This is a genomic window from Bacillus sp. NPDC094106 (assembly GCF_044764345.1).
Classification (GTDB): Bacteria; Bacillota; Bacilli; order Bacillales; family Bacillaceae_G; genus Bacillus_A.
The window spans coordinates 116,445-174,115 of record NZ_JBIWHY010000009.1 but is presented as its reverse complement, the minus strand read 5'-3'; the positions used below and the strand labels follow the sequence as shown (position 1 = coordinate 174,115).

The 57,671-nt window shown below is 35.4% G+C and carries 45 protein-coding genes, 1 pseudogene and 3 riboswitches (1 of these 49 only partly in view); of the genes and pseudogenes, 30 read left to right on the top strand and 16 right to left on the bottom strand.

Annotated features, from left to right (window positions below; all coding sequences use genetic code 11):
• The 7 genes from gatB to ACIQ7L_RS15310 form a co-directional block, all read left to right on the top strand.
• Positions 1–1,158 carry the 3' portion of an Asp-tRNA(Asn)/Glu-tRNA(Gln) amidotransferase subunit GatB gene (gene gatB, locus ACIQ7L_RS15340; RefSeq protein WP_400570388.1) on the top strand. It extends 270 nt beyond the left edge of the window, so only the last 1,158 of its 1,428 coding nucleotides appear in the window; the start codon falls outside the window, past its left edge; the stop codon is at positions 1,156–1,158.
• Between the two features lie 620 nt (positions 1,159–1,778).
• Positions 1,779–2,684 carry a diacylglycerol kinase gene (locus ACIQ7L_RS15335; protein WP_400570386.1) on the top strand — a complete coding sequence of 302 codons (906 nt, stop codon included), beginning with the start codon at positions 1,779–1,781 and terminating at the stop codon, positions 2,682–2,684.
• A 334-nt stretch (positions 2,685–3,018) separates the two neighbouring features.
• Positions 3,019–4,383 (top strand): 4-aminobutyrate--2-oxoglutarate transaminase, encoded by a 1,365-nt coding sequence (gabT, locus tag ACIQ7L_RS15330; protein WP_400570384.1) that lies wholly within the window; start codon positions 3,019–3,021, stop codon positions 4,381–4,383.
• 151 nt (positions 4,384–4,534) lie between these two features.
• Positions 4,535–5,902 carry a sigma-54 interaction domain-containing protein gene (locus ACIQ7L_RS15325; RefSeq protein ID WP_400570382.1) on the top strand — a complete coding sequence of 456 codons (1,368 nt, stop codon included), beginning with the start codon at positions 4,535–4,537 and terminating at the stop codon, positions 5,900–5,902.
• The gene (locus tag ACIQ7L_RS15320) at positions 5,895–7,346 is read left to right on the top strand and encodes an NAD-dependent succinate-semialdehyde dehydrogenase (RefSeq protein ID WP_400570380.1); all 1,452 of its coding nucleotides are present in this window, start codon (positions 5,895–5,897) and stop codon (positions 7,344–7,346) included. Before ACIQ7L_RS15325 ends, ACIQ7L_RS15320 begins: the two co-directional genes overlap by 8 nt.
• A gap of 271 nt (positions 7,347–7,617) precedes the next feature.
• Positions 7,618–7,941, top strand: coding sequence for a DMT family transporter (locus ACIQ7L_RS15315; RefSeq protein ID WP_097894927.1), 324 nt, complete (start codon positions 7,618–7,620; stop codon positions 7,939–7,941).
• Between the two features lie 318 nt (positions 7,942–8,259).
• On the top strand, positions 8,260–9,111 hold the full coding sequence (locus ACIQ7L_RS15310) for a hypothetical protein (protein ID WP_400570378.1): 852 nt from the start codon (positions 8,260–8,262) through the stop codon (positions 9,109–9,111).
• 284 nt (positions 9,112–9,395) lie between these two features.
• Here ACIQ7L_RS15310 and ACIQ7L_RS15305 read toward each other — a convergent pair whose 3' ends face one another.
• Positions 9,396–10,625: an aminopeptidase gene (locus ACIQ7L_RS15305; protein ID WP_400570376.1), complete on the bottom strand. Its 1,230-nt coding sequence runs from the start codon at positions 10,623–10,625 to the stop codon at positions 9,396–9,398.
• Positions 10,626–10,876: 251 nt separating this feature from the next.
• Between ACIQ7L_RS15305 and ACIQ7L_RS15300 the strand changes: the two genes are divergently transcribed.
• Positions 10,877–12,460, top strand: coding sequence for a vanadium-dependent haloperoxidase (locus ACIQ7L_RS15300; protein WP_400570375.1), 1,584 nt, complete (start codon positions 10,877–10,879; stop codon positions 12,458–12,460).
• A 134-nt stretch (positions 12,461–12,594) separates the two neighbouring features.
• Here ACIQ7L_RS15300 and ACIQ7L_RS15295 read toward each other — a convergent pair whose 3' ends face one another.
• The 3 genes from ACIQ7L_RS15295 to ACIQ7L_RS15285 form a co-directional block, all read right to left on the bottom strand.
• Complete coding sequence (locus tag ACIQ7L_RS15295; protein WP_400570374.1) at positions 12,595–13,680, bottom strand: polysaccharide deacetylase family protein; 1,086 nt, start codon at positions 13,678–13,680, stop codon at positions 12,595–12,597.
• Between the two features lie 176 nt (positions 13,681–13,856).
• A complete protein-coding gene (locus ACIQ7L_RS15290) occupies positions 13,857–14,030 on the bottom strand; it encodes a hypothetical protein (RefSeq protein WP_400570373.1) in 174 nt (57 codons plus the stop codon).
• Between the two features lie 149 nt (positions 14,031–14,179).
• Positions 14,180–15,376, bottom strand: a complete 1,197-nt coding sequence (locus ACIQ7L_RS15285; protein ID WP_400570371.1) for a NupC/NupG family nucleoside CNT transporter — start codon at positions 15,374–15,376, stop codon at positions 14,180–14,182.
• Positions 15,377–15,773: 397 nt separating this feature from the next.
• Positions 15,774–15,875: riboswitch (purine riboswitch) on the bottom strand.
• A gap of 120 nt (positions 15,876–15,995) precedes the next feature.
• Here ACIQ7L_RS15285 and rlmD point away from each other — a divergent pair.
• The 4 genes from rlmD to ACIQ7L_RS15265 all read left to right on the top strand — a co-directional run bounded on the left by rlmD (position 15,996) and on the right by ACIQ7L_RS15265 (position 20,171).
• Positions 15,996–17,375, top strand: a complete 1,380-nt coding sequence (gene rlmD / locus ACIQ7L_RS15280; protein WP_400570370.1) for a 23S rRNA (uracil(1939)-C(5))-methyltransferase RlmD — start codon at positions 15,996–15,998, stop codon at positions 17,373–17,375.
• Positions 17,376–17,395: 20 nt separating this feature from the next.
• Positions 17,396–18,373, top strand: coding sequence for a tRNA dihydrouridine synthase (locus ACIQ7L_RS15275; RefSeq protein ID WP_400570430.1), 978 nt, complete (start codon positions 17,396–17,398; stop codon positions 18,371–18,373).
• A 435-nt stretch (positions 18,374–18,808) separates the two neighbouring features.
• On the top strand, positions 18,809–19,339 hold the full coding sequence (locus tag ACIQ7L_RS15270; RefSeq protein ID WP_400570368.1) for a YehS family protein: 531 nt from the start codon (positions 18,809–18,811) through the stop codon (positions 19,337–19,339).
• A gap of 121 nt (positions 19,340–19,460) precedes the next feature.
• Positions 19,461–20,171, top strand: a complete 711-nt coding sequence (locus ACIQ7L_RS15265; RefSeq protein ID WP_400570366.1) for a M48 family metallopeptidase — start codon at positions 19,461–19,463, stop codon at positions 20,169–20,171.
• Positions 20,172–20,669: 498 nt separating this feature from the next.
• Here ACIQ7L_RS15265 and ACIQ7L_RS15260 read toward each other — a convergent pair whose 3' ends face one another.
• Entirely contained in the window at positions 20,670–20,933 is a 264-nt protein-coding gene (locus tag ACIQ7L_RS15260; protein ID WP_400570364.1) for a hypothetical protein, read from the bottom strand.
• A 566-nt stretch (positions 20,934–21,499) separates the two neighbouring features.
• Between ACIQ7L_RS15260 and ACIQ7L_RS15255 the strand changes: the two genes are divergently transcribed.
• Both ACIQ7L_RS15255 and ACIQ7L_RS15250 read left to right on the top strand, forming a co-directional pair.
• On the top strand, positions 21,500–23,989 hold the full coding sequence (locus ACIQ7L_RS15255; protein WP_400570362.1) for an alpha/beta fold hydrolase: 2,490 nt from the start codon (positions 21,500–21,502) through the stop codon (positions 23,987–23,989).
• 16 nt (positions 23,990–24,005) lie between these two features.
• Positions 24,006–24,572 carry a hypothetical protein gene (locus ACIQ7L_RS15250; protein ID WP_400570360.1) on the top strand — a complete coding sequence of 189 codons (567 nt, stop codon included), beginning with the start codon at positions 24,006–24,008 and terminating at the stop codon, positions 24,570–24,572.
• A 97-nt stretch (positions 24,573–24,669) separates the two neighbouring features.
• On the opposite strand, the pseudogene ACIQ7L_RS15245 reads toward ACIQ7L_RS15250, so the two are convergent.
• Positions 24,670–24,884: pseudogene (locus ACIQ7L_RS15245) on the bottom strand (transposase); the annotation flags it as partial.
• Positions 24,885–25,045: 161 nt separating this feature from the next.
• Between ACIQ7L_RS15245 and ACIQ7L_RS15240 the strand changes: the two are divergent.
• The 3 genes from ACIQ7L_RS15240 to ACIQ7L_RS15230 all read left to right on the top strand — a co-directional run bounded on the left by ACIQ7L_RS15240 (position 25,046) and on the right by ACIQ7L_RS15230 (position 29,975).
• Positions 25,046–25,765: a hypothetical protein gene (locus tag ACIQ7L_RS15240; RefSeq protein ID WP_400570358.1), complete on the top strand. Its 720-nt coding sequence runs from the start codon at positions 25,046–25,048 to the stop codon at positions 25,763–25,765.
• Between the two features lie 456 nt (positions 25,766–26,221).
• Positions 26,222–27,877: a hypothetical protein gene (locus ACIQ7L_RS15235; RefSeq protein ID WP_400570356.1), complete on the top strand. Its 1,656-nt coding sequence runs from the start codon at positions 26,222–26,224 to the stop codon at positions 27,875–27,877.
• A 553-nt stretch (positions 27,878–28,430) separates the two neighbouring features.
• Positions 28,431–29,975 carry a DHA2 family efflux MFS transporter permease subunit gene (locus ACIQ7L_RS15230; protein WP_400570354.1) on the top strand — a complete coding sequence of 515 codons (1,545 nt, stop codon included), beginning with the start codon at positions 28,431–28,433 and terminating at the stop codon, positions 29,973–29,975.
• Positions 29,976–30,063: 88 nt separating this feature from the next.
• On the opposite strand, the gene ACIQ7L_RS15225 is transcribed toward ACIQ7L_RS15230, so the two are convergent.
• Both ACIQ7L_RS15225 and ACIQ7L_RS15220 read right to left on the bottom strand, forming a co-directional pair.
• Positions 30,064–30,768, bottom strand: coding sequence for a GNAT family N-acetyltransferase (locus tag ACIQ7L_RS15225; RefSeq protein WP_400570352.1), 705 nt, complete (start codon positions 30,766–30,768; stop codon positions 30,064–30,066).
• Positions 30,769–30,781: 13 nt separating this feature from the next.
• Positions 30,782–31,891 (bottom strand): mandelate racemase/muconate lactonizing enzyme family protein, encoded by a 1,110-nt coding sequence (locus ACIQ7L_RS15220; protein ID WP_400570350.1) that lies wholly within the window; start codon positions 31,889–31,891, stop codon positions 30,782–30,784.
• Between the two features lie 256 nt (positions 31,892–32,147).
• Here ACIQ7L_RS15220 and ACIQ7L_RS15215 point away from each other — a divergent pair, with 256 nt between their 5' ends.
• A complete protein-coding gene (locus tag ACIQ7L_RS15215) occupies positions 32,148–33,254 on the top strand; it encodes a M20 peptidase aminoacylase family protein (protein ID WP_400570348.1) in 1,107 nt (368 codons plus the stop codon).
• Positions 33,255–33,340: 86 nt separating this feature from the next.
• Positions 33,341–33,946 (top strand): methyltransferase, encoded by a 606-nt coding sequence (locus ACIQ7L_RS15210; protein WP_400570346.1) that lies wholly within the window; start codon positions 33,341–33,343, stop codon positions 33,944–33,946.
• A gap of 151 nt (positions 33,947–34,097) precedes the next feature.
• Here the strand turns inward: ACIQ7L_RS15210 and ahpF are convergent, their stop codons facing one another.
• Both ahpF and ahpC read right to left on the bottom strand, forming a co-directional pair.
• On the bottom strand, positions 34,098–35,624 hold the full coding sequence (gene ahpF / locus ACIQ7L_RS15205) for an alkyl hydroperoxide reductase subunit F (RefSeq protein WP_400570344.1): 1,527 nt from the start codon (positions 35,622–35,624) through the stop codon (positions 34,098–34,100).
• A 14-nt stretch (positions 35,625–35,638) separates the two neighbouring features.
• Complete coding sequence (gene ahpC / locus ACIQ7L_RS15200; RefSeq protein WP_400570342.1) at positions 35,639–36,202, bottom strand: alkyl hydroperoxide reductase subunit C; 564 nt, start codon at positions 36,200–36,202, stop codon at positions 35,639–35,641.
• 848 nt (positions 36,203–37,050) lie between these two features.
• On the opposite strand from ahpC, the gene ACIQ7L_RS15195 reads away from it, so the two are divergent.
• The 3 genes from ACIQ7L_RS15195 (at position 37,051) to ACIQ7L_RS15185 (ending at position 40,135) form a co-directional block, all read left to right on the top strand.
• Positions 37,051–37,986 (top strand): TcaA NTF2-like domain-containing protein, encoded by a 936-nt coding sequence (locus ACIQ7L_RS15195; RefSeq protein ID WP_400570340.1) that lies wholly within the window; start codon positions 37,051–37,053, stop codon positions 37,984–37,986.
• Positions 37,987–38,161: 175 nt separating this feature from the next.
• On the top strand, positions 38,162–38,638 hold the full coding sequence (locus ACIQ7L_RS15190; RefSeq protein ID WP_400570339.1) for a hypothetical protein: 477 nt from the start codon (positions 38,162–38,164) through the stop codon (positions 38,636–38,638).
• 402 nt (positions 38,639–39,040) lie between these two features.
• Positions 39,041–40,135: an S-layer homology domain-containing protein gene (locus ACIQ7L_RS15185; RefSeq protein WP_400570337.1), complete on the top strand. Its 1,095-nt coding sequence runs from the start codon at positions 39,041–39,043 to the stop codon at positions 40,133–40,135.
• 276 nt (positions 40,136–40,411) lie between these two features.
• Here ACIQ7L_RS15185 and ACIQ7L_RS15180 read toward each other — a convergent pair whose 3' ends face one another.
• The gene (locus ACIQ7L_RS15180) at positions 40,412–40,780 is read right to left on the bottom strand and encodes a hypothetical protein (protein ID WP_400570335.1); all 369 of its coding nucleotides are present in this window, start codon (positions 40,778–40,780) and stop codon (positions 40,412–40,414) included.
• Positions 40,781–40,973: 193 nt separating this feature from the next.
• Between ACIQ7L_RS15180 and ACIQ7L_RS15175 the strand changes: the two genes are divergently transcribed.
• From ACIQ7L_RS15175 to ACIQ7L_RS15155, 5 genes are all read left to right on the top strand, one after another.
• A complete protein-coding gene (locus ACIQ7L_RS15175; RefSeq protein WP_335359416.1) occupies positions 40,974–41,213 on the top strand; it encodes a helix-turn-helix domain-containing protein in 240 nt (79 codons plus the stop codon).
• A 415-nt stretch (positions 41,214–41,628) separates the two neighbouring features.
• Positions 41,629–42,855: an ATP-binding protein gene (locus ACIQ7L_RS15170; RefSeq protein WP_400570333.1), complete on the top strand. Its 1,227-nt coding sequence runs from the start codon at positions 41,629–41,631 to the stop codon at positions 42,853–42,855.
• A gap of 451 nt (positions 42,856–43,306) precedes the next feature.
• Complete coding sequence (locus ACIQ7L_RS15165) at positions 43,307–43,690, top strand: hypothetical protein (protein ID WP_400570332.1); 384 nt, start codon at positions 43,307–43,309, stop codon at positions 43,688–43,690.
• A 216-nt stretch (positions 43,691–43,906) separates the two neighbouring features.
• Positions 43,907–45,025: a PRK06851 family protein gene (locus tag ACIQ7L_RS15160; RefSeq protein WP_400570330.1), complete on the top strand. Its 1,119-nt coding sequence runs from the start codon at positions 43,907–43,909 to the stop codon at positions 45,023–45,025.
• Positions 45,026–45,315: 290 nt separating this feature from the next.
• On the top strand, positions 45,316–46,098 hold the full coding sequence (locus tag ACIQ7L_RS15155) for a nucleotidyltransferase domain-containing protein (protein ID WP_400570328.1): 783 nt from the start codon (positions 45,316–45,318) through the stop codon (positions 46,096–46,098).
• Between the two features lie 58 nt (positions 46,099–46,156).
• Here ACIQ7L_RS15155 and ACIQ7L_RS15150 read toward each other — a convergent pair whose 3' ends face one another.
• Complete coding sequence (locus ACIQ7L_RS15150; protein WP_400570326.1) at positions 46,157–47,683, bottom strand: FAD-dependent oxidoreductase; 1,527 nt, start codon at positions 47,681–47,683, stop codon at positions 46,157–46,159.
• 580 nt (positions 47,684–48,263) lie between these two features.
• Between ACIQ7L_RS15150 and desB the strand changes: the two genes are divergently transcribed.
• Positions 48,264–49,346: a Delta(10) desaturase DesB gene (gene desB, locus ACIQ7L_RS15145; RefSeq protein WP_400570324.1), complete on the top strand. Its 1,083-nt coding sequence runs from the start codon at positions 48,264–48,266 to the stop codon at positions 49,344–49,346.
• Between the two features lie 153 nt (positions 49,347–49,499).
• Here desB and ACIQ7L_RS15140 read toward each other — a convergent pair whose 3' ends face one another.
• The 3 genes from ACIQ7L_RS15140 to ACIQ7L_RS15130 all read right to left on the bottom strand — a co-directional run bounded on the left by ACIQ7L_RS15140 (position 49,500) and on the right by ACIQ7L_RS15130 (position 51,933).
• On the bottom strand, positions 49,500–50,201 hold the full coding sequence (locus ACIQ7L_RS15140; RefSeq protein ID WP_400570323.1) for an amino acid ABC transporter permease: 702 nt from the start codon (positions 50,199–50,201) through the stop codon (positions 49,500–49,502).
• 107 nt (positions 50,202–50,308) lie between these two features.
• On the bottom strand, positions 50,309–51,103 hold the full coding sequence (locus tag ACIQ7L_RS15135) for an ABC transporter substrate-binding protein (protein WP_400570321.1): 795 nt from the start codon (positions 51,101–51,103) through the stop codon (positions 50,309–50,311).
• A 107-nt stretch (positions 51,104–51,210) separates the two neighbouring features.
• Positions 51,211–51,933, bottom strand: a complete 723-nt coding sequence (locus tag ACIQ7L_RS15130; RefSeq protein ID WP_400570320.1) for an amino acid ABC transporter ATP-binding protein — start codon at positions 51,931–51,933, stop codon at positions 51,211–51,213.
• A gap of 269 nt (positions 51,934–52,202) precedes the next feature.
• Here ACIQ7L_RS15130 and ACIQ7L_RS15125 point away from each other — a divergent pair, with 269 nt between their 5' ends.
• On the top strand, positions 52,203–53,495 hold the full coding sequence (locus ACIQ7L_RS15125) for a methyl-accepting chemotaxis protein (protein WP_400570318.1): 1,293 nt from the start codon (positions 52,203–52,205) through the stop codon (positions 53,493–53,495).
• A 31-nt stretch (positions 53,496–53,526) separates the two neighbouring features.
• Here ACIQ7L_RS15125 and ACIQ7L_RS15120 read toward each other — a convergent pair whose 3' ends face one another.
• Complete coding sequence (locus ACIQ7L_RS15120; RefSeq protein WP_400570316.1) at positions 53,527–54,861, bottom strand: FAD-binding oxidoreductase; 1,335 nt, start codon at positions 54,859–54,861, stop codon at positions 53,527–53,529.
• Positions 54,862–55,324: 463 nt separating this feature from the next.
• Positions 55,325–55,413: riboswitch (cyclic di-GMP riboswitch) on the top strand.
• Positions 55,414–55,809: 396 nt separating this feature from the next.
• Positions 55,810–55,898, top strand: a riboswitch (cyclic di-GMP riboswitch).
• A gap of 55 nt (positions 55,899–55,953) precedes the next feature.
• On the opposite strand from ACIQ7L_RS15120, the gene ACIQ7L_RS15115 reads away from it, so the two are divergent.
• Positions 55,954–57,671: isopeptide-forming domain-containing fimbrial protein (locus tag ACIQ7L_RS15115; RefSeq protein ID WP_400570314.1), on the top strand; the 1,718-nt coding region annotated here is incomplete at its 3' end.

Genomic DNA, 57,671 nt, shown 5'->3' with positions numbered 1-57,671 from the left:
CAAATCTCTCAATTTGATAAGCCAATTGGAGAAAATGGTTGGATTGAAATTGAAGTAGACGGTAAAAAGAAACGTATTGGTATTACACGTCTTCATTTAGAAGAAGATGCTGGTAAATCAACGCATACAAGTGAAGGTTCATTAGTAGACTATAACCGTCAAGGTATGCCTTTAATCGAGATCGTGTCTGAGCCAGATATGCGTACGCCAGAAGAAGCATACGCATACTTAGAGAAGTTAAAATCAATCATTCAATACACTGGCGTATCTGATTGTAAGATGGAAGAAGGTTCTCTTCGTTGTGATGCGAATATTTCACTTCGTCCAGTTGGACAAGAGAAGTTCGGTACAAAAGCAGAACTGAAAAACTTAAACTCTTTCACTTACGTACAAAAAGGTCTTGAGCATGAGCAAGTACGCCAAGAAAAAGAATTATTATCTGGTGGTATCATTCAACAAGAAACACGTCGTTACGATGAAGCAACGAAGAAAACAATCTTAATGCGTGTGAAAGAAGGATCTGATGATTACCGTTACTTCCCAGAGCCGGATTTAGTTGAACTTTACATCGATGACGAGTGGAAAGAAGAAGTTCGTGCTTCTATTCCGGAACTTCCAGATGCTCGTAAAGTACGCTATGTTGCAGAGCTTGGCTTACCAGCTTATGATGCACACGTATTAACGTTAACAAAAGAGATGTCTGATTTCTTTGAAGCAACAGTTGCAGACGGTGCGGATGCGAAATTAACATCAAACTGGTTAATGGGTGAAGTACTTGCATACCTAAACAAACAACAAAAAGAATTAAAAGACGTAGCATTAACGCCGGCTGGTCTATCTAAAATGGTTCAATTAATTGAAAAAGGTACAATTTCGTCTAAAATTGCGAAAAAAGTATTTAACGAATTAATTGAAAAAGGTGGAGACCCAGAAGAAATCGTAAAAGCAAAAGGCCTTGTTCAAATTTCTGACGAAGGAGCACTTCGTAAAATCGTAACAGAAATTCTTGATAATAACGAACAATCTATTGAAGATTTCAAAAACGGTAAAGACCGTGCAATTGGCTTCTTAGTTGGTCAAATTATGAAGGCAACAAAAGGACAAGCTAACCCACCACTTGTTAACAAAATCTTACTTGAAGAAATTAACAAGCGATAATAAAACAAAGCGAGAGCAGGAAGGCGTTGGAGCGTTCGACAGAGAAGCACTTTTTGCTTCGTTAGAGGAGGCCGAAACGACTGACTGTTCTAGCCGCTGGAACTAGACAAAACAGTTATCAAATAGTAAAGATTAAACAGAGAAAGCACCCATATTTGGGTGTTTTTTCTGAGTTAATCAAACGTTTGTTTAAATTAAGAAATTTATTTAAACAAACGTTTGATTAACTAACAAATGTGAGACAATGTTTGTATAGCAACTATGGTATGATAGTTGCAAAAAGGTGGGAATAATGATAAATCTAGACATAGAGAGTTTTTCATCTTGTGAAATATGAGATACTTGTTAATCCCCTGTTTTGTATGTAAGAAACAGAAAGTACTAGGAAGAATGAAATGATATATATTGCTTGGTTACATAAAGCAAAACTTTCATTAGCGGATTGTTTCTTATACTTCTGCTGATGTAGAGCGGTAAGAACGCGGGTTCTTACTTGTCCTTTTAAATCAGGATAAAAGAAGGATATGGAGATGAGAGGAGGTAGGCATAGGAATGCTGAATAAAGGTTCGGTATATTCTTTTTCTATGAATGATGAATGAGAAATTTCCTGTGCTAACGAATGATGAAGCGAGCGAGAATAATTTATAATCCTACTTCTGGTCGAGAACTATTTAAGAAAAGCTTGCCAGAAGTACTACAAAAATTAGAACAAGCTGGATATGAAACATCTTGTCATGCAACAACTGGATCTGGAGACGCGACTGTCGCGGCGAGGCAAGCTGCGGAACGCAAGTTTGACGTTGTCATCGCAGCAGGTGGTGACGGTACGCTAAATGAAGTGGTAAATGGTTTAGTAGGAAACGAACATCGTCCGAAGTTTGGGATTATTCCAGTTGGAACGACAAATGATTTTGCACGTGCAATCGGTGTGCCTCGTTCTATTGAAGATGCTGCAGATATTATTTGTGAAGGTAAGACAGTTCCGCTAGACCTTGGTAGAGCGAACGATACATATTTTATTAACATTGCTGGTGGCGGACGTATTACAGAATTAACATATGAAGTACCAAGTAAGTTAAAAACAGTACTCGGACAACTTGCTTATTATTTAAAAGGCATTGAAATGTTACCATCCCTACATCCAACATATGTTGAGATTGAGTATGATGGAAAGTTATTACAAGAAGAAATTACGATGTTTTTAATTACGAATACGCGTTCAGTTGGTGGGTTTGAAAAAGTAGCTCCATATGCGTCTATTAATGATGGTTTATTTGACTTATTAGTGCTGAAAAAAGGTTCTATTGCTGATTTAATTAAAGCAGCAACACAGGCCCAGCGCGGTGAGCATATTAATAATCCAAAAGTTTTATATACCCAGGCGAATCGTATTAAAGTTCATTCACCAGATAAATTAATGATTAACTTAGATGGTGAATATGGCGGAGACGCACCGATGGAATTTGAAAATATATATCATTGTCTTGAACTATTTGTTCCTGAACATAAAGAGGATGTCCTATAAAGGCATCCTCTTTATATTTAGCGAAAAATAATGGAGATTGTTATACAATTGGAGCCATTTCTAAGGCGGGTGATTGTCAAACGTTAGCGCCGCTTGCTTACCTTGTGTTAAATTCTGCGGGGCTTATTTCTAGTTCTGGTGAATGAATTTGGGACAGGTGGAAGTCTCTAATGTACAAATAAAATAAGTTTATAAGGACTTAAAATAAGTCTTTATAGACTTATTTTATATGTCGAAATACGAAGAGAATTAGAAGGGCATTGCATTTATAAGTTGGCATACATCTTGCAATAGAAAAAAGAAAACTATTGCATAGAAAAGGATGGGAGAAACGATGAATACAAAAAAGTATGCCAAAGTAAATGAACAAATTCCAGGACCGAAAGCATCTTCCTTATTAGAACGTCGTCAAAATATTGTACCAAGAGGTGTGAGTAACGGTATTTCAACATTTGTACAGTCAGCAGATGGTGCACTTGTAACAGATGTAGATGGAAATCAATTTATCGACTTTGCAGGAGCAATTGGAACGATTAATGTGGGACATTGTCATCCTGCAGTTAAAGAAGCACTGCATAAACAAGTAGATCAATATATTCATACTGGTTTTAATGTAATGATGTATGAACCTTATATTGAGCTAGCAGAGAAGCTTGCTGCGTTAGCCCCTGGAAGTTTTGATAAACAGGTACTATTTTTAAATAGCGGTGCTGAAGCAGTTGAAAATGCGGTGAAAATTGCTCGGAAATATACGAAAAGACCTGGCATCATTGCGTTTTCAAAAGGATTTCACGGTCGTACATTGATGACAATGACGATGACAAGTAAAGTAAAGCCTTATAAATTCGGGTTCGGCCCATTTGCTCCAGAAGTATATAAAGCGCCATTCCCATATGAATACCGTCGCCCAGAAGGGTTAACAGACGAACAATACGATAACTTTATCATTGAAGAATTTAAGAACTTCTTAATATCAGAAGTTGCCCCAGAAAGCATAGCAGCCGTTGTAATGGAGCCTGTTCAAGGTGAAGGTGGTTTCATTGTTCCAAGCAAAAAATTTGTGCAAGAAGTACGTCGTCTTTGCTCTGAACATGGCATTTTATTCGTAGCTGATGAAATTCAAACTGGCTTTAGCCGTACAGGAAAATATTTTGCAATTGACCATTATGATGTAGTTCCAGATTTAATTACTGTTTCCAAATCATTAGGTGCAGGGGTTCCAATTAGTGGCGTCATTGGCCGAAAAGAAGTGATGAATGAAGCGGCACCAGGAGAGTTAGGCGGAACATATGCTGGAAGTCCATTAGGATGCGCTGCGGCACTAGCTGTTCTTGATGTAATAGAAAAAGAAAAACTAAATGATCGAGCTATGCAGGTCGGGAAAGTTGTGATGGATCGATTTGAAGAGATGAAAAACAAATATAATTGTATTGGTAATGTCCGTGGTTTAGGAGCGATGTGTGCATTTGAGCTTGTTAAAGATCGTGCAACAAAAGAGCCTGATAAAGCATTAACAGCAAATTTATGTGCGGAAGCGAATAAGCGTGGATTACTTCTATTATCTGCAGGAACATATGGGAATGTAATTCGTGTATTAATGCCATTGGTTATTACAGATGAACAATTAGAAGAAGGGCTTACAATTATTGAAGATTCTTTGCAGGCGTGTTTTGAGCAAGCAGATATAGCTCGTGTATAAATAATAGAATCATCTATAACATATTTGCGACCATTCTCGTTTACTTTGTGAAAAGGTACAGAAAATTCCCTTAAATAAAGATTTCACTTTATAATGAAATGTAAGAGGTATTAAGGTGAAGAAATGGACTTGAATTTGAGGAGTGGCTGGAATGGTTGCAGAAAAGGAACGAGCATTTATGGATTTAAAAGATGTATTTGAATATGCTTTTGACGAGATTTTTGTAACAGATGAGGAAGGCACTGTTGTCCGTGTAAATAGTACATGTGAAAGACACTATCAATTATCTGCTGAGGAGCTAGTAGGTAAGCATGTAAAAGAGTTACAAAAAGAAGGGATTTTTTATCCATCTGCGACATTAGAAGTGATTGAGAAGAAAAAGCCAATTGAACTTGTTCAGACAACGAAGTCAGGAGAATATTTACATGTTCGTACAAGGCCTGTATTCGATGAACAAGGGAATTTACGAAGAGTAATTAGTTATTCACGTGATCTTACTGAACTCTACCAATTACGAAGAAAGGTAGAGGAGATGGATAATCAGTTAAAGACATATAAAAAAGAGTTAAGAGAAACGTATGAGTATGAAGGGCTTATTTTTAAAAGTGTAGCTATGCAAAAAATAGTTACAACAATCAAAAAAGTATCCGTAGTAGATAGTACGGTTCTTATTTTAGGTGAGACTGGAGTAGGAAAAAGTAGATTAGTACGTCATTTGCATGAAGTAAGTCATCGGAAAAATCAAATGTTTTATGAAATTAACTGTGCGGCATTACCGACAAATTTAATTGAATCGGAACTATTCGGTTACTCAGGTGGTTCATTTACAGGGGCAAACCGTGAAGGAAAAAAAGGAATTTTAGAGTTAGCTCATAAAGGGACCCTTTTCTTAGATGAAATTGGTGAAATGCCGCTTGAAATTCAAGCGAAACTGTTGCAAGTATTACAGGAAAAAACATTCCGTCCAGTCGGAGGCAGAGAGCTAAAAAAGGTAGATGTTCGTATTGTGGCAGCTACGAATAGAGATTTAGCTGAAATGGTAAAACAAGGGACGTTTCGGAAAGACTTATATTACCGTTTAAATGTAATACCTATTCAAATCCCTCCACTTCGCGAGAGAACGGAAGATATTTTGCCGTTAATCTATCACTACTTACAGCACTTTAATGAAAAGTATGGACGCGATGTGAAACTAGCTCCTAGTACTTTACAAATGTTTGTAGGGTATCCTTGGGAAGGAAATAATAGAGAAATAGAAAACGTAATTGAAAGGATTGTCATTACTGCAGATGATGTTGTCACGATAGAAGATTTACCATTATCTATGCAGGAATCAACAGTTGAGCAATCCGGCCAAAGTCTCTATAAAATGCTAGAGGAAGTAGAACGGAATATCATTCTTAAAGCGTATAAAACATATGGATCAAGTTACAAAGTAGCAGAGTTTTTGAAAATAAGTCAATCTGCAGCTACTAGGAAAATTAATAAATTCATAAAGGAGGAAGAAAACATTGGATAAGAAAGCGACGTATGTAAATTTAGATCAAAAAGCGATGTATATAAATGGGGAATGGATTCAATTACAAGAGCAAATTGAAATTAATAATCCAGCGACGCAAGAAATATTTGCAACTGTACCAAAGGGCGGAGTTACGGAAGCGAAGCAAGCAGTTGATGCTGCACACGAGGCTTTTAAATCTTGGTCAAAATTAACAGCGGCTGAACGGGCAGAAAAGTTAAAAAAGTGGTTTGTACTAATTGATGAAAATAAAGAAGAAATCGCAGCGATTATGACAAAAGAACAAGGAAAGCCGTTCGCAGAAGCACTTGGAGAAGTAAACTATGCAAATAGTTTTGTAGAGTGGTATGCAGAAGAGGGAAAACGAGTATACGGCGAAATGATTCCAGCTTCTCATCCGAATAAACGCATTTTAGTAACGAAGCAACCAGTTGGCGTTATTGCGGCGATTACACCATGGAATTTTCCAGCAGCGATGATTACGAGAAAGGTAGCACCAGCACTTGCAGCGGGTTGTACAGCGGTTGTGAAACCGGCAAGTCAAACACCATTAACTGCATTGAAATTAGCTGAATTAGCACATGAAGCGGACATTCCAAAAGGTGTTTTAAACATTGTAACAGGTAGTGCAAAGGCAATCGCAGATACTTGGATGGACGATGGGCGTGTGAGAAAAGTTTCATTCACAGGATCAACTGAAATTGGAAAAGAGTTAATGTCTGGTGCTGCGAAAACGATGAAAAAAGTTTCACTTGAGCTAGGTGGGCATGCTCCGTTTATTGTAATGAACGATGCGGATTTAGATAAAGCGGTAGAAGCAGTGATTGGTTCGAAATTCCGTAACGCTGGACAAACATGTATATGTACAAACCGTGTATTCGTACAAGAAGCAGTGTACGGAGAATTTACAGAGAAGTTTCAAAAGGCAGTAGGTCAGCTTAAAGTAGGAGATGGATTTGGAGAAGGTACGACTGTAGGTCCACTTATCGATGCAAACGCTGTAGAAAAAGCACAGGAGCATATTGAAGATGCAATCCAAAAGGGCGGCGAAATCCTCTATGGAGGCAAAACACTTACAGAGTTAAATGGTCATTTCATTGAGCCAACTGTAATTGGAGGCGCAAACGATACAATGTTATGTATGAATGAAGAAACGTTCGGCCCAGTTGCACCTGTTGCGAAATTTGAAACGGTAGAAGAAGTCATTGAACGTGCAAATAATACACCGTACGGTTTAGCTGCGTATGTATTTACAAAAGACATTAGCCAAGCATTTCAAATTAGTGAAGCATTAGAATATGGAATTATTGGCTTAAACGATGGACTTCCATCCGTTGCACAAGCTCCGTTTGGTGGATTTAAAGAAAGTGGTATTGGTCGTGAAGGCGGTCACTTTGGAATCGAGGAGTATCTAGAAATTAAATATATTTCATTAGGATTATAATAGGTGCAATCTTGTTTATATAAATCCATTTTCATTTTTCGACATCTACATCCCTGCTATGTAGGATAAAAAGTAACCTGCACTCGTTTGCTCTTTCTGTTGTTACTTCGCATGTGGCAGAAAAAGGCCCTGACCGCTTCTATGCATGAATAGATGCTCTCTCCCACCTAAAAAGAGGGGTTTTATGTCGGTTTTTTAATTGATGTATATATGGAAAGAAATAAAAATAGTATACTAGAATCTCTATAAGTTAACAGATAAGGGGATCTAGATGGTATATTGGCTATTATTACTTGTAACGATTATATTTGAAGTTGCTGGAACTGTCGCAATGAAGTTATCAAATGGTTTAACAAAATTGGTTCCAAGTGTACTAATCTTCGTATTTTACGGAATTTGTTTTAGCGTGTTTGCCATAGTTGTTAAAAAGATTCATTTAAGCATTGCGTATGCAATCTGGTCCGGTTTAGGGACACTACTTATTACCATTATTAGCGTCTACTTTTTTAAGGAGCATATTAGCTTATTTCAAGCGTTTTGTATCCTTTTCATTGTTCTAGGCGTGATTGGATTGAAGGTGTCGTCAGCATCGTAAAAGGCTATCTTCTGAGGAAGATAGCTTTTTTGATTGCACGAATTTTTATATTGAAATGTAGGATGAATATATATGTGAAAAGGCTATTTCTGCTTTAGCTTGCCTACATCATTTTCTAGTTATTTACATGTTAAATTATATGTATTTGGGAATAAATGTTTTTCTTAATAGTCTTCCTGTTAATTTCTTTTAATGATGTTAATTAACTTTTAATTTTCGACATTATTCGACAAATCATCACGATGAGTTTTGATATGATAGGTCGGTAAATCTTACATTTTGTACATCTTAGAAAAACAGCTTATTGGAGGAATACGAGTGAAATTATCTAGAAAGACACTTATTTTAATAAGTGTAGCAGTACTATCTTTATTGTTTATAATTGGTCTATTCAGGAGTTACAGTTTATATGGTGATACTGGATTCGGACTAGGTTATATATTGGGGAATTCTGTAGCAATTACTTTTACGTTCTTGGTGATAATTACTTTTGTTATATCGCTAGGTTTTCTTATTAATGGAATAGTTAAGAGCATAAAAAAAATGGAAGCGAAAAAATTGTTCATCACATCAGCCATATTATTTGGAGCATCAGTAGTATCATTAATCGTTCTTGCAACTACTGTATCAACGCTTGCAAATATTCAAGAAGATTATCAGAAAGCTGAAGCTCAAAAGAAACAAGAAGCGGAATATTTAACATCAGCGGCAACTTTTTATACTGATATCGATTCCTTTGAATTTTTTGCAACACAAGTATTATCTGGATACTCTACAACATGGTCAGATGCTATCAATAATCGAAGAGATTTCAATGCAGCTATATCTTCAAAGAAAGAAGAATCTAAAGTAATGATTAGCGGTGCTAATATACTTTATGAAGGTATGGGGAAAGAGTTAAAAGTAGTTTCGGAAGCTGCAAAAGAACAACCTAATAAATATAAAGAAGTATATGAAGAATACAAAAAGATATTCGAAATTGTAACAGCTCTTAATGAACAAGTTCAGTCTCCTAGCGGCAGTTTAATAACGTTTAATCAAAACGCTAACTCATTAATTCAGGAATACAAAAAAGTAGCAGGAAACATTAATATTGTTATTACTGATGAAATACAAATTAAGGCCAAAGAGATTAAAGCAAGTTACACGAGTAAGAATTCAAATAATTAATACTACAATAAAAAACACTCTAAAAAAGAGTGTTTTTTATTGTAGTAATATTTCTAACTTATCTTAGGAAATCCTGAATGTTAAGCTATATAAATCCATTTTAATTTTTCGACATCTAAATCCCTGCTATGCAGAATACAACATGACCTGCACTTTTAAACATCGCATGTGGCAGAAAAAGGCCCTGACCGCTTCTATGCATGGCCAGATGCTCTCTCCCATCTAAAAAGAGGGGTTGTATGTCGATTTTTTAATTGATGTATATATAGCGTTTTTATTGTCTATTAAAATGCCCAGTTACCTTTACGGAAAATTGGTTCATGTGTACCATCAGCTGTAATACCATCAATATCAAGTTCCGCGGAACCAATCATAAAGTCTTCATGTGTAATACTAGCGTTTGCCCCATTTTCTGCAAGTTCTTCTTTTGTCATTGTTTTACCGCCAACTAAGTTAAATGCATAAGCATTCCCGATTGCTAAATGGCAAGATGCGTTTTCGTCAAATAGCGTATTATAGAATAAAATGTTTGTATTAGAAATCGGTGAATCATGAGGTACTAATGCAACTTCTCCTAAGAAGTGTGAGCCTTCATCTGTTTCTATTAAGTGTTTTAGTGCTTCTTCACCAACATCAGCTTTATAGTCGATAATGCGTCCATTTTCGAATGTCAGTGTAAAGTTATCGATAATGTTACCTGCAAATACCAATGGTTTTGTGCTTGATACTTGTCCATTTACACCCGTTTTTAATGGCATAGTAAAGACTTCTTCTGTTGGAATGTTAGCCATAAATGGTACATTCTTTTCGTTTAAGCTACCAGCGCCCGCCCATATATGTTTTTCTGGAAGTTCAATTGTTAAATCTGTTCCAGGACCTGTATAGTGAAGAGCTTTATAATGTTTTTCATTTAAGTAGTCTACTTTTGTATGTAATGTTTTATCATGTTCTTTCCATGCTTCAACAGGGTTTTCTAGGTTTGCACGAGTTGCTTGGAAAATTGCATCCCATAGTTTTTCTTCTTGTTGTTCTGGTGCTACATCAGGGAATACTTTTGCAGCCCATTCTTTTGTAGGAACAGAGATTACACACCAGCTTACTTTATCAGCCTGTACATAATCACGGTATACTTTCATCGCTTCGCCAGCAACTTTATGAGCAGTTGCAATTCGTTTTGCATCTACACCCTTTAATAAATCAGGGTTTTCCGCATAAATAGACATAAAGGCTGCGCCTTCTTTTGCTAATTCTTCACGTGCATGAGCTTTCCATGAAGGGAATTCAGCAAATGCTTCTTCGGGAGCTAAATCAAATTTCAAGCGAGTTAATATTTCGTCGTTCCAATCGACATATACATGCTTTGCACCAGATTTATAAGCTTTTTCTGTAACAAGGCGTACAAATGGAGCAGCTTCAAGCGGTGCATTAATTGATAATGTTTGTCCAGGCTGAATATTAACACCGACATTAACTGCAAGAGCAGCATATTTTTCTAACGTTTTTTCAAATGACATATGATAATCTCCTTTATTAAAAAAATTTCTTATTTCATATAATACAAGAAAATTCAAAAAATATAAATAGAGTCTAGGTTATATTAATCCCGATCTTTTGTTTCTTCGACTGTTTGTGACAACAAAGGGTAATCGATTTAGTGGCATGATTAGGTTGATATGAATATATTAAATAGAATTCAAAATGAAATAGATTACTCTATCTTTATTTATTATGAATACATAAAGATAGAGTATGGAAGGATGGGAACATGACAAAAGATTCTAATCGAAAAGGAGAAGTTTGGCATCCACCACATATGAGACAGAAAGAAAAAGATTGTGATATAGGACCTATATCTCCATGTAGGCGTCGTGACAAGGCATTTCAGATTCGTCTTAAAGCTGCAAATTACCAAAAAAATCTTCCTCTTCCAAGCCAACTATGTAATGAAGACGAAAAGCTTTTTTACAATAAAATCGCTAGTTTTTCTAAAACCCTGCCGCATAATGGCTTGGGTGAAGTTGACCTCTCTGCTTATAATAAATGGAGTTTGGCACTTCAGAAGGGGAAACCATATGATTTTGAACGTCTAACTCTCGGTGGTGATGTAAAGCTTACCAATCCGCAAGCTGCTTATGTTTATGGACTTGTAGGGCCAGATTCTCATCATTTAAGTGTCGCTGTACCACCAGCTTTTAGTAGTGCCTGGATGGCAAGTGAAATGACTGAATTGTACTGGCAGGCATTGATACGTGATGTGCCTTTTACGGAATATGATAGCAATCCGCTTACCCATACGGCTGCTTCTGAATTATCAATTTTATCGGATTTTCGTGGGCCGAAAGTTAAGGGGGAAGTTACTACAGGTACCTTGTTTCGTGGAGGTACACCAGGTGACCTTATCGGACCTTATATCTCTCAATTTTTATGGAAAGATGTCCCCTATGGAGCTACAACAATTGTCCAACGATATCGTACTGCATTACCTAGTAAAGACTATATGACTTCTTATAAAGAATGGTTGGATATTCAAAACGGTTTATCTCCGAATGATCTTTTACTCGATTCTACCCCTCGCTATATCCGCAATGGGCGTGATTTAGGTAAATTCGTTCATCGGGATTTTTCCTACCAGGCCTGCCTTTCTGCATGTTTAATGTTACTCAGTTTTGGAGAAGAAGCATTATCACCCAATAATCCTTATTTGTATTCAGAAACTCAAGTTGGTTTTGTTACCTTCGGTGCCCCACATATTCTAGATTTGGTGGGTAGGACGGCAAATGCAGCACTCGAAGCTGCTTGGTTCCAAAAATTTTTAGTTCACCGTAGAATCCGCCCTGAAGAGTTTGGTGGACGTGTTCATAATCATTTAACAGGTGGTACCAATTATCCTATTCATCCAGAATTACTGGATTCGCAAGCTGTTTCTGAAGTTTTTAGCAGGTTTGGTACTTATTTACTGCCTATGGCCTATCCTGAAGGTTGTCCGGCCCATCCAGCTTATCCAGCTGGCCATGCTTGTATTGTAGGAGCTGGTGTCACTGTATTGAAGGCATTTTTTAATGAATCTTTTGTAATTCCCAAACCAGTTGTAGCGAGTTCAGATGGTCTTTCTTTGCTTCCTTACTCAGGAAAACCTTTGAAGGTGGGAGGGGAATTGAATAAACTTGCTTCCAATATTGGTATCGGTCGTGATATAGCTGGTGTTCACTGGCGTTCTGACATGATTGAGGGCTTAAATCTAGGTGAAGCAGTAGCAATTGGAATCCTTCAAGACCATAAAGGAACCTACAACGAAAAGTTTAAAGGATTTTCCTTTACTAAGTTCAATGGTGAGACTATAACAATTTAATGGGATAATAATAAAAAGAATCTCTTCATTTGTATGCTGAAAGCGTGCCATATTTTTAACCTTTATTGTAAAAATGAGTACGATGCTCAAAGTATCGTACTCATTTTTTTTATGATATTAAGTGCTATTTTTACTTATTTAATGGAAGATGCAAATTGTTCAACTGTAGTAGTGTTATGTATACGAACGCGTTTCATTTTTAAAAGCTCATCAGGTTCGCCTTTCGTAATGAATTGCCCTGGTTTTGTTGTCGTTGCAAACTGATAATATTTTTTCGTTTCTGCTACGACTTTATCATCGACATGCCCAAATGGATATGCAATGGCAATAACAGGCTTTCCTGTAATCTTTTCTAGTTTTTCTTTTGAGCCCTTTAACTCTCCTTCATAGTTTGTGATTTTCGGTAAATCAGCATGTGTTGCAGTATGAGATTGTACAGAGAAGATACCAGAGTCAACCATCTCTTTTATCTCTGCAGAGGATAAAGCACCTTCTACATCAACGTTATCAACAATCATGTATTCGGTTGCGGTTGGTTTAAATGTATCATCTTTTAACTTTTGTAAAACGCGAAATGCATTCATATTATTTTTCATACCATCATCAAACGTAACAAAAATAGGTTTATTGACTTTATTTATATCATTCCAACGTTCAAACGTTAGTAACGTATAACCGTTTTCTTTTAAGTACTTCATTTGTGCTTCAAAGTTGGCAGGAGATACAAATAAATCTTTAATTCCTTGCCCATGATAATCATCAATGGCGTGATACATGAGAATAGGAACATGCTGCTGGAATGTAATAGTAGATTTTGTGAGCGGAATACTCTTTCCATCTTCTTTTACACCAGATGCTTCAATTTGATATTCACCGCGTTTGCCTTCAAATTCCTTTACATCAAAAGGAATTGTAAACTGCTTGTCCTTTTCTTTAGATGAAAAAGATTTTGCACTTTCTTTTCCATCCGCAGTACGCCAAATTTTATATTGCACTTCAGTTAAAGAGTCTTTTACATCTGTCATACGAATAGATGTATTTGTAGATTCATGTGTAATGGAATCAAAAGAAATTTTGCCTTGTGGTTGCACAGTCTCTTCTTGTTTTTTTACTTGTTCTTGAACCTTTTTCTCTTTTTTAGGTTCTTGGTTGGCATTACTCGTCGTACAGCCTGCTAGAATCGCAGATGTACATAAAGCAATTGCTGCGTATTTTCTCATAACGATCACCTTCTATTGTGTATTATGTTGCGCGCTATTACAGTGAAATCCCCACCGCTATAAAAAGTGATGGGGCGTTTCAAATATATGTAATGATATACCCTTGTTCATCATATCATTTGGAGAAAATGAGGGGAATATGATTTTTGAGGGAACTGGTTATAGTGAAAAATAGATTAGCTACTTCGAATGGCACTTCTTTTTCTCTTCTTGTTAGAAGCGATAATGATATAACCTAATACAAAAATAGAAGGGATGATAAATACATAAATGGGCATTCCCCACATATAATAGCTTTTCATACTTAAAATTAATAAATGTAAAAAATCAGCGAGAGCATGAAATTTCATAAAGTCCTCCGATGTATTTTTTACAAATTATAACACCGAAAATACATATTATGTATATTTAGAAATGCGAATTAAGCTAATTTTAAAGTAAGAGAGGAAAATAAAAAAATCTCCATCATACAAATCGTATGATGGAGATTTTCACGTTATTAAATAAATAATCCAGCAATTGTAGCGGATAAAATAGAAGCAAGTGTTGATGCAAATAGCATTTTCCAACCAAACTTAGATGCGACGCTTCCTTGTTTCTCAGAAAGAGCACGGATTGTACCAACGATCGCACCGATTTGGCTAATACTTGCGAAGCTAATTAAGAATACGGTAACGATTCCAACTGTACGTGGAGATAACGTTTTTGCAATTTCTTTTAAATCAAGAATTGCCACGAACTCATTTAGAGTAATTTTTGTTCCCATAATTCCACCAGCTTGGATAATATCATGTGCTGGAATACCCATTAGGAATGCAAATGGGGCAAGAATATAACCAAAGATTTGTTGCAATGTCAGAGCGTGTCCCAGTGCACCAGAAGCTGCACTAATTACATAGTTTACAACTTCCATAACCCCGATAAAGGCAATCATTAAAGCGGCAACGATACCAGCTACTTTTAAACCATCTAATGCACCGTTAATCATTGCACCGATGAAGCTATCGCCAAATAGATTTCTATCAAATTTCTGGATTTTTTCATCTTCTTTCTCTGTATCAACTGGTGTTAATAGTGAACAAACGATTAAGCTAGAGAATAGGTTCAGAGGCAATGCTGCTAGTACATATTTTGCATCTAACATCATAACGTAAGATGCTGTTACAGAAGCTGAAACGGAGCTCATAGCAGAACAGCAAATAATGAACATACGGTTTTTATTAAAATGCTGTAAGTCGTTTTTAATAACAATTAATGCTTCACTTGAACCAAAGAATACAGAGTTTACCGCATGGAACGATTCAACGCGTGGTAAACCAGTAATTTTAGAAATGACACCGCCGACAACGCGAACGATGAATGGTAAAACACCTAAATAACTAAAAATAGAAAGTAGTGCTGAGAAAAAGACAATAATTAATAATACATTTAAGAAAAAGACAAAGTCTCTGTGGAGTCCATTAAAGAGAAAATCGACACCTGTTGTACCAAGTTTAATGAGTTTGTTGAAAACTTTACTAATGAAAATGATGATCTGCTGACCAATTTTTGTGCTAAACATAAACCAACCAATTAAAATTTGGAAAACAATCATAATAGCAATTGCACGGAAGTTGATTTTACTTTTATCGTTTGACAAAGCAAAACATAAACCTAAAACGACAAGAATGCCGATAACGCTTATTACATATTGCATGTAGTTGCCCCTTTCAGAAGTTCGTATAAAGTTTTTACATAAAACGCTCGTTATATAACTATATAAATACAAATTGAAAAAACGGCATAAACCCTTTCTTTTTAGGTGGGAGAGAGCATCTAGCCATACATAGAAGCGGTCAGATCCTTTTTTTGCCCCATGCCAAGTGAAACCAAAAAGAGAAAACGAGAGCAGGTCACCTTTTGTTCGTCATAGCCGCGACTTATACGCTTGAAAATCAAAATGGATTTATATAATAAAATAGAAGAGGTTTCATGTCATACGTAAGATGTCTGACCTTTTAGAAAAGTAAAAAATAAAAAAGACCCATATGGATTTACTTTCATCTATGAGAGAAAGCTAACCAATATGAGTCTTCGTATACACAAAAAAGCTAATATTTATTAGTTTTCCCCATAGTCCAGCAATTTTCGGTTGCCAGGTAGAAACTCTCGATCCATATTATCAAGTATATATGAGGTAACATCGTCCGTATTTAATTAGTTGTAGCGTAACATTAATAAAGAATTGTCGTCAATAGATTTTTTCTTCCAATGGCTAAAGAGCGAGGGAGTATGGTAAAATGTAACGCAGTGTTATGAAAAAGAGAGGTCGGAAAATGAGTAATAAAATGACGCCACCAGTTGAAAAAAACGAGTTTATAGATGTAGTATTTGAAGATTTAACACATGATGGTGCCGGTGTTGCGAAAGTAAAAGGATATCCTATTTTCGTGAAAAACGGATTATCAGGTGAAGAAGCACAAATCAAAATTATTAAAGTAAAGAAGAATTTCGCATTTGGCCGTTTAATGAAGCTTCATACAGAAAGCCCATATCGCAAAGATGCAGAGTGTCCCGTATATAATCAATGCGGAGGTTGTCAGCTTCAGCATTTAACATATGAAGGACAACTAAAGGCGAAGGAAAAACAAGTTCGTGACGTAATGCAGCGCATCGGTGGACTTTCTGATGTACCTGTTCACCCTGTTCTTGGCATGAAAAATCCATGGGTATACAGAAACAAAGCACAAGTACCAATTGGAGAACGTGAAGGCGGACTTGTAGCAGGTTTCTACCGTCAAGGAACGCATGACATCATTAATATGGAGACATGCTTAATTCAAGCTGAAGAAAACGATTCTTTAATTCAAGAAGTAAGACGTATTTGTGAAAAATACGGCATCACAGCGTACAACGAAGAACGCCATAAAGGAACGCTTCGTCACGTAATGGCTAGGTATGGACAAGTAACAGGGGAAATTATGCTTGTCTTCATTACACGTACGGCAGAACTTCCAAACAAAGAGGCGATCATCGAAGAAATTACAGCGAAGTTCCCAAATGTAAAATCAATTGTCCAAAACGTAAATACAAAACGTACAAATGTAATCTTTGGAGACAAAACAACAGTCTTATACGGATCAGAATATATTTATGACTTTATCGGTGACATTAAGTTTGCCATCTCAGCACGTTCTTTCTATCAAGTAAACCCAGAACAAACGAAAGTGCTGTATGACAAAGCATTAGAATACGCAAAACTAGATGGAAACGAAACAGTCATCGATGCATACTGCGGAATCGGATCAATCTCGTTATTCCTAGCGCAAAAGGCAAAGAAAGTATACGGCGTTGAAATCGTCCCAGAAGCAATCGAAGACGCAAACCGAAACGCTGCATTAAACAACATGACAAACGCTGAATTTGCAGTAGGAGAAGCAGAAGTAGTCATCCCAAACTGGTACAAAGAAGGCATCATTGCTGACACAATCGTCGTCGATCCACCGCGTAAAGGTTGTGACGAAGCATTATTAAACACGATCATCGACATGAAGCCAAAGCGTGTTGTGTATGTATCATGTAATCCTGCGACACTTGCTCGTGATTTGAAGGTGCTTGAAGAAGGTGGGTATAAAACGCAGGAGGTTCAGCCTGTTGATATGTTCCCGCATACTACGCATGTGGAGTGTGTGGCTTGGTTGAAGTTGTATCCATAGTGAGAGGATTTGAGTTTGAAATGATAGATAATTTTTGGCGTGATTTACCACGACCATTTTTTGTACTTGCACCAATGGAAGATGTGACAGATGTTGTTTTTCGTCACGTAGTAAGTGAAGCCGGTCGACCGGATGTATTTTTCACAGAGTTTACAAACTCGGATAGCTATTGTCATCCAGAGGGTATGAAAAGTGTGCGTGGCCGTTTGATTTTTACAGAAGATGAACAGCCAATAGTGGCACATATTTGGGGGGATAATCCCGAATATTTCCGTCAAATGAGTATTGGCATGGCAGAGCTAGGATTTAAAGGTATCGATATTAATATGGGTTGCCCTGTACCGAATGTGGCATCGAGAGGGAAAGGTAGTGGCCTTATTCTGCGTCCAGACGTTGCGGCAGAACTTATTCAAGCAGCAAAAGCGGGCGGATTGCCTGTCAGTGTGAAAACACGACTTGGCTTTAAGGAGTTAAATGAGTGGGAGGAGTGGTTAACGCATATTTTAAAACAGGATATTGCGAACCTTTCTATTCATTTACGTACAAGAGAAGAAATGAGCCAAGTAGATGCGCATTGGGAGCTAATTCCGGAGATCAAAAAATTACGTGACCGTATCGCACCCAATACGCTACTAACAATCAATGGAGACATTCCTGACCGTCAAACTGGGATGCAGCTTGCTGAACAATATGGTATTGATGGCGTTATGATCGGGCGAGGTATTTTTAAAAATCCTTTTGCTTTTGAAAAAGAGCCAAAAGAGCATAGCAGTAAAGAACACCTTGATCTTTTAAGACTACAGCTTGATCTTCAAGATCAATATGCGGAAGTACTGCCACGTTCAATCACAGGGCTTCATCGCTTTTTCAAAATTTATGTAAAAGGATTCCATGGAGCTGCTGAATTAAGAAATCAATTGATGAGCACGAAATCAACAGATGAAGTGCGTGCATTGCTTGATAAATTTGAAAAAGACGGGGACAGTGAAATGATGTAACTCTTAAAAAGTTAGAGGGGAAATGGATTACATCAAATCATGTGTACTTATTTTATTCAGTTAGCCGACAACTTTTGTTTTGAGAAAGTCTGTTTTCTGAAAGAGGAAGTTCTTAAGAATGTAATAAAACCACCAGTACCTACACTCTGGATATGTGGAGTGTGTGGCTTGGTTGAGTTTAAAATAAGCGTCGATCTGGAAAAAAACAGTGTATTTGAGAAATCAAAGCACTGTTTTTTCTTTTAGTTAATGCTATGAGCGAAATCTTTTTATAGGTATACAACAAACACGTAAGCGATCCATAGATACAATGATGGAGAAAAGGTCGGGTAAGACTACAAAACCTATCTCTAAAATGTTAAAGTATTAATTTAACGACATTAATTTATACATGCTAAAAGCATTACTATATTTAACATTTCAGGAGGAAAAACAATGGCAATGAGCAACAACGATATATTAAAGAGAGTAAGATATGCTATGGATATAAAAGATATAGATATGGTGGAAATCTTTAAACTTGGTGGCATGGAAGTAACGAAAGAAGAAGTAGTTGATATGCTTACAAAAATAAAGAAAAGCCCCCAGCACGAAGCTGAAAATGCTGATGTAATTGAAGATGATTACGTACTAACATGCGATATGGTGATGTTAGAGTCATTTTTAAATGGATTTATTACTTTAAAAAGAGGAAAGCAAGATCCGAAACCAGGGCAACCGGCTGGGCAAGCGATGCCTTTACAGGGCAATGAGAGTGCCAATAACCTTCTTCTAAAGAAAATGAAAATAGCACTATCTTTAACGAGTGAGGATGTACTTGATATATTAGACAGTGTAGGAGTTAAGGTGACAAAAGGAGAACTAGGCGCTTTATTAAGAAAGAAAGGCCATAAGAATTACAAAGAGTGCGGCGATAGATACGCAAGGAATTTCGTAAAGGGATTAGCTGTAAAGTATAGAGGATAAGGAATAAGAGTTGTAACATTTATGTTGAAACAGTAAATGATATAATAGGTAGAGTAGGACGTCTGTAGCCTACTCTTTTTTATTTGTAAAAATAACAAGAACAAATACGCTAGGTGATGAAATGATACATACATATTTAGGTGAGACAATTAATTTTCATATAACTTATAAGAAGAAAAAATCAGTACGTCTTTATGTAGATTCTTATGGGAATGTGGAAGTGCAAGCTCCGAAAGGGACGCCTGTTGAATATATAATCCAGTTGTTAGAAGAGAAATGGGATTGGATTCAGAAAACACGTAAGGAAATGCAGGAGAGAATGCGTGGGGCACAGGAAAAGGCTTATGACCAGGGAGGAGAGGGCTTTCTGTATTTAGGGAACACATATCCGATACAGATTTCTCAAGATGCAAGTATTCAACAAGACAATGCGGTGTTTGAAGGAGATAAGCTACATATTTATGTGAAAGAGTTTAAGAATGAGAAAATACAACAAGCTTTAAAACGATTTTACTATAAGCAGTGTAAAGCGTTAGTGGAGAAGAGTATTAAAGCACATCAAAATAACTTCAAAACAAAACCGCGTTCTATTCGTATTACAGATAGTAATCGCACATGGGGTACCTGTGATTCAAATCTACAGTTAACGTTTAATTGGAAGTTAGCAATGGCACCACAGAGGGTAATTGACTATGTAGTCGTTCACGAAATGTGCCATATGGTGCATTTAAATCATGATCGATCCTTTTGGCGTCTTGTTGGGAAGATAATGCCTGATTATAAGGAACTGGAAGACTGGTTAGCGTTATCGAGTTGGAAAATGACTGTTTAGCAGTGACATCGTTGGAGCGATTATTATTGAACTACAGTTTTAGTTTATAATTGCTTTTTCTCTTATAACTGAACTCACAAACATCCCATTGTGTTGCCACATACACTCTGCACATGTGGAGTGTGTGGCGGTGCTTACTTTAAAATAAGGCAGTTAGCCCTCTATAATATGGGGGCGCTGCCTTTTTCTATTTCTTGTAAAGGATTAATGAAGTTGTAATGAATAAGAATATTGCCTTCATTTAAACAGATAATATTCTTGAATAATGAATGTAATACTTGAGGAGATAGGCCTTTTAATGTTAGGAATTCCTTTAGTGTCTTACTTAGATTAATTGAATAACTTTCCTCTGTACATTCCTTCAGTTTGTTCTGGAGTTGCGCAATAAGATTTGTAAATCTTGTATCTTTTGATCGGTTAATGTTCGATATTCTTGTAGCTCTGCTTTAGTAATAACCTCTTCGGTATATAAATTGATATGGTCCAGTTTCTTTTTCTTTAGGAAATCAATTTCGGTTTCAGCGGCAGTGGGTTCGTTTTGGATTTGACGTTTCTTCGTTTGAAGCTGGAATAACATTGTTCTTTTAAATAGTGCGTAACGAGTTCAACAATTTTTGTGTTCTCTCCCATTGCTTTCTTCATCTCATCTAGCTTGTTCAATAACAGTTGTTTTTCATTTAATAGTAGTTGATACTGCTGGTATTTAGGGTATTCTTTCCACTTCGCGCAATATCCCTCTGTTTCGAATAAAAACGAGTCCACTAATTTTTCTCTTTGTCGATCTATCTGCTGCTGTTTTATACCTGAATTTCTCAACTTGTCATTTGCTTAACTAAAAGCATACGCAGTTTCGCCCGCGTATATCGTGACAAGCGCCATTGACCGTAGCCAATCGAAACGTTCCACCGAACTGTTACTGCAAGAAGTTGTTCCCACTCCTCTAAGGCTCACAATCCAGTCTGAATAAGCAGTAAAGACCTTGCCTAATGATTGCTACGTTGATTTTCTGCATCGGCTTAACTAACCGGACCTCTTCTTCTGCGTGACTTAAGGGCAATCCCACGGTTATTCTTTTCAGTAGTTTTCCATGTCGAACTTACTAAAACGACAGCGTTTTGACAGAGGGGGCGGCTCTGATCTTGGATGTTTTTATTCTGTATATGTAATACAACCATTAGAGAGATAAAAGGCAAGTTTTATTTTAATAGATTTATCTTTTTTCTAAATCTATTAACTACTTACAAACTGGAAAAAACGTGTAAAATTTGTTTTAAATGGTAGAATCGATTTAATAATATTTAGGGAAATTAAACGAGGAGTATTAAAATATGAAGCATATTGTATTTATACCCGGTGTAATGGGATCAGAACTAATAGAAGGAAATATGTTTGGTGGTACGAAACGGTGGTTCACTTTAAGAGAATCTAGTGCAAAGAGATTGAAAATTATAGATGGGAAGAAAGATAAAATAAGACCTGGAAGTCCAATTGAATATGGAGTAAGGATTTTTGGAAGTACAGTGAAAAAGAGCATAGTATATGCGGATATCATAAGGGAACTATCTAACTTGAATAAGGATGGATGTCAATTTCACCCTTATGGTTATGACTGGAGAAAAGATTTATGGCAAACTTGTGAGGACTTACATAGATTATTAAAGCAATTCGGAAAAGAGGAAGTTTATATTGTGGCTCATAGTATGGGGGGATTACTTGCACATACTTATGTGCAATGGGCTCACGAAAAGAAAATACTGCCGAATATAAAGAAAGTTATCACTATAGGAACACCGTGGCAAGGTTCTCCAGATGCCGTGAAAGCTTTAAATTATGGTGTTGATGATAAGGGAAGGTTCTTCCCAAGTGCGAAGACTACTAGAGAAATAGCTAGGACTTTCCCATCGAGTTACCAATTGCTACCTTCAGCTAGGTATTGTTTAGCAAATAACTTTTTAACGAATCAAGGTAGGGCTTTAAGGTGGCTTGAATGTATGGACTATGTCGAGGGATTAAATGGTTGTTCGATAAAATCTGTGTATTCGCTAAATAAAAAAATTCATCAGTCTCTTAGTTGTCAATGGCCCCAATCTATAGAGCATTATAACGTAATAGGAGTAAATCAAGGAACTCTAGGGGTTTTGAGATTAGGAGAGAACGGACGAGATCGTATTGGAGAAACCGTTGATGGAGATGGTACGGTTCCATTAAACTCTGCTATCCCACCTTTTAATTGCAAGGAGATAGTTTATGCACATGCTAGCCATGGAGGCTTAGTGTTACATGATTCAGTTCTCAAATGGATTACAAACCTTCTTGAGAAGGGAAAAGTAGAGAGTGTTGCCGGAGTAGAAACAAGTTATATTCCACGAACAGATTGGATAATGGATAAGATAGACTGTCCAGTAGAAGTTAAGTTTGAAGGTGAGGAAGAAAGTGTAAATAAACCTTTTGAGGATATTACAAGACATACAATTGGAGAAGCTACGTACTTAATTTACAATAAGCTAAAGCCTATTAATATAGAAGTTGAAGCCTATGATGAAGGAAGAACTGAAATAGAGACAATTAGTTTTGTAAAAGGACGATTAAGAACCCTAACAAAATTCCCATCGTTAGATGCAGATCCTTCACGAAAAACAATTATTAAGACTAAATTTGAGGATGATAAACCTATAACTAAAGTCTATACAGCAGGTGAAGTCGAGGAGGAACAAGTTATAGAGGTTACAGGTATCACTGTGGATGTACCTGAAGACCAATATTCTGAACCGCCGCGAACTAGGGTTTATTTGAAACCAAAGGGCAAAGGGGAGAGCGGACATTTCGATGATTTAGGGATTAAAGTAACTTTTAAGGTGAATAAAAGTAAATTTGAACATTTAGAAACAAGATACAGAGTTAATAATGGTAATTGGAGAAGATACGAGAATGAAATACATTTAACATTGGATAATGGACTGGTTAATGGTAAAAATCTAATAGAGTACTACAGTTTAGACGTTTTGGACAACGAAGAAGAAATTCGTAAACGTGTTTTCTATATAGAATCTAAACCAAAGATTTTCTATAAAGTACAATTGAACCCTGACTTCGGTGGTACTTTATCTTTAGAAGAGTATTATGAAGGGGTAAGAAAGTATAAGTATAGTTATCGATACGATGGCGCAACTGAACATAAATACCAGAAACCTATAAAGTTTAAGCCTTTTGAAAAAGTGGAATTATTAGTACAGGCGGAAGATATGTTCGGACGAAAAACTTCTTGGATACGTTTTAATCAAGGGTTTAGTGAATTGGTAGAAACGATTTGGAGTGAAGATGGTTTTAATGGTACCATTAACGATGTTGTTAGTTTATTATCAGAGGCCAGTGAGCAATCATTAGTTTCTGTGTATATAAATAAGGTCGAGAAAAACTTATATGATGTAATCCCAAAGTCAGCAAAAATATTAACAATAAGGTTTGAAGATATAGAATATATAATTGATTTAATGCCTAAATTAGAGGTATATTTAGATTTTCATTCTCAAATCATAAATAGGCAGCAAGAAAATGTGAAAATTAGTTTTTTAATTTATGATGCTGAAGGTGATACTGTAAAAGGGATTGAACCATCAGTGAAATATACTTTAATGCCGACTCTAAATAAAGATTTGGATGTTTTTTATTCTGCTATATCAAGCAATGGTAAGGGGGTATATTCATTTAATGTTCCAGTTGGACACCTTTCGAAAGAGGTTAAGAAAATAAGATTTGAATTTAGAGATGCTATTGCCAGAATGAAGCCACTTGAGACGCATATATTTAAGGTAGAATAAAAAAGGAGGTGCCACCGTGTATATGAAATTAAGTTTTTGGATGTTATATATTGTTGGTGGTCTCTTCTTTATTTTATTCACCTATAAAGCCAATAAAACCTATGAAGAAAATCAAAATTCTTTATTGGGGCTATTTACAACTCTAAATTCATTTAGACTTATTATTTTAGGAGAGAGTATCTGGCTTATATGTTGGATTATAGGGATAGTTATATACCCTAATCATCTTACATTTGCGCTGGGAATCTTACCTGTTTTAATGCCACTGACCACTTTTTTTTCTGTATTTTTATTGAAATACCATGAACTACAAAAGAATCATAATTCAAAAACAAAGAAAAGGATTAAACATAACATTAAAAATTGGGAAGCAGAGTTACCTATTGATATAAAGGTAAAAAGAACGATAATTTCTGTTGATCAGCATAAAGAAGTGATAAATGGTCGAATAACTATATATTTGAAGGGGAGAGATAGTTCTTCCGAAGTCGATTGGCTAGAGTATGGTTATTTGTTGGAAGGTATAATTAAACATCCGATAATTGTCCAAATTCATTTAAATGAAGAAGTAGTATATCCATAATAAAAAAGGTTGGCTAGTTGTTAAAAGATTCCTCAGGGGGTATGGATACTTTTGAGGGAATAACGGGTCAACCTTTTTATTTGTATCTAATTATATATTTTAGTCGAAGTATTTCTTTTTTCATCCGTTTTAGATCTTCTAGCGTCATTTCATCTTCATCAACTGATGTGATAGGAGAATATATTTTAATCCATTTATAAACGTTTACTTCTGATACGCCATACTCGCTGCTTAATTGTTTGACAGGTTGTCCCAAACGATATAATTCAACAACCATTTTTTTAACTCTTCATTAAATTTCTTATTAGTCATACGGACACTTCCTTCTTGAAACCCATTGTAAGGACTTAACTAAGTTGTGTCCATATGACTATATTAACTCTAGTATATCAAAAAGAGTATTAGGTAAATAATTAACTCTACAATAAACATAATACATAGTAATAAGTAAGTATGAAAATGGGGGGATACTATTGAAGTATATAGATATTTTTACTGAAGAGAATAAAAAAATTTATTCAAGTTTGTTAGAACAAATACAAAATGATATTAAAGTTTTTCATGGAAACCTATACTGCATCAAAAAAATTATTCCATTTGTTAAAAATAAAATTCCATATAGTGGGATTAACGCTATGGATTTAACATTTTTACAGTTATTTATTTATAACTCAATTCAAACAATGGTACTACTTACAAATAAATTGTTTTTTGATAAACCTAACTTGAAAAAGGGTACCAATTGCGGTTTTCCTTATCTAAAGCAATTTTTATATAACAATTGCAAAGAAGATTTTAGGTCACAAATCAACAAATATATCAATAATACTTCATATAAGAATGGGATAAAAAGAATTAATCAATTAGAAAAAAAGTTAACGGATATAAGAAATAAGTCTATTGCTCATTATGATTTAGATTATTTAAAAATAAAAAGGGAGGGCTCTTTAAAAACGAATATTGAGGAATTGGAAAAAATTTATATTGTATTGGTAGAGAGTTTTACAATATTATCATTAGATTATTATCAGCAGAAATACGGAAAGGTAATTGAATATAATGGTGTAGAATCAGTTCTAAAGTTGATGGCTTACAATAACCCCAATCCATTGTATGAAACAGATATAGAAAAGATTCTAAATTCAATAGGAACATCAGCATTACAGATAAAAATAGAAAATGTTAAAGTTTAGAGTTAGTTATAATGTGAATCATCCAAGAGATATTCACTTTCATGAAAATCTTGGAGGTTCAGAAACAACAGTTCATCAATAGTTTAGAGAGTCATATAATAATAATTCTTGTGTCCGGTTTTCTTGAAAGTTTGTAAGTGCATTTGTTAAAAGTAAGAATAGGTATGTTTATCAACCTATACCATACGATATCTTCTATGTGAATCATTCAAGAGGATTGGAGTTCTTTATTGAGTAAGATACATTATATATTTTTATTTGAAAAATAAAAGTAGTGCAGATTAAAATAATTTAGGGTTGCCATCCTTTATAAAGATATTGAAGAATTCTTAATGACTGATTTAGTAGATTTGTTTGATATAGGTATTATTATGACTTCTGTGCATTTGTTTAAGATTAAAATAATATTGTCAGTAATAAAGTGTAATTGCAAATTATGATTTAGTGGAGGAATTAATGGAGAGCAAGCGGAAATTATTTGAAGAGAACTTTGAACTTAAGAATTATAAAATTGAAGATGAAATTAAGGAAATAATAAATAGATTCCGAGAGTATAGACCGTCTGAAGTATTTTGGTTGATAAATAGTTTAATTATGGATAATACGAGATATGCCTTTGAAGGGAGAGATAAACGAGTTTCTCCCAAATTGTTAAATAGATTGTTTTACTTATATAAAAAACATTCGTCAATTATAAGCAATAAAAAAATTGAGAATAGATTAGCTGAACTTGAGTGGTTGAGGAAAAAGCTTATTAAAATCTATGATTATTACTGTATGGAACAGTTTAATCAAAAGAAAGAACAGGATGATATTCATATAGCTTTACGAAATTTTCATCCTCACAATTTTCTTAGTTATCATTTTGACTATCCGAATACCTCTTGGTTTCAATATCTACGTGCAATTGAAATAAACAGAACAATAATTGATGAAATATTTAATCAAGATAAACTTACAGCACTTGAAATTGAGAAAGGTCTATTAATTTGTATCTTATATGATTTAGTGTATCAAAATACAACAAAAAATATATTTAGTGATTTGTTATACGAAAAAAAGATTTATAAATATGAGGGGTTTCTGACCAGCTTTTCTGTGAAAGAATTCTCTAAGATTTTGGGGGGATCTGGCGTTAATGATAAGCGATTTATTAGTAAATTTTTTCCTGAATTGAGAGATGAAAAAGAGATAGTGTTAACTTATCCAACTGACAAATACTATAAGGAGAATTTTTCATTAGGAGTTACTCATAAAGGAAGAATATTCTTTCCTCGCTCAAGTTTTATACTTGATGAGTTTTGGAATTACTTATTAGAGCATGATGAAATGATTGGTAGAAAAGACCTTTTTGTTGAAGAATACACTTATATGTTGTTGTCCAACTTTTTTGGGAAAAATAATGTATATTTTAGCTTGTATGATGAGAGCGGTGCTGAACAAGATATTATTGTTGTTTTTGGTGAATATATACTGTGTTTTGAATGCAAATCTGAAGTTTTGAAAGAGCCATTCAGAGATTCTCAAAAATCTGATAAGAGAATGCAACAAAACTTTAACAGAGTTATTCAAAAGGCTTATAAACAAGGTTGGAGAGTCAAAAATAACATAAGAACTAAAAAGTGTAAGTATTATGATAGTGATAAGAGGGAATCACGAAAATTGATATTGGATTTAAGGGATTATGACCACACAAAAGTGACAATGGTATGTATAACTATTAATAATTACTTAAATCTATCAAATCGAGTAAACATGTATCTTAAGTTTGAAGATAGTGATAAGGATTATCCTTGGGTTGTTGATATATTTAGTTTGGAACATATCTTAAATAAAATAAAATCTATGAAAAAGAATCAAGAATACTTTATTGAATATGTAAGAGATAGAATTAAATCTTATTTAGGGGTTCAAGCTATGGGTGCTGAAGAGTTGGAATGTTTTGGTTTTTACTTGCGTTACGGAGAATTTAATGGTTCTCGAGATGGTAATGTAATTCATAATTTGGGAAATGGATATGCAACATTTGTGTTGGACTATATACCTAGACCGGAAATTAATCTTATGATGGATTATTTTATGTATCTATGCTCTATGACTGATCAGGAGTAATACGGACGAACAGATCATTTATTGTAAAGTTTGAATACTGTAATGTGATGAATCGATCTTGATGTACATTATGGAGAATGGAAAAACCATTATTCTTTAAAGACTCTTGCAGAGAAAGGGCCTCTTAGTTATTTGGTCTTCGGTGTATTCTCTATTTCAGTATGGAAAATATTTAAAATGGTGAATCGTTACATAACTGTTTAGAAAGTATACAAGGTAAGTACCACTACATCATACTGTCTACGATCACTATTCAAGCTATGTAGAATGCATAGCAACATTCGTCCTTCAATAAGAAGAAGCCCACTTCCTTCCTGGAAGTGGGCTTCTCTTTATATCTACAGAAACATAGAATCAATACATTTCTTTAACAATAATTAATCTACATAGTCTAAATTTCAAGGCATAATTATAGCCAGTAGCTGTTTTGGGTGACAAACGAAGTAGTTTTTTGTCAGAAAAACACTTCCAAATTTTATTGTTATTCAATGTGAAAGTGTTATTCTATTTGAGTGGATAGGATTGAAAAAATGGGGGATGAAGGGAGAGCATAATGGAAAAGAACAAAAGAATGCCTTTTGTAATATTAGCTATGGCATTAGGACTTTTTATGTCATCTCTGGATAATACCATTGTTTCTGCGAGTATTAGTCAAGTCATTAAGGATATTGGTGGATTTGATAAAATGAGCTGGGTTTTTACGGCTTATATGCTTGCCGCAACAAGTACGATGCTTGTATTTGGGAAAATGAGCGATTTATTTGGAAGGAAATTATTTTATTTAATTGGGATTAGTTTATTTTTAGTGGGATCAGCATTATGCGGAACTGCTCAAAATATAGACCAGTTGATTGCGTATCGTGTTATTCAGGGGATAGGTTCAGGAGCTATTTTTCCGATTTCATTCACAATCATTTATTCAATTTCTACAGATCCTAAGCAAGCTGCGAAAATGTCTGGTGTGTTTGCCGGGATATTTGGTATATCCTCAGTCCTTGGACCACAAATCGGTACTTGGATTTCTGAAGCCTCTTGGTTAGGGTGGAGATGGTGCTTTTATGTAAATGTACCTTTTGGCATTTTATCGATTATTACTTTATTGTTTTCTTTAAAAGAATCTAAGTCAGAACATAAACCAAAAGTTGATTATCTTGGAACGATTTTATTAATTGCCTCAACTGTTTTACTTCTTCTTGGTTTAGAATGGGGCGGGAAAGATTATGCCTGGGACTCTGTTCAAATCATTGGAATGTTCAGTGCAGCGGTGATATCGATTGTGTTGTTTATATTAGTGGAAAGAAAGGCCAGTGAACCGATTTTACCTCTTTCCATATTTAAAAATAAAATGGTGCTAGGTACAAGTATTGTTGTATTTTGTCAGGGGGCAATCATGTTCTCTGCGATTACGTATCTTCCCATTCTTTCAGTAGCTATTATTGGGAATGAAAATTCAAATGGTGTATTAACACCGATGATGTTTCCGATTATGATTGGTGCGATTTTAGGAGGTTTCCTTTGTACGAAAGTGCCTTTCCGTACTATTATGGTAATTTCCATGGCGTTTGGAATATTTGAAGCTTATATGCTTAGTACCATCACACATGATACATCAAAATTGACAGTGACACTCGTCATGATCACAATGGGGCTGATTGTTCTTGGTCCACTTATGAGTGTCGCGCAAAATGCCGTCGCTCAATCCGTCGATATGAAATATATGGGGATTGCTTCATCGGTTGTGGGATTTTGGAGAAGTATTGGTGGTGTGATGGGAGCGGCCATTACAGCAACTATTGTAAACAATGATTTAAAAGAAAAGATGGTGGATTTTGCAGCATCCTCTCAAATGCCGGCTAATCAAATTGATAAATTAGCAAAACCAGAAATCTTGATGCAAAATCATACACAGTTTCCTCCTCAACTAGTAGAATTTCTGAGAGGGGCATTAGAAACAGCGTTGCACCGGGGCTTTATATTGGCAATAATAGCTGGTATCATTGGGCTTCTTGTTTCCTTATTTGTAGGTGGAGATCGTTATAAGGTTGAGCAAAAGGACAATAAGAAAAAGGCTGGAGCAGGTGGATTTGTTAGAGGTTAATAAGTAAATCAAAAGTGCCTCCTTTATGAAGGGGGCACCTTTGATTTTAGAGAACACTTCACCTGATAATAATTGAGGTGTGACGAATTTAGTGATTTTCCTTTCCAAACCGCACCCAATACTCCCCACCAAAAAACTCCATCTCATACCCACGATAACCTTCCGCCAGCAACCTTTTCTGCCCAGCAATATCACTCATTAGAAGCTTTTCTATGTTCATCCATTCTTTTGTTCTCTCACTCTGCAACTCTTTCACAAACACATAACGCAATCGATCACTATATTTTTCTTTCAGCACAGCAATCTCCATCCCTTGAGCAAACTTATCTTTTAAACTAGGAATATTAAACGGTGCAACTGTACAACAAACGTAATCGTATTTGTTATCTAACTGTTTTAATTGAGCCATAATCACTTTCGCTAATATTTTTTGAAGCCCGTTTCCCTGGTAAGTTGGATGAACATTTGATACTTCTTGATAGATGATACGTTCTAATTCTTCACCTGTTAAGCCAATATCCAATCCTAAATGGTCTTCATCAATAGATGGAACTAAGAGTGCACGGAATGCGATGAGTTGTTCGCCTACGAATGCACCAATCATTAAGCCATTTCCGTTTAATATATTTTGAAATTCTTCTAATGTAAGAGGTTGTAAATTTTCTTTGTTTTCTAGTGCCTCAATGACATCATCTTGTACGGATAAGATTTGCTCGATGTGCTGTAACGATAATGGAGCAACCGTGAATGCTTGCTCGTTTTGTTTTAACGTTCCTTCATAAAGAATGTTCATGTTATGACCTCCTTTAGCGAACAACATCTTGAAAAACAGTTAATTCATTGAGTACATCTTCATCGACATTAACGCCTAGTCCAGGCTTTTCTGTTAAGCGAATAAAAGGGACATCGTAGGAAAGGTTCCCAATATCTTTTGTGAATTTTAATGGTCCTGTTAGTTCAACGCTTGTAATGATTTTTTTAGAGAAAGCAACATGGAATCCTGCCGAAGAGGCAACAGATGATTCGACCATGGAACCAATTTGGCATTCAATCCCGGCCATTTCAGCTTGATGAGCCAGTTTAACAGCTGGATAGATACCGCCGCATTTCATTAATTTTATGTTCACTTTATCAGCAGCTTGTTTTTGAATAATTTGGCGCATTTCACGTGACCCTTTTAATCCTTCGTCAATCATAAGTGAAAGGTCTGTTTTCGAGCGAATATAAGCCATTGCATCAATGTCATCGGCGATAACAGGCTGTTCAATCCAATCAATGTCCAAATGCTTAAGCGAACGTAATGCGGTTAATGTGTTAGCGCTGTTTTTCCAACCTTGGTTTACATCAACGCGAATTGCGACATCATTTCCGACTCGTTCACGTACAGCTTCAATTCTTTCTACATCTTTTTTGACATCTGTTCCGACTTTCATTTTGAAGGATTGATAACCTTTATTTATCATGGAAGCTGCTTCTTCTGCCATATTTTCTGGAGAAGCGATGCTTAAAACGTGAGTAATGGGAAACTCTCCATGATAACGGCCACCAATTAATTGATATACGGGCTGATTTGATTTTTTCCCCATTACATCAAAACAAGCAATATCAATCGCAGCTTTTGCGGTAGGAACCCCGTATATCGTTTGATTCATGATGTCATGTACTGTCTCGATATTCATTGGATTTACACCAATTAGAGCTGGAGCTAATGTATGTTTTAAAACATGAAAGGTACTTTCCCATGTTTCACCTGTAACATGCTCGTCGGCTACTCCTTCTCCGTAACCAATGATGCCCTCATCTGTTTCAACTTTTACAATAATAGAAGGCATATCATGATAAGTACCATAGCTGATAATAAATGGATCGCGAAGTGGCAAACGAATTGCGTAAAGATGAATAGATGTAATTTTCAATGAAAAGGCCCCTTTCTGTTTACAATGCTTTCGTGAATTTGAGATAGCTGATGTGATTTTCTCTTCCGGTATTTTCTCATATTATATTTCAAAAGTAATATGAGGACAATTATGAATTATCAGTGTTTATTCCTTGACATTTAAACGAATATTCAATATGTTTTTGAGAAACAGGATTGTTATCAATAAAAAGGTTGTTTAGCATCCAATACAGTTTTCAGAGAATGGTTGCGATGTGAGAAGGGAGAGCACAACGGTGAAAAAAGTAGATTTGCAGGATCGGTTAAGCGAAATTTTTCAACATTTACACGAGAATCCTGAAGTGAGCTGGAAAGAATATAATACGACTGCTTATATTACGAAATTTTTAGAGGCAGAAGGCATTTCCTATAAAACATTTGATGATTGTCCTGGAGTAATCGCAGAAATGGGAAGTGGGAAGCCAGTTGTCGCGATTCGAGGTGATATGGACGCATTATGGCAAGAAGTAGATGGAGAGTTTAAAGCAAATCATTCATGTGGTCATGATGCGCATATGACGATTGTAATGGGGCTTATTTTACAGTTAAAACAGGCGAATTGGCAAACAGGAACAGTTCGATTTATTTTCCAGCCCGCAGAAGAAAAGGGAAGTGGAGCTTTAAAAATGGTGGAGAAAGGTGTTGTGGATGATGTTGATTTCTTATTCGGTGTTCACTTACGACCAATAGAAGAATTATCATTGAAACAAGCGGCACCATCCATTCGGCACGGAGCAGCTGACTTTTTAGAAGCCCATATAGTTGGAACTGACGCTCATGGTGCCCGGCCACACCAAGGTACGAACGCAATTGATGTCGTTACGATGATTAATATGGGATTAAAAAATATATGGTTTTCGCCGCAACTTTCCTATTCCGTTAAAATGACGAGATGCCAAGCAGGCGGTGAAAGTTTAAATATCATTCCTGGGAATGCTCATTTTGCTTTAGATGTAAGGGCAGAAAACAATTTATTGTTGGAAGAGCTGAAGAAAAAGATAGAACAAGTTATTCAATCAGCTGAATCAATGGGTGTAAAGATTTCTTATGATTGGGTCGATTATGTACCTGGAGCAGTAGTATCAGAAGAAGCGGAACAGTTCCTTCGTAAGGGGATTCTGCAAACATATGGAGTAGAAGGATGCACTGCACCACTTCGCACAGCGGGAAGTGATGATTTTCATTATTATACGGTCAAAAAGCCGCATTTAAAAGCTGTTATGCTAGGGCTAGGTGCGAATTTAAAACCAGGATTACATCATCCTCACATGACGTTTGACCGAGCTTGTATATTAGATGGAGTACAAATCTTGAAGCAAACGGTATTGGAAGTTTTAAAATAATATTAGTTTAAAGTGAAAGCCTGATTTTATCGGGCTTTTTTCTGTGGTGTATAATAAAAATATTATTTCTTAATAGGAGAAAATCAATGAACGAACAATATTATGACGCAGTATTAAATATAAAAACAGTAGGAGAACAAAAAGGATTCAATAAATCTTTACATTATCATCGCTACGAACCAACGCCATATAGCGGATTAGAAACATTATTGAATCAATATGAAATGAAAAGTAGTGATCGAGTTGTAGACTTTGGGTGCGGAAAAGGGCGGTTAAATTTTTATATTCATCATATGTGCGGTGCTTCAGCAGTTGGGATCGAAATGAATGAAACATTTTATAAAGAAGCAATGGAAAACTGTGAACGTTATGCGAAGAAGGCAAGAAACAGTAAAGATAAAATTCAATTTCAATGTTGCTTAGCACAAGAGTATGAGATTGACCCACGTGACAATCGGTTTTATTTTTTCAATCCATTCTCTGTGCAGGTATTTATGAATGTGGTAAACAACATATTGCTTTCGGTGGAAGAAGTAGAGAGGGACATTGAAATTATTTTGTATTATCCATCGGAGGATTATATTTTCTTTTTAGAGAATCAGACGGCATTTGAGTTGAAAAAGGAAGTTAGATTGCCGGAAGTTTATGAGAAGAATGGGAATGAGCGGTTTTTAGTTTATGGATTAGGATAAGTGGAAGAATATACTTGTCGTTATTTGTTGTTAAGTCGATATATTTGAATTATCGCCGATATAATTTGATTTACTATTATACGGTGTAATACTCTCTCGATAGACTCAAAAAAGCAGATGCCTTAGGCACCTGCTTTTTTGAGTCTATTTATTAGTTACGGATTAGATAATCAAATGCACCTAAAGCTGCATTAGCACCTGATCCCATAGAAATGATAATTTGTTTGTACGGATTATTTGTACAGTCACCTGCAGCAAACACTCCCGGTACGTTTGTAGCACCGTGCTTGTCTGTTACGATCTCACCACGAACACGTTCAACAGTGTCGCCTAACCAATCTGTGTTTGGCACAAGACCGATTTGAACGAATACACCTTGAAGTTCAATATGATGAACTGCTTCAGTTTCACGATCGATGTAAGAAATACCGTTTACTGTGTCAGTACCAGTAATTTCTTTCGTTTGAACGTTCTTTAGAACAGTTACGTTAGGAAGACTGTAAAGGCGTTCTTGTAATACAGCATCAGCTTTTAGTTCTGGCATGAACTCAAGAACAGTTACATGTTTTACGATACCTGCTAAGTCGATTGCTGCTTCAATACCAGAGTTACCGCCGCCGATAACTGCTACGTGTTTTCCAGCGAATAGTGGACCGTCACAGTGAGGGCAGTATGCTACACCTTTGTTTTTGAACTCAGCTTCACCTGGTACGCCAACATTGCGCCAACGAGCACCTGTTGAAACGATTACGCTCTTACTTTTTAGAACAGCGCCGTTTTCAAGTTCCACTTCAATAAGTTCTTTCTTTTCTAAACGTTTCGCACGTTGTAAATTCATTACATCAATATCATATTCTTTTACATGTTCTTCAAGGCTTGCTACTAGCTTAGGTCCTTCAGTGCGTTTTACACTGATGAAGTTTTCGATACCCATAGTATCCATCACTTGACCACCGAAGCGCTCAGCAACGATACCTGTGCGGATGCCTTTACGTGCTGCATAAATTGCTGCACTTGCACCAGCTGGGCCACCGCCAACAACAAGAACATCGTATGGATCTTTATCAGAGAACTCTGATGCATCAGGACCGTTACCCATTTTAGCTAGAATTTCTTCAAGTGTCATACGACCACTGCCGAAGGATTCGCCGTTTAGGTAAACAGTTGGTACTGCCATGATGTCTTTGCTTTCTACTTCTTCTTTGAATGCAGCGCCGTCAATCATAGTATGTGTAATACCAGGATTAAGAACGCTCATTACGTTAAGTGCTTGCACAACATCTGGACAGTTATGACAGCTCAGACTGATATAAGATTCAAAATGATATTCACCTTGAATATTTTTTACTTGATCAATTACTTTTTGTTCCACTTTCGGAGCTCTTCCACTAACTTGTAGTAAAGCTAACACTAATGAAGTGAATTCATGTCCTAGAGGGATACCAGCAAAAGTTACTCCAGTGTCTTCGCCAATACGATTCACACTAAAGCTTGGCGTTCTCTCTAATTGTGTTTTCTCTACCTTAATTTTGGATGACATTGTAGCTAATTCATCTACTAGAGCTAGCATGTCTTTAGATACGTCATCGGATTCTGCGCTAACTTTAAGTAGTACATCGTTCTCCATCAGTTGAAGATACTGGGCTAATTGTGCTTTTATATCTGCATCTAGTATCATTTTGATCGCGCTCCTTAGATTTTGCCTACAAGGTCAAGGCTTGGTTTAAGTGTTGCAGAACCTTCTTTCCATTTAGCTGGGCAAACTTCGCCTGGATTGTTGCGAACGTATTGTGCTGCTTTAATTTTGTTAGCAAGGATGCTTGCATCACGGCCGATACCGTCTGCATTGATTTCCATAGATTGGATAACGCCGTCTGGATCGATGATGAATGTACCACGAGCAGCAAGACCTTCTGATTCAACTAATACGTTGAAGTTACTAGTGATTGTGCGAGTAGGGTCACCAATCATAATGTATTCGATTTTACCGATAGTTTCTGAGCTATCATGCCATGCTTTATGTGTGAAGTGAGTGTCTGTAGATACAGAGTATACTTCAACGCCTAGCTCTTTTAGAGTTGCGTATTGGTTTTGTAAATCTTCAAGTTCAGTTGGGCATACGAATGTGAAGTCTGCTGGGTAGAAGCAAACTACGCTCCATTTTCCTTTGAAACTTTCGTCAGTAACTTGGATAAACTCTCCATTATGATAAGCGTTAGCTGTAAACGGTTTTACTTCTGTGCCGATTAATAACATATTAAAATTCCTCCTAAATGTAAGTTATGAGTAGCAAAAATTATCTTGCTCATAAAGTAATTTGTCTAATTAACTATAATAATTCTAATTCGATATTTATTATCATATAAAATTGTTTATTTTGTCAAGGGAAATGTATAACTTTATTGAAATTAATTATCAATTGCTTTTGAAATGTAAGGTTTTTTCTCTTAAAATGGGTGTGATACTGGTAAAATCTATTATTTGAAATTTTCCCTAATTTTCTCGTGACTCATTTTTTCACTTTTTATATCAAGCAAGTATAATTTTTTGATGACCTTTATTGGCAAGCGCTTTTAAAATTTCAACTCTAATTTCATCTTCATTTTCGTTGTGCGCGCAAATTTATGATTAAACGAAATGTATTGGAGAGCCAAGATTGTTGCCCCGGGAAGGGAGGGTAACATTGGCGAAGAGGTTTGAGGGGGATGGTCAATAATAAGTGCTATGCTTTTATCCCGCATTAATGGACTGTAAAACCCCCACCAAAAATTCAGAAAGAGCAAAGAAGTTAGGTGGGGGATCAACTGCTTATAAAAGCACAATCGGTGAGGGCTAATAATCAGTGGGGATGAAATCCTCACTGATTAAAGCTTCACTTTATGTAAGAGATAGGCATGGATAAAATATAAAAAGGAGTAATCAATTGAATTTGTTGGATTACTCCTTTTCATAGTGTGCAAAATTCTTGTGCGGCATTTAAATATATAAATTATAAAACTATATAATCTAATATATAATTTATATAGATAATTCGCTATTTTTGTAGTGGCTAGTTCTTTATTAAAGAGAAGAAAAATGGGGTTATAAATAATAAGGAGGAAGCTGTGGTTAAAAAATGTCTATTTACATTGTTGGTTATAGTAATTTCAGTGGGAGGTTATGTCGCGTATAAACACTATTTTTATCAGGAAACTGATTCAAAAATTAATAAGGAGAGCCAAAAAATTATATATATCATTTCTAATGCTACAGATGAAATTGCAAAAGGTGCCCCTGTCCGGAGTGAACGAGGACCCATTTCCAGAGAAGACTATAAATTCATTTTAAGTTTTTATCGGAATTATGAGAAATTATTATCAGATGAGATTGATCCTAATAAACACGGATATACAGAATCTGAGCAGCAGCTGGTCAAGTATGTAATAAAACTTCTTACAACATATAATATAATGAATCAGCAGTTTATTCGTGGGGACAGACCATTTGCTCCTACAATTATGAAAGGTTTATATGAGGACTTAGACAAGGCCCCCATGTATTTATATCTTGAGTCTCAGGGGGAGCTAAAAAAGGAGCCAAGGAAACAGGAGGAGCAGATAACAACGGTTGAAAAAGAACGGGAGAAAGAAGATTTCTCAGAAAATAACTCTAAAATAGATCAGCCTGCTAAGGAAGAAGTATCAGAAGATGAAATTCGAGCTTTTATGGAGAAATATGCAGATGCCGGAATGAAAGCAATTAGGAAAAATGATTTTTCATATATAAAAGATTTTTTAGAACCGAAAGGAAAAGCATACCTAGAAAGTAAAAAATATATTAAGTATATAAATGATAAAAATATTTCAGAGACATTATTAACATATCAAGTAGACAGTATTAAGCCGATTAACAAAACAGAATATATAGTAACTGCTTATGAAGAGTATGGAATTACATACGGAGATGGTACTACTAAAATTAAAAGTTTTAACAATCGGTATAAAATTAAGTTATTAGAAAATGGAAAACTGGTGATAAGTGAGCTTTTGAAGGAGCATTGATGAAAGGGGATATTCCTTCTTTGACTCATAATTCTGCATTAAAATATTATGCTTACTATATAGACACCTATTTCAAATCTAGTGTCGAAACCGAATTAAGTTAAGTTCATAAGAGTATATGGATTCAAATAAGAAATTTATTTAGTGCGTATAGAAATTTAGGGGGAATCATGTGTTGAATAAATATAGTTTGAAAGAATTAAACAAACTACAGGTAGGGCGTTACGGAGAATATCTTACAAAAATGGAGTTTACACTTTATGGATTTGATGTTTATACATCTGAAGTTGATGATAAAGCAATTGATTTTATAATAAGAAAAGATGGAAAATATTACGATATTCAGGTTAAAACTTGTAGAGAATTAGGTTACGTATTTTTACAGAAACATGTTTTTTCACTTAGGGATAATTTATTTGTTGCATTAGTTTTACTGAATGAAGGAAAAGAGGCTGATTTTTATCTTATACCTTCAAAAGTATGGGAGAGCCCAAATGGTACTTTCGTTAGTCGTGACTATAAAAAAGAAGGGCAGAAGAGTAAGCCGGAGTGGGGGATAAATTTATCAAAGAAGAACTTACCAGGGCTAGAGCAGTATCGCTTTGAAAAAATTTTGTCAAAGATATTTTCAAAAGTCATTGAAACAGTATAAAAGTGTAAATAAAATGAGTGTAGTTTAATAATTCTGTTACAATAATAAATCCTTTAGAACAAACCTATCAGTATTAGTTAGAAGTATATACTGTTACATAAATAGCCATCAAAATTGTTTTCTCAATTTTGATGGCTATTTATTGATAGCTTGAATTTTATTTTTTAGAAAAACCTTATGATTACCATATATAAATGTACCATTTTGAATAGAGATAAATATTTGTTGTCTAGATATCATGATTAAGTTTTATATAGATAATAGAATGGGTATCCATATTATGAAATTTATGGTAAATAATCGTTATTTATATGTTAGAATTACAATGTAATTATTTAGTTACATTAGATGTGTAATAAGGTTATTTAATAAATTTAAAATAAATAGGGGAGGTTTTCACAAATGGGGAGCAAAACAAGTAAAGTTAAAAAAATTGTGGGATTAGTAGTAACCGCAGCGCTAGCAACTACAATGATGGTAGGCACAGCAAATGCACAAACAACTACGAAAGCAAGCTTTGATAAAAATAGCTATAAGGTAGCTGGCAATGAGGACACTGTATTTACAGATGTACCGAAGGACCACTGGTCAAAAGATGCTATTGACTACTTAGCAGCAGCAGGGATTTTTAAGGGATATGGAAATGGGAAATTTGGCTTTGGGGACAATGTTACTAGAGGACAGGTAGCTTCTTTAATTAATCGGCATTTAGGCTTAATAGCAGACGATGAACAGGGGAGTATGTTTAGTGATACTACAAATCATATGTTTGAAGAGGATATCCAAGCCATTGCGCAAGCTGGAATTATGACAGGTGATGGAACAGGGGCATTTCGTCCAGATGATGTATTAACTCGGTATGAGATGGCAGTAGTATTACAAAGAGCATTTCATTTAGAATCAAAAGGACAAGAGAACTTTAAAGATGTACCACAAGGTCATTGGGCCTATGAATCTGTAAATGCGCTGCGTAGTAACCGTATAGCACAAGGTGACGAGGCAGGTAATTTTAATGGCAACATGCTTGTGAAGCGTGAGCAGTATGCACAATTTTTCTATAATACAATAGCAAAGAACACATCTTATAATTTCAAAATCAACACAAAACAAGAACTGAAACAAGTGTTAGCAACAGCTTTAAAGGATGGGAAGTTTGGTCCCTTTGACTTAGATGTACTGGGAAAAGATATATCTGAGGTGAAACAAGAATTTGGGGCGCCTGATGTGTGGCACGAAGCAGTATGCACAGAATGTGATGCACCTAATACAGCGGTATATGGAGATTATAATCTTGATATGTATCCTTCGAAAGTTAGATATATATGGGTAAAGATGGATATTTCTATCAAGGAATTAAAAGAGTGGTTTGGTGAACCAGATGGAATTGAAGAAGGTATGGATAGTGTGGCCTTTGTATATAATCGTGGAAGCTATTCTCTTTATTTCAGCTTTTCTGATGGTTTTATTCAACGCGTTGATATGTTGAAAAATGAATAGTTAATAAGTTACAAGAAATATAAATGATGAAATAAGGAATTTCTCTAGTAATATATAAACACCCAGTTACCTTTCGACCTTTATAAAAAAGGGAAGTAAGCTGGGTGTTTTCCTTTTTACTATGTTTTTTATCATTTTTTATAACACCAGTTTCATAAGTTCACGTCTTGTTACTATATTTTTGAAAAAAGAGGATACGAAGACGTGAACATTTTATTTGTGAATCTTTCCAGAGACCAAGTAGTTTGTGTTACGGTTATCCTGGCGTTTGGCAAATTATGCGGTCCCTTTTTCACGCTGATCAGGAAATTGTATATTTTGTATGGAAGCAATATATTGTTTCCCGTGCTTTCTAGCCAAAGATTCTAGTATGTGACGCACGCGTTTTGTAAGGTGGCCTTGATTTTGTAATGCTGTGCAGTATGCATCATAGTAGGCATATTTAGCCCAAAGGAAATCATCTTGTTGGAATAAGAAATGATTTTTATACCATTCTCCAATTGTGTGAAAGTTTCCGTCTTCATTGGCAACTTTTGTTTGCTCAAGAAGTCTTTCTGGTAAAGCTTTAGTTAGATGAGAAGCTGTTTGTTCGGTTTCAGCTCGTAATGATTGCTCTAGCATTGTAATGATGTGATGAGTAGCCATGTGTTAACTCTCCTTTGTGTAAATGGATAAATACCATCTATATTTTAAAAAACACTTACTATATTATTATACAATATTTGGAATGCATCCACCTGCTTTTTGATTTGTATTTACAAAATCTTTTTATTTTGTTTACAAAAGTAGCCTATAATAAAGTAAGATGAATGATGTATATGAAAAAAATAATAAAGGGATGAAAGCATTGTATATAACGATAGAAGAGGCTGCTGAATATTTAAATCTTCCGAAGTCGTATGTTGAAGAATTAGTTCAGCAAAAACGCATCCGTGCTGTGTATGATGGTGAACAGTATTTGTTGAATAAAGAACAGTTCAATACACATCTAGAGCAGATGGAAAAATATAAACAATTAGTAGAAGAAATATTAAATGAACCAATTCCAGAAGATATGGATGTTAAGGACGAAGATTAAACTTAATCCGGCATGAACTAACAGTAACATCCCCACCTCAAATTTCAGAGAAAAGCGAGGGGGATAAACTGTCCGTACAAGCTCGATTGATGAAGGCTAAAAGTCAGTGGAGATGAAAAAACTTCACTGATTAAAGTTTTATTTTTTGAAGAATCATTTTTAAAATCCCGTTTTAAGGTATGCAGAAAAGGTATCTTAAAATGGGATTTTTTTATATTAGTATAATGAGAAAGTATGAAAAAACTGAGTGGGATGAGTAAGGGAGGAAAAGGATTTTAGAGAAGAGAAATTCTTCCTTAAAGTAATGGTATAATGTAGAAGGGTGTCATATTGTCCCGAAAGCAATTCCTTAATGATAATTTAAAGAGTTAAAAAGCGTAATGTGTTTTTGTATTGATTAAAAGGAGTATGTAATATGAACAAATTTAAAAGCTTGATTCAAGAGGAAAAAGAAGCTTTAAAGGTATTTTTATTATTATTCTATATTATATTCTTTTTATATGACATTATATATTATTTCGTATATCCTGCAATGAATATAAGCGAAGCGAAGATAGGATGGCCAGAAGGTGGATTAGGAATAGGTATATATATATTCCTAATCTTGTTATTTCCTATTTCGATATATTTTCAAAAGCGAGGTCACATTTATTTTGTAAAGTATTTGTTTTTAATTGGATATATGTTCATTGATCTCATTGATAATTTAATGATCTATTTACAAACAGATCGAGTATTTGAGAATGGAAATATGGTAGAGATATTTTTAATCTTGTTTTCACCGATATTTGTAAATAAAAAGTATTTTTATTTAGTCTCTTTTAGTGTAATTGGAAAGTATGCGTTTTTTTCATTATTACTACAAGATGTAAAAGTTGTTATTCCACTCGTTTTATGCATCTTTTTTTCCATCATTTCACATTTTTTATTAAAAAGAATTCAGTCCTACGTTATGACAGTAATGGAGATGTTGAATAATGTAAAACAAACAGAAAACCTTGCATTAATTGGAACAATGTCTACAACAATTGCTCATGAAATTCGAAATCCGTTAACAGCTTTAAAAGGTTTTACTCAAATTCAAAAAGAGCGGAATCCAGATGATGCGATGAGTTATGAGATTATGTTACAAGAAATTGAGAGGATTAATGAGTTTGTTAGTGAATTGATGTTACTAGGAAAGCCAAAACCTAAAAACTATGAATGGTGTAACATGCAAGAGATTTTGTTATATGTTGTTCAATTGATGGAAAATTATGCGATCCAATATAATGTCAAAATTCATGTGCAAACAGATGGAGATTTGCCCACTATAAATGGTGACGAAAAACAATTAAAACAAGTATTATTAAATATTTTAAAAAACGGGATTGAGTCAATGTTAGAAGGTGGGAATCTCAAAATTCATGCATATAAAACAATGGAAGGAAGTCTGTGCATTTGTATTGAGGACCAAGGATGCGGTATGGATAACGAGAAAATAAAGAAGCTTGGCAAAGCGTTTTATACGACAAAGGAAAATGGTACAGGGCTTGGTTTAATGATTACATATAAAATTATTGAGGAACATCAAGGGGATATTAATATTCAAAGTAACATTGGCATAGGTACAAAAGTAGAAATAACTTTGCCAACGATATAGATTTTAGACACAAGAGCACTTTTCAGAAAAGTGCTCTTGTTGTGTAAATATAAACATTTTATAAAATGTTTTAAGAATGCTTTTTTTTATAAAACACTTAGTTTATAATGATGGAGGAAAATATCGACATGCAGCTGATTGCTCATGTAACGGTTTGTTGTTTTATATATACATCAATTAAAAAAACGACATAAACTCCCTCTTTTTAGATGAGAGAGAGCATCTATTCATGCATAGAAGCGTTCAGGGCCTTTTTCTGCCACATGCGAAGTAAAAACAGAAAGAGCAAACGAGTGTAGGTCACTTTTTATTCTGCATAGCAGGGATGTAGATGTCGAAAAATTAAAATGGATTTATATAGTTTGTACAAATGTGTAGGTTTACTTGAATTAAAAAAAGGGGTGCACACGCATCCTTTTTTCTATGCTGATACTATGAAAGAGGTGGTATGATGGAATTAACATTAAATTCGACTGTATGTTTACACACGATTCAGTTTCGAAAAGATCAAAAGAATTATATTGTAAAAGATACAATTACAGGAGAAAAATATGAAATGCCGCCACTTTGTATTGATGCACTGGCAATGATGCGTGACGGTTTTTTATTGGGTGAAATTGAAGAAAAGTTACGGGAAGAGTATCCAAAGGAAGAAGTAAACATTCTAGAATTTACGAGGCAATTGTTAGACCTAGAGCTTGTTGGAATGGTGGATGGAGAAGAGATTATTTGTACGAAAAAGAGAGATAAAGATTATTTCGCTTGGATTCGTCCACGGGTTGAACAGTTTTTTCTTAATTTAAACAGAAAATATCGAAGCAAAGGTCAAAGATGATCTTTGCTTTTTATTTTTGTTTTAAAAGATATGGCAGAGAGCAATTAAAGGTCTCTGTCTCTCTCAATAAGGAATATATTTAGTTTTTAAATTAAGAATTTATCGTTATTTGAATTGTGATTCATTTCCTGTTTCATTGCAAGAATGAAAATAGGTATTCACCCAATGGAAAATGTTTGCATATTGTAGCTTATGTAAATACATTGCTGCAAAGGAGTGGGTGCAGTGGCAGGAAAGATTTTAAATTACTATGCCGGTGGAAATACAGCTAGGGGTTTTTATAGTTTATATGAGGAATGCTTAAGTGGGCTAGACAGACTGTTTATTTTGAAAGGTGGCCCGGGTACTGGGAAATCATCATTGATGAAAGTCATAGGGCGCGAGTGGACTGAGAAAGGGTATGATATTGAATTTTTACATTGCTCTTCTGATAATAAATCGATTGATGGTGTTATTATTCCGAAATTAAAAGTTGGAATTGTAGATGGGACAGCACCGCATGTGATTGAACCAAAGATGCCTGGAGTTGTAGAAGAATACGTAAACTTAGGAACTGCGTGGGATACGGGGAAATTACAGAAACATAAAGATGAGATTGCTCGGTATATCTCAGAGGCAAGCAGAGCATTTCAATCCGCATATGTTTGTTTTAAAGAGGCTTTAGTGATACATGATGAGTGGGAGAAAATTTATATTGATAATATTGATTTTCTAAAGGCAAATGAATTAACGAATCAGCTTATACAAAAGCTATTTGTTGATACTAAGGGGGAAAAAGCAGTTGTAAAGCACCGTTTCTTAGGTGCAGCGACACCAAAAGGTGCGGTGGACTTTGTCCCCAATTTAACAGATGGTATCCCGCATCGCTATTTTATAAAAGGGCGTCCGGGGTCTGGAAAATCAACGATGTTAAAAAAATTAGCGGCGGCAGCAGAAGAAAAAGGTTTTGATGTTGAGGTATATCATTGTGGATTCGATCCAAATAGTCTCGATATGATTATTGTAAGAGAATTAGGGTTTGCAATTTTTGATAGTACCTCGCCACATGAATATTTTCCAAGTAGAGATGGTGATGAGATTATTGATATGTATGATCTCATTGTTACGCCAGGAACAGATGAAAAATATGCTAAGGAAATTCGTGATGTTTCCATTCAATACAAAACAAAAATGAATGAGGGAATGTCCTTCTTAGCAAAAGCAAAAGCAGTGCGAGATAAGTTAGAACGGATTTATGTTGCTGCTATGGATTTTTCGAAGGTAGATGAGTATAAAAAAGAAATACAAAGAGAATTTGAGCGAATTGCACAGGTTGTTGCTCAGAAGCAAAAATAGCGGATTTTCAAGCTGTCGGGAAAATCCTGACAGCTGTTTTGGGATGTATATAAATCCATTTTAATTTTTCGACATCTACATCCCTGCGATGCAGAATAAAAAGTAACCTACACTCTTTACTTTGCATGTGGCAGAAAAGGGCACTGACCGCATCTATGCATGAATAGATGCTCTCGCCCACCTAAAGAGAGGGGTTTTATGTCGTTTTTTTAATTGATGTATATATAGTAGAGTTTTCATTATAGTTGTCGAATTTCCAGGGAAATGATCAGAAAATGAGGGTGATACATATGAGAGACAAAATTCAAGTCGAATTAGAGAGAATTGAGAAAGAGAATGATGTGAAGATTTTATTTGCAGTAGAATCAGGAAGTCGTGCATGGGGGTTCCCATCGAAAGATAGCGATTATGATGTTAGGTTTGTCTATATTCATCAGGTAGAGTGGTATTTATCCATCGATGAGAAGCGGGATGTTATGGAATATCCAATTAGTGATGCGTTAGATATAAGTGGCTGGGATATTAAAAAAGCACTGCAGCTATTTGCAAAATCGAATCCAGCGTTATTAGAATGGATTCGCTCTCCAATCTTTTATTCTAAAAGCTCAGATTTGCCCGAACGTTTACAGAAAATGAGTGAAAATCATTTTAATCCAAAATCTACGATTTATCACTACTTACATATGGCCTCAAAGAACTATCGTGAATTTCTACAAGGCGAGAATGTGAAGTTGAAAAAGTATTTCTATGTGTTGCGTCCTATTTTAGCGTGCAAATGGTTAGAAGAGAGAGGAACACTGCCACCTGTAGAGTTTGAAAGTTTAATCACGGAGTTATCCTTAGAACATAGAATTTTAGATGAAATTAAACATTTACTTAGAAAGAAAAAGGCGGGTGTTGAACTGGATGCTGGTCCGAAAATCGCGGGATTAAATCAATTTTTAGAGGAGCAGATAACGTACTATCAAGAATACGCGAAGGGAATGGAAAAAGGAATAGGGATAGATGTTGAGAAATTGAATGTTTTGTTTCGGGACCTGTTATTTGAAATGAGCAGAAAAGAGCACAGATAGATCGGTGCTCTTTTCTGTTTAAATTAATTTGTATTCGTCAATTGCAAATTGCAGAATACTATTCTCCGTCAACCCGCTTTAATGGCTCATCGGCAGGTCCTTCAATTACATCTCCATCAATTGAAAATCGTGATCCATGACAAGGGCAATCCCATGTGCAATCACCGCCATTCCATTCCACTTCACAGCCAAGGTGTGTACAGGTTGTATCGACGATATGTAGTTTACCTTCATCATCTTTATACGCACCTGCACGTTTACCATGAACGCTTACAACGGCACCTTCACCATTTTCGAGTTCTTCTGGTGTACGAAGAGCAAATTCTAGTTTTCCTTCAATTAAATGCTTCGCTACATCAAGGTTTTGAGAAACAAATGTTTTCATATCTGGATCAGCATGGAATCGTGATGGAGCAAATAACTCTTTATAAGGACTATTTATTTTTGTGATAGAAGTAGTTAAGAGCTGTGCTGCAGCAGTTCCGGTTGTCATTCCCCATTTACGATATCCGGTTGCAACGAATATGTTTGGATTGCTTTCGTTGATGTGTCCGATGTAAGGAAGTTTGTCTAAAGTGATTAAATCCTGTGCTGACCATCTATAAGGAATTTCATCTATTCCAAATGTTTCTTCGGCAAAGGAATATAGCGCCTCATAATGAAGCATCGTGTTGATTCCTTGTCCCGTTTTATGACTTTCTCCACCAACAAGAATGAGCTTTTCTCCATTTACTGTTGTATATCGTAAGGAACGTTTAGGGTCATCAATATTTAAATACATGCCTCCGGGATAATCTTTTTTTGCTTTTATTGCAAGTACGTAAGAGCGATCTGCATACATTCTTGCAAAGAAAAAGCTATTTGCATCATAGAACGGGAAATGAGAACAAGAGACAATATACTCACATGTGATGCGATGGCCGTCTTTTGTAATCACTTGTGGATAGGTTCCTTTTTCAACATCGATTGCAGTTGTATGCTCATAAATTGTGCCGCCCATTTCAATAAATTGCTCAACAAGCTTTTGTAAATAACGAAGAGGATGGAACTGAGCTTGTTTTTTCATAACGAGTGCAGCTTGGATTGAAATAGGAAGCGGGATGGATTCGACGTAGTCACAAGGAATATTTAGTTTTTTATAGGCTTCGTATTCGTTTGTTAACTTCTGCAATCCCTCGGTACACGTTGTATACAAATAGGCATCTTCTTCCGTAAATTCACACTCAATATTATGTGTGTGCACTGTTTCTTTTATAAATTGTAGGGCCTTGTCGTTTGCTTCATAGTATAGACGAGCCTTTTCTGTGCCGAAATGATTTATTAATTCATCGTAGATGAGGTCGTGTTGTGCAGTGATCTTTGCAGTCGTATGTCCAGTTGTTCCATTTAAAATATTTCCAGAATCGATTAAAACAACTTTCCTTCCCTCTTTAGCAAGTAAATAAGCAGTTGTAATACCTGTAATGCCAGCGCCAATAATGACGACCTCTGTTTTTATATTTTCAGATAGATTGGGAAAAGTAGGTAATGAAGTAGATTCGATCCAGTAGGGATTTGGGAGTTTAGGAAACGAATTATTTGTCATCATGTAGCCCTCCTAGTTTAGAACACTTTTCCTCTTAATTTTCCCTATTTATGTAAAATTTATGTAGATTATTTTTAATGTAAGAGAGTGGAACGATATAAAATAAAATATTATTTTGATATAATTTTTATCCCCTGTTTTATTAAGAAGGAATTTTTGTGTGAATGAATATTAAGAAGAATTAATTTGCTTCATATAGACGCTATTTCTTGATAAAAGAAGGGCTTGAGTTATGTGAAAGTATTTATATATATAATGGATAAAACCTTATAAAATCTATGTTTTTTCTTTAGTGAAATAAGATATCATTATGAAAATACAACCACATTTTATTACTAGGTCATAAAAGTTATTGACAATGTGGAAAGTCTATTGATATGATTCAACATGTGGAAAGGTTGATAAAGAGTAAAAAGAGAAATGTTTTTCATTGATAATAAAAGCGGAAATAAGTGACGATAGAGTGAGTATATTTTACTTATGATAAATGCTTTTTTGGGATTACCTAGTAGTATCAATCTGGAAACAAGAATTGATGTATGCAATTTGCGTAAACGCGGTATAAGAAGGGGGCAAAAAGATGAAGGAGCTTCATACGTTTGGGTGGTATGCAGCACGTGTATCACCGCACTTGCCAAAAAAAGCACTTAAACCAGTTCCAACTCGTTTATTTGGTGGACTGGCTTATTTACTTGTGGCAGTAGCTGGATTAGTAACGATCGGTGTATTCGAATTAAATGTGTGGGCAAATCTAGGGATTGCGATTGTTCTCGGTTTATGTTTTGCCTCACTTGGATTTTTAGGGCATGAAATTTTACACGGAACGGTTGTAAGAAAAGCCTGGCTTCGTGATGTGTTAGGGGCGATTGCATTTCTGCCATTGTCTACAGGACCGAAGCTTTGGAGAAAGTGGCATAATGCGACGCACCATGTTCATACGCAACATGAAGAACACGATCCAGATGCATGGCCAACCTTTGAAAAACTCAAAAAGAGTAAATTTTTAAGATGGGTGTATCGTCTGCCGCTTCATGTGCGCTCGTTCTTTAGTTTTCTGTCACTAACAATTCAATTTACATTACATTCAACTCGAATGTTCTTTCATTTTATAAAAGAATTTAAGACATCGAATCAAAAATCTGTATGGCTTCAGCTTCTTTTGCCATGGACAGTGTGGATTAGTCTATTGTTTATTATGGGACCTGCAAAGTGGTTGTTTGCGTATGTGATTCCATTATTAATTGCCAACTTTATTGTAATGGCATATATTGCAACGAACCATCGTTTAAATCCAATTGTTCCTGTGAATGATCCGTTAGCAAACTGTTTATCTGTAACAGTGCCGCGCTGGGTAGATGTGTTGCATTTCAATTTCTCATATCATACAGAACATCATTTGTTCCCTGCTATGAGTTCGAAGTACTATCCATTGGTAAAAGAAAAGATTAAAGAAATGTGGCCGGAACGTTATCATGAGATGCCGATGACGAAAGCATTGGCAGCGCTTTGGAAAACACCTCGCGTGTATTATCAAGGTAGTGAATTAATTGATCCACATAGAGAGCATTTCTACGGTTCTTTAGGAAATGGATTAGACCCTGAGAATATCTCATATCGTGAGGAACATATAGAAGAAGAGCCTATTAAAAAAGTAAATCCATGATTGTGGATAGATGAATTAGAAACATTCAAAAAAGCAAGCTACTTTGATGGTAGCTTGCTTTTTTTTATCCCGCTATTTACGGGTAGTAATACTACCCGTAAAAGGCTAATAATCAGTGGGGATGAAGAAAACCCCGCTGATTAAAGCTTCACTTTATAATGAGACTGCCTTTTCTTTCTTGTTATGAACTTGCACAGAGTTACTTTGTTTACGTCCAAGTCTTTTTTCTAAGAGATTAACAAGATAAGTAAATAATAGAACAAGCGCAAGATAGTAGATACCTACGACAATATATGTCTCTAATTGCTGGAAATTACCCGCAGCTATTGATAAACCTGATCCCCACAATTCTGACATACCAACATAGGCAACAAGTGAAGAATCTTTCAATCCAATAATAAATTGATTTCCTAGGGGAGGGATAGAAAGACGGAATGCTTGTGGTAAAATAATACGACGCATAGCTAGTGGATACGACATTCCTAAGGAACGAGCAGCCTCTAATTGTCCGCGATCGACGGATTGAATAGACCCGCGGAAAATTTCTGTAATATATGCACCGTTATGAATAGCTAAAGCAATTGCTCCCGCCCAAAAAGGTGTAAAGACAACGACAGAAGTAATGCCGAAGTAGAGAATGGCAATTTGTACGATTAAAGGTGTGCCGCGGATCACAGCAATATAAACGTGGGCAATGCTATTTAAGATTTTATTGTTCGAAATACGAAAGAAAGCAAATAATAGACCAATTAAGGAACCGAGTAGCAAAGAAGTTAGGGTTAATTGTAATGTTATGACAACAGCTTTTAGAAGTGTAGGATAGGTAGAGATAAAAATTTCAATCATTCGTTTCACCTCATATTAGTTGAGTTTTAAGATGGATACAAATGCCCCACAGCTTATGTGGGGCATCGCTTGCTTATTAAACATGTTTTTGACTGCCTTAGTTAGGAGAGAATATTTTATTTTGTTTTTGCTTCTTCCCCAAGAATATTGCGACCAAACCATTTCTTACTAATCTTTTCATAAGTACCATCTTTAATAATTTCATCTAATGCTTTATTAACCTTTTTCACCATGTCTTTATCATCTTTACGAATAGCGATTCCCATTTCATCAAGATTTAACGGCTTTCCAGCTTCTTTTATATTGGATTTTCCTTCTTTTATCATACGAAGACCAACCATTTGATCAGTAATTACTGCATCTACCCGGCCAGGTTCTAAATCCATAAGTGCAGTAATGTCACTATCATATTCCGTAATCTGATCCGTATATTTTGTAACAAGTTCCTTAAATGTACTTGCTTTTACGACACCTATTTTTTTTCCTTTTAAGTCTTCTGGTGAAGAGATAGAATTGTTCTTTTTCGAAACAAAGATTTGTGCGCCAGAGCGATAGTATGGATTTGTAAAACTTACAGCTTTTAATCGTTCTTCTGTAATCGCCATACTTCCTAATATGACGTCATATTTTTTTGCTTTAAGACCTTGAATTAATGTTTCCCAAGGATTTGTAACTGGGACGGGTTTCATTCCCATTTTTTTTGCAAGAGCTTCGCCAATCTCAACATCAAAACCTACAAGTTTTCCATCATTTTCTTTATAGTTAAATGGTTTATATAATCCACTCATTGCATAGCGGAACTCTTTCTCACCATTTGTCGAAGTCGTACTACTTTCCTTACTACAGGCTCCAAGTATGAAAGACATGCATAGTGTAATTGCTGCAACAACAGTTAATAATTTCTTTCTCATAAAACCCCTCCTATATATTTATCCTGTACATACGGGCAGCTTCAAATATGGGAATTTCCTATAGATAGGGTGGTTAACTGACCCGCATGAGTTGACATAAGATCGTATTATAAAACGTTTCGTAAAAACTGTTTTGCACGTTCGTTTGATGGGGCAGAAAAAAATTGTTCTGGTGGAGCGTCTTCTACAATCTGCCCGTTGTCCATAAAGATGACTCGGTCTGCTACATCTCGTGCAAAGCTCATTTCATGGGTAACGATTACCATTGTCATGCCTTCACCAGCGAGTTCCTTCATAACTTGTAATACTTCCCCAACAAGTTCAGGATCAAGTGCTGAAGTAGGCTCGTCAAATAACATGATTTTCGGATTCATTGCAAGCGCACGTGCAATTGCAACGCGTTGCTTTTGGCCACCAGATAAGAGGTGTGGCGTGACGTTTGCTTTGTCTTGTAATCCAACCTTTTGTAGTAGGTTGTTTCCAATTTCTTTGGCTTTTGTTTTGTCCATTTTTTTTACATGAATAGGTGCTTCTACGATGTTTTCTAATGAGGTCATATGAGGAAAGAGGTTGAAATGTTGAAAGACCATTCCAACATTTTCGCGGACTTTGTTTAAATCTGTGCGTTTTGGATTAATCAATTCCCCTTGTAAGCGAATTTCACCTTCATCGTACATTTCTAAAAAGTTAAGACAGCGGAGTAAAGTGCTTTTACCAGAACCGCTGGCACCAATTAAAACAACAACTTCTTTTTCTTTTACTTCTAAATTAATACCTTTTAAAACGTCTAATGAACCAAATGATTTTACTAGATTGTGGACTTGAATCATACAAAACCCCCAGTCGAAAATAGATTTTACAAATGTAGACCCTTATTTCTGTTATTAGTCATAAATTGTCAGAATCCTCTATTTTTTTATGAGTTTAGATATTGTGTAGTGAATTTTGTCTTGTAGGTTCGTTATATTTCTTTTGTTTTTAATTGTGAGTCTATTGAGTTGTAAAATATTTTAGAAATCTTTATATCTTTCTATAGTGAAAATATGGATAATAATATATAGGTAGTATTTATAGGGTTTAAAGGGGGAGGAATGAGAACATGGAAAAAGAAAAGAAAACGTTTTCCTTTGGTTTACGTATGCAGCTTATGCTATTTACGACAATCTTAGCTTTAATTACTTATTCGACAAGTTTATTTTTTATTTATGTGATGTATGATTATTTTCAAGGCTATGTAAGCCAAACCGTTTATAATATCGTTGTTATGCTGTTAGGAGTAATATGGTCAGGAATCTTAGCATATTTTGCAGCAATTTTTTTAATCAAGCCTCTTCATAGACTTGAGGAAGCGGCACATAAGGCTGCTGAGGGTGACATTCGTGAAAATGTGCCATTACGGAAAACAGACGATGAAATTAGGTCTTTAAGTGTTGCATTTAATATGATGTTAGGAAATTTACGAGCAATGGTAAAAAATATTGATACCACGTTCTCACATACAAATACGCAAGTGCAACAAATTAGAAAACAAACAAGTGAAGCAACGAAGCAGGCACAAGTTGTATCGGAGACACTAACTGAAATTTCTTCAGGTGCAGAGCAATCAGCAGCATCCATTCAAACGATTGTTTCTACTGTTGATACAACAACTTCTATTGCTAGTGAAGTGGAAGAAAAAGCGAAACAATCTGATCAATTGTCTTCAGAAATGGTACAAGCGTTGGGGGAGAGTACTCGTGTATTTGTTTCGCTTATTCAAGGTATCCAAACATTAGCAAAAGAAAATGAACAATCTATGCAAAATGTACAGAAATTAGAAGAGCGGATGAAACAAGTAGAACATATTGTTTCTGTAGTAAGCGAAATTGCAAGTCAAACCAATTTACTAGCACTAAATGCATCAATTGAAGCGGCGCGTGCCGGAGAACATGGCAGAGGCTTTGCAGTTGTGGCAGAAGAGGTTCGAAAACTTGCTGATGAGAGTGATAACTCAGCGCGAAATATATCACAATTACTTTGTGATATGCAAAATGAAGTACAACAAGTGGCGTTACAAATGACAGAACAAGTGAACACTGCAAAAGAGGAAGCCAAGCGTGGTGAAGCAACAGAGTTAATTTTAAAAGAAATGTCATCAAGCATTATGGAAGTAGCAGATGCGACTCAAAAGATTAGTAGTTATATGAACGAACAAGTGAATCATATTCATCAAACTGGTGCGCAAACAAAAGAAGTGGCAGCAATTGCTGAGGAGACATCAGCGGGTTCGCAGGAAGTGGCGCGTGTAACGATGCAGCAATCTGAGAATATGGTAGCAATTGATCAACTATTAAAAGAATTAGAGAATCAAGCAACAGAGTTAAAACAAACAATTGAACGGTTTATGGTATAAAAAGGGAAGAACAATCTTATGTTCTTCCTTTTTATATGTGAAAAGGAGGGATACTTTGAGGGAAATGAAATACATTACAAGGATCGTATATTGTTTTTACTTTACGTAACTTTGGAAAGTTTGAGCCATAGTACGTGTTCTGCCAATTTTTAATATCAATGTCAGGCCAATTGACGTAGTCTCCTAATGTATAAGGGGACATGGCGTTTCGTAAATTTTTAATCCATTGTACATTTATTTGCTCTTCATCATCGCATTTCCAAGATGAAAGGTATTCTTGAGCAATAATTGCTTTACGATGGAAGTAAGCCGTTTCACTTGGAGCGATGTCTTCTACGGCTCCCACAAGTGATTGATGCCAAACGCTAGCTGAAGAATTTGGGGCATGGCTGAGATAGTGCTTTAAAATTTGGATTCCTTTAAGCGGAATTGGGTTATACACATAAGAACCAGAGCGTTTGAATTTTTCTGGGATATTACCGCCATTAAAGAACTGAACAGCTTTTATATAAGGGACTTCATCAATGAAAAGAGAAGGGGTTCCGGCTTGTAGCATAGGAGTTAATAAAGAAAAAAGTTCAGAGGGGGGACCGACAAATTCACCTTGTACTTCAATTTTATTTCGTTGTTTAGAAAATAATTCAATAGATGAAGTAAGTCGTTCATCTGTATAGGGTGCCCAGTTTTGCCAAGCTTGAAATGCTGTAATAAAGTCTTTCCATTTCCAAGTAATTGAGAAAATCGAGACATTTTTGATAGGATGGAGACGAAATGTTAATGAGGTAACAATACCAAAGTTTCCACCTCCACCTCCACGGCATGCCCAAAATAAATTAGGGTTCTCCGTTTCACTAGCATGAATAATTTTTGCCCCTTTTTTTCCAGATGCTTGTACCATTTCGATCCCTAATAATTGATCACATGTTAAACCAAATAAACGTGATAGCATGCCGATTCCACCGCCAAGTGTCAAACCAACAAGCCCCACACTAGCGCTTGTTCCAGCAGGTAGTGTAACACCATAGTTCCACAGTTCTTCATACACAGTACCAAGATTAGCGCCAGCCTCAATAGTCGCTGTTAAGCAGTCAGGGTGAATGATAATTTGATTCATCTCACTTACATCAATAATAAGTCCGTGGTTTAGAAGGGAAAAGTTTTCGTAGCTATGACGACCACTTCGTACTCGAAATGGCACATGACGTTCGCGTGCCCATTTTAGAGCATTACATACATCTTGTTTATTTTGGCAAAAAACAATTACGCAAGGAAGTTTTGGAATACTTAAGTTTAAGTTTGTACGAGCTATATCGTATTCCGGATTTGACGGGATTACGATACGCCCTGTTAGTTTTGTTGAATTCAACATATAGCCCCTTTCTTATATAATAGTTTTTTATTAGTATATGAAAAAGCTATATTAGGAGTGTTTAACTGGTAGATATATTGACATAAAAAGTAATGGGAAGGTTAGATTATCTCGTATTAACGGGCAGTAAGAACCCCACCTCAAGATTTAGAGAGAAATGAGGAAGATAGGTGAGGGGATAACTGCTCGTAAAAACCCGATTGGTGAAGGTTAACCATCGGTGGAGGATGAAGAAAACTCCCGCTTATGGAAGTTTTGTTTTATTTTTAGCGAAATTTTAAAATTAAATTATAAAAATATAGAGGTGTATTTAACTTTATAATTTTGTTTATAAGAATGTATTATTTTTATTTTCTGTATTCAGAAAAATTAAACAATATATCTAGATATTGCATTATACTCGCCTGAATGTTATGGTAATATTTATCTAAAGAGGAAAATGTGACAAATAAATAAGAAATGTATTTTTTAGCACACTATTTGAAAGAATAGGCCGCAAAGCTTAGAGTCTAAGGTAATAATAATTACTAAGATCGTCTGGTTGCACTTTTTACTGCAACCAGACGATCTTTTTTTATTTTTGGAAGGATTATGCGGGACAAGAGTGCTAAAAGGTATGTTTTGATATATTCATTATTTTTGGTTTTATTTTCCATGATTAATATATGAGCTATATAAATCCATTTTAATTTTTCGACATCTACATCCCTGCGATGCAAAATAAAAAGTAACCTACACTTGTATGCTCTTTCTATTTTTACTTCGCATGTGGCAGAAACAAGCTCTGACCGCTTCTATGCATGGCCAGATGCTCTCTCTCCCACCTAAAAAGAGGGGGGTTATGTCGGTTTGTATATAATGTTATTCAAATTGTTTGGGTAAAAAATATAGTAGATAAGTTTAAAATTTGACTAAAGAGAGAAATGAAACAAATAAATAGGAAAATGTATTTTTTAGCACACTATCTGAAAGGATAGGCCGCAAAGCTTAGAGTCTAAGGTAATGATAATTACTAAGATCGTCTGGTTGCACTTTTTACTGCAACCAGACGATTTTTTTATACGAAAATTCATATATAAGGGGATAGTTATGAAGAGAAAGAGTATCAGAAGGTATGTTTCAATAATTCCATTAATATTTTTAGTATCATTTTCTATGATGAATATAGGAGTTTCAGTTGTTCAAGCCGCTATGATAGATGTTGTGGATGCAATTAACATTTCTCGCGCAGATGGAACAACCGGTGAACCATATAATGCCACAGATCGTATGAGAGTAGATGTGGAATGGTCAGCGAAGGAAAAAATAAGCGCTGGTGATCAATTCATAATTGATATGCCAAAAGAATTTAATATGTATAATACAAAATTTGATTTGAAAGCTGCAGGAAACCAAACAGCTGGAACATGTGAGCTGAGAAATGGATCACTTACATGTACAATGAGCGATTATGTAAATGGGAAGAACAATATAAAAGGTTCTTTATTCTTAGAATATTATTTTGCACTTGAAAGTTACGATGGTGTAAAAGAGATTCCATTAGAATTTAAAGTAAATGGGGAAGTTGTAAATAAGCATGTTAGTGTGAGCAATACAACAGAAAGACCTCCCGTAAGTCACAATACAGATAACTTAATAAAGTGGGGTTACTATAATGAAGATGGAACGGTTGCAGACTGGAATGTATATGTGAATGCAACTGGTACAGAAATGAAAGAACCTAAGATAAGTGATGAATTAGGGCCTGGTCATGAATTGATTCCAGAAAGTATTGTATTACAAGAAGCAGTGTTTGAGGATGGATATGCACCAAAAGATATAAAGCCTGCTGATTTATCAAAAATTAACATTCTAGCAACGAAATCTGGATTTACAATTGAGCTTCCAGATACATCAAAAGGTTATATTTTGAGCTATAAAACGAAAGTAACGAATCCAGCTTTAAAACCTCATAAAAATACAATTAAACTAGAAGGAAAAAATATAGAGACTGAAGAAAAGACGGAAAAAGTTATTGTAAATAATGGTGGGGGAACTGGTTCGGGTGAGAATGAACCACCGTCTATTGAAAAAAGTATTGTTGATGAGAATGGTAATCTTGTAGATACTCAGCAATTATCACAAATGAATCAATCTATTCATTATCAGGTTCGTACACATATACCAACAGACGCACCTAATTATGAGTCAATGGAGATAAGTGATAATTTAGAAGATGTCTTAGAAATTATCGATGCAAAAGTAAATGATCAAAATGGCCAAGATATTACTTCTAAAGGAAAGCTAACAATAGATAAGCAAAATAGTGAAGTAACGTTTATATTAAATAAGGATTTTGATTTTAAAGCGTATCAAGATCAAACAATTTCTTTAGATATAACTGCAAAGATTAAAGCAGAAGCGGATTTAACAGCTTATGTTGACCAAAAAATCCCTAATAAGGCAGTATTATTTTTTGATAGTGAAGCATTGATTTCCAATAAAGTAACTGTTAAACCACCAGAATCCCCTCAGGATGGAGTAATAAAGATTCACAAAGTAGATGCTGATGATACAAACAAGGGATTAGAAGGTGCGGAGTTTGAAATTCGAAATGAGAGGGATGAGGTTGTAGCGATACTTAAAACAGACAAGAATGGCTTCTCATCTGACCAAGCCTTAGCGCCTGGATCATATAAAATTTATGAAAAACTAGCACCTGAAGGATATGAAAAATTAGCAGAGCCAATTTCATTTGAAATTGAAAAAGGTATGATAAACCCAATGCAGCTAGAAATTTCAAATAAACTATCTCCAAAGGTTCCAGA

What these genes read in the sequence shown, in the direction of transcription:
- ACIQ7L_RS15335 (WP_400570386.1), top strand. Translation starts at nt 1,779, where the DNA reads ATGATGAAGCGAGCGAGAATAATTTATAATCCTACTTCTGGTCGAGAA.
- gabT (WP_400570384.1), top strand. Translation starts at nt 3,019, where the DNA reads ATGAATACAAAAAAGTATGCCAAAGTAAATGAACAAATTCCAGGACCG.
- ACIQ7L_RS15325 (WP_400570382.1), top strand. Translation starts at nt 4,535, where the DNA reads ATGGTTGCAGAAAAGGAACGAGCATTTATGGATTTAAAAGATGTATTT.
- ACIQ7L_RS15315 (WP_097894927.1), top strand. Translation starts at nt 7,618, where the DNA reads ATGGTATATTGGCTATTATTACTTGTAACGATTATATTTGAAGTTGCT.
- ACIQ7L_RS15305 (WP_400570376.1), bottom strand. Translation starts at nt 10,625, where the DNA reads ATGTCATTTGAAAAAACGTTAGAAAAATATGCTGCTCTTGCAGTTAAT.
- ACIQ7L_RS15300 (WP_400570375.1), top strand. Translation starts at nt 10,877, where the DNA reads ATGACAAAAGATTCTAATCGAAAAGGAGAAGTTTGGCATCCACCACAT.
- ACIQ7L_RS15295 (WP_400570374.1), bottom strand. Translation starts at nt 13,680, where the DNA reads ATGAGAAAATACGCAGCAATTGCTTTATGTACATCTGCGATTCTAGCA.
- ACIQ7L_RS15290 (WP_400570373.1), bottom strand. Translation starts at nt 14,030, where the DNA reads ATGAAATTTCATGCTCTCGCTGATTTTTTACATTTATTAATTTTAAGT.
- ACIQ7L_RS15285 (WP_400570371.1), bottom strand. Translation starts at nt 15,376, where the DNA reads ATGCAATATGTAATAAGCGTTATCGGCATTCTTGTCGTTTTAGGTTTA.
- rlmD (WP_400570370.1), top strand. Translation starts at nt 15,996, where the DNA reads ATGAGTAATAAAATGACGCCACCAGTTGAAAAAAACGAGTTTATAGAT.
- ACIQ7L_RS15275 (WP_400570430.1), top strand. Translation starts at nt 17,396, where the DNA reads ATGATAGATAATTTTTGGCGTGATTTACCACGACCATTTTTTGTACTT.
- ACIQ7L_RS15270 (WP_400570368.1), top strand. Translation starts at nt 18,809, where the DNA reads ATGGCAATGAGCAACAACGATATATTAAAGAGAGTAAGATATGCTATG.
- ACIQ7L_RS15265 (WP_400570366.1), top strand. Translation starts at nt 19,461, where the DNA reads ATGATACATACATATTTAGGTGAGACAATTAATTTTCATATAACTTAT.
- ACIQ7L_RS15255 (WP_400570362.1), top strand. Translation starts at nt 21,500, where the DNA reads ATGAAGCATATTGTATTTATACCCGGTGTAATGGGATCAGAACTAATA.
- ACIQ7L_RS15235 (WP_400570356.1), top strand. Translation starts at nt 26,222, where the DNA reads ATGGAGAGCAAGCGGAAATTATTTGAAGAGAACTTTGAACTTAAGAAT.
- ACIQ7L_RS15230 (WP_400570354.1), top strand. Translation starts at nt 28,431, where the DNA reads ATGGAAAAGAACAAAAGAATGCCTTTTGTAATATTAGCTATGGCATTA.
- ACIQ7L_RS15225 (WP_400570352.1), bottom strand. Translation starts at nt 30,768, where the DNA reads ATGAACATTCTTTATGAAGGAACGTTAAAACAAAACGAGCAAGCATTC.
- ACIQ7L_RS15210 (WP_400570346.1), top strand. Translation starts at nt 33,341, where the DNA reads ATGAACGAACAATATTATGACGCAGTATTAAATATAAAAACAGTAGGA.
- ahpF (WP_400570344.1), bottom strand. Translation starts at nt 35,624, where the DNA reads ATGATACTAGATGCAGATATAAAAGCACAATTAGCCCAGTATCTTCAA.
- ahpC (WP_400570342.1), bottom strand. Translation starts at nt 36,202, where the DNA reads ATGTTATTAATCGGCACAGAAGTAAAACCGTTTACAGCTAACGCTTAT.
- ACIQ7L_RS15185 (WP_400570337.1), top strand. Translation starts at nt 39,041, where the DNA reads ATGGGGAGCAAAACAAGTAAAGTTAAAAAAATTGTGGGATTAGTAGTA.
- ACIQ7L_RS15180 (WP_400570335.1), bottom strand. Translation starts at nt 40,780, where the DNA reads ATGGCTACTCATCACATCATTACAATGCTAGAGCAATCATTACGAGCT.
- ACIQ7L_RS15175 (WP_335359416.1), top strand. Translation starts at nt 40,974, where the DNA reads ATGAAAGCATTGTATATAACGATAGAAGAGGCTGCTGAATATTTAAAT.
- ACIQ7L_RS15170 (WP_400570333.1), top strand. Translation starts at nt 41,629, where the DNA reads ATGAACAAATTTAAAAGCTTGATTCAAGAGGAAAAAGAAGCTTTAAAG.
- ACIQ7L_RS15165 (WP_400570332.1), top strand. Translation starts at nt 43,307, where the DNA reads ATGGAATTAACATTAAATTCGACTGTATGTTTACACACGATTCAGTTT.
- ACIQ7L_RS15155 (WP_400570328.1), top strand. Translation starts at nt 45,316, where the DNA reads ATGAGAGACAAAATTCAAGTCGAATTAGAGAGAATTGAGAAAGAGAAT.
- ACIQ7L_RS15150 (WP_400570326.1), bottom strand. Translation starts at nt 47,683, where the DNA reads ATGACAAATAATTCGTTTCCTAAACTCCCAAATCCCTACTGGATCGAA.
- desB (WP_400570324.1), top strand. Translation starts at nt 48,264, where the DNA reads ATGAAGGAGCTTCATACGTTTGGGTGGTATGCAGCACGTGTATCACCG.
- ACIQ7L_RS15135 (WP_400570321.1), bottom strand. Translation starts at nt 51,103, where the DNA reads ATGAGAAAGAAATTATTAACTGTTGTTGCAGCAATTACACTATGCATG.
- ACIQ7L_RS15130 (WP_400570320.1), bottom strand. Translation starts at nt 51,933, where the DNA reads ATGATTCAAGTCCACAATCTAGTAAAATCATTTGGTTCATTAGACGTT.
- ACIQ7L_RS15125 (WP_400570318.1), top strand. Translation starts at nt 52,203, where the DNA reads ATGGAAAAAGAAAAGAAAACGTTTTCCTTTGGTTTACGTATGCAGCTT.